The sequence below is a fragment of the Variovorax multivorans genome (assembly GCF_051216835.1).
Classification (GTDB): domain Bacteria; phylum Pseudomonadota; class Gammaproteobacteria; order Burkholderiales; family Burkholderiaceae_C; genus Variovorax.
The window spans coordinates 168907-220104 of sequence record NZ_JBPJZL010000011.1 but is presented as its reverse complement, the minus strand read 5'-3'; the positions used below and the strand labels follow the sequence as shown (position 1 = coordinate 220104).

The following is a 51198-nucleotide window of genomic DNA, read 5'->3' as shown; positions in this document are numbered from 1 at the left end:
ATGCTGGCTCAAGGCATCCACTGAGATCGCTGGGGCAGGAGAACCTTCCTGACACAGATCTTCATGACGTCCCGCATTACCTTGTTCATTTTGGCCAAATGGTGCTTGACTACATCTGATGCGCTTGTTGTTCGGAAACTCCAGCCCCGCGTTCTGGAGCGCCGAACGCACCCTTTCGCGCGCCTCCTTGACCTCGGTTTCCACCAGCCCGACCAGCGTGAAGCTGGGCAAACCGTTCGCCAGATGCACCTCGACAGTGACACTGGCCGCTTCCAGGCCCAGCAAGGCGCGGCTCTGCACCAAAGACAACCCCATTCTTCTCCCTCTCCCCAAGATGGTGCGCCTATCTTCGACATGTCCGCGGTGGTGCGGCGCACCGGATATCTGCAACCACTCGCAACAGACGTTGTAACGATTTGGCTCTCAACCAAGGCGGGGACGGGAGCGGTTATGACCGGTATTTGTGCAGTTTGGCACGCTCCCTGCTTTGAGCCTCACAGGTCCAACAACACACTTGCGAGGAGTTCCCTGATGACGCACCGTACCGCCGCCCAGGCGCTGATCGTTCTGGCCGCTGCATTGACCGCTTCGGGCGCAGCCTTGGCGCAGACAGCAACGACGGATGCCGCAGCAGCACCGGCAGCCGCTCCCGCCCCGAATCTCACGGGCAACGTGTCCCTCACCACGAACTACAAGTTCCGTGGCCAGGATCAGGACATGATCGGCAAGAACGACTACGCCAAGACCAAGGGCTTCAAGCCCGCCATCCAGGGCGGCCTGGACTACGCCTTCGGCGACAGCGGCTTCTACGTTGGTAACTGGAACTCCAGCGTCAACTGGCTCAAGGGCAACAGCATCGAGAGCGACATCTACGGCGGCTACAAGTTCAAGGCCGGCCCGCTGGACATGGACGTGGGCGCACTCAGCTACATCTACCCGGGCAACTCCGCGGGCAACACTACCGAGCTGTACGTTGCGGGCACCTACGCCAACGAAACCCTCGGCTCGTTCACCGCCAAGTATTCGCACACCGTGTCGAAGGACTACTTCGGCTACGCCGGCAACAAGGCCGGCTCGGGCCTGAAGGGCACCAATACCGGCTACCTGAACCTGTCGTACAGCAAGGAAATCGTGCCCAAGGTCACGCTGAAGGCAGCCGTGGGCTACACGAACATGTCCAGCGACATCCGCAGCCTGGGCTACAAGAGCTATGTCGACTACAACGTCGGCGCGAGCTACGACTTCGGCAACGGCCTGTCGCTGACCGGCTCGGTGCAGGGCGCCAACAAGAAGAGCTCGTACCTCGCGGTGGCCAACCCGGGCGTCGACCTCGGCTTCGGCACCTTCGGCCAGACGACCTACTCGCCGAACAAGGCGCGCTTCATCCTCACGCTGACGAAGACGCTGTAATCCATACAACAACGAGGTGCGGCCCAAGCTGCCGCACCATTCCATTTCCATCCGAAGGAGAAAACTCATGAAGCTGGTCACAGCCATCATCAAACCGTTCAAGCTCGATGAGGTGCGCGAAGCACTGTCGGCCATCGGCGTGCAGGGGATTACCGTCACTGAGGTCAAGGGCTTCGGTCGCCAGAAGGGCCACACCGAGCTCTACCGCGGCGCGGAGTACGTGGTCGACTTCCTGCCCAAGGTCAAGATCGAAGCGGCCGTCTCCGACGACCTGGTCGATCGCGTGATCGAGGCCGTCGAAGGCGCGGCACGCACCGGCAAGATCGGCGACGGCAAGATTTTTGTCTACAACCTCGAACAAGTCGTGCGCATCCGCACCGGCGAAACGGGCCGCGAAGCCCTCTGATCGAGTCCAGGCCCGAAAGAACAACGATTATGAAAAAACTGCTTGTCTCTCTTGCGCTCGGCTTGAGCGTGTTGGCTGCCGGTACTGCCGGCTTCGCGCAAACCCCCGCTGCGGCCACGGCCGAAGCACCGGCCGCGTCGGCATCGGCCCCCGCGGCCGCGCCTGCCGCTGCAGCAGCTCCGGCCGCTGCCGCCGACGCAGCTCCCGCGGCGCCCGCCGCCGCACCCGCTCCGAAGATCGATTCCGGCGACACCGCCTGGATGCTGACTTCGACGCTTCTCGTGATCCTGATGACCATTCCCGGCCTCGCGCTGTTCTACGGTGGCCTGGGCCGCTCGAAGAACATGCTGTCGGTGCTGATGCAGGTCTTCGTGATCTTCTCGCTGATCAGCATCCTGTGGGCCATCTACGGCTACAGCCTGGCCTTCTCCGGTGACGGCAACTTCTTCGGAGGATTCGACAAGATCTTCATGAAGGGCATCACGCAGGAAACCTTCGGCGCGCTGACCACCATTCCTGAATACGTGTTCGTCGCCTTCCAGGGCACCTTCGCGGCCATCACCGTGGCGCTGATCGTCGGTGCGTTCGCAGAGCGTGCCAAGTTCTCGGCCGTGCTGCTGTTCTCGGTGCTGTGGTTCACCTTCAGCTACGTGCCGATCGCCCACATCGTGTGGGGCGGCGGCCTGCTGGGCAAGGACGGCGCACTCGACTTCGCTGGCGGCACCGTGGTGCACATCAACGCCGGTGTGGCCGGCCTGGTTGGCGCCTACATGGTCGGCAAGCGCGTCGGCTACGGCAAGGAAGCGTTCACGCCTCACTCGCTCACGCTCACCATGGTCGGCGCTTCGCTGCTGTGGGTTGGCTGGTTCGGCTTCAACGCCGGCTCGGCTGGTGCTGCCAACGCCGTCGCCGGCCTGGCCTTCATCAACACGGTGCTTGCCACCGCTGCCGCGGCCCTGTCGTGGATCCTGGGTGAAAGCCTGCACAAGGGCAAGGCCTCGATGCTGGGCGCTGCGTCCGGTGCCGTTGCCGGCCTCGTGGCTGTCACGCCTGCCGCCGGTTTCATCGGCCCGATGGGTTCGATCGTTCTCGGCCTGCTGGCCGGCCTGATCTGCCTGTGGGGTGTGGGCGGCCTGAAGCGCATGCTCGGTGCCGACGACGCGTTCGACGTGTTCGGCGTGCACGGCGTGGGCGGTATCCTGGGTGCCATCCTGACCGGCGTGTTCGCGGCCAAGGGCCTCGGCGGCACCGGCGGCGCAACGCCCGACACCTTCGCGATGGGCGCACAGGTCTGGATCCAGATCAAGAGCGTGGCGCTCACCGTCGTGTGGTCCGGCGTGGTTGCCTTCATCTCCTACAAGATCGCCGACCTGACCCTCGGCCTGCGTGTGTCGGAAGAAGAAGAGCGCGAAGGCCTCGACATCTCGTCGCACGGCGAAACGGCTTACAACCGCTGATCTGCTCTGGCGGGGTTGCCTTCGGGCAACCCCGCCACTGAAACGACCACCACCACCTTTTACAAGAACAATTCTTCGTAACGAGTTTTTCAAGCGAGGTCTCCTTTGGATGTTCAGCCCGCAAGCGCTCCGGCGCCAGCGGGCTTTTTTTTGCCCTTGGCCGTGATGGCCGGGGGCACAATCGCGACACCATGTGGACCTCCCTCGAAGACAGCCTCTGTGAGCTCGGCGAGTCGCCGTTCTGGCACCCCCAGGAGCGCGCGCTCTACTGGCTCGACATTCCCGGCCGCGCCGTGCTGCGCACCCGCGGCGATATCGGCTCTCCGAACGCGAAGGTCGAGCGATGGCCGCTGTCCACCGAGCCCGGCTGCATGGCGCCCGCGCGCAGCGGCGGCCTCGTGATTGCGCTGCGCGACGGCATCTACCGCGCGCGCGAATGGGGCGGTGAACTGGTCGCGATGGCGCGCGTGGAGCACGACGTGCGCACCATGCGCTTCAACGACGGCAAGTGCGACGCGCTCGGCCGCTTCTGGGGCGGTTCGCTCAACGAAGCCAAGGACCGCGCCAACGCCGCGCTCTATTGCTTCGATGCACGCCCCGACACCGACATCTCGCCCACGCTGACGCAGATGGCCAACGAGTCCACCACCGCCAACGGCCTCGCCTTCTCGCCTGATGCCCGCACCCTCTACTGGGCCGACACCGCCGCGCACGTGGTGTGCGCGTGGGACTGGGACGCCGAGGCCAACTCGCTCTCGCACGCTCGCGTGTTCCACCAGTTCGACGCCAAGCCGGAAGGCTGGACGGCCGATGTGCCGCTGGGCTATCAAGGCCGCCCCGACGGCGCCACCATCGACGCGCAAGGCCACTACTGGGTAGCCATGTTCGAAGGCGCGCAGTTGCTGCGCTTTGCACCTTCGGGCGAAATCGTGGCCTCTGTTCCTGTGCCTGTTCAATGCCCGACCATGCCCTGCTTCGGCGGCGACGACCTGAAGACGCTGTTCGTCACCAGCGGTCGCAAGGGCCGGCCTGCCGCCGAGATCGAGCGACTCCCCGCCTCGGGCGCGGTGATCGCGATGCGGGTCGACACGCCGGGCCTGCCCGTGAGCTTCTTCGAAGACTGAAGGCCGAAGAGGGTTTCCAGGCGCGCATGGCCCTGCAGCACATTCCGCCGATCCAGTGCCTGCTGACCTTCGAGGCCGTGGCGCGGCTGCGCCACGCAGGCCGCGCAGCCGATGAGTTGTGCGTCACGCCCAGTGCGGTGAGCCACCGCATCCGGCAGCTCGAATCGCACATCGGCTTCAAGCTCTTCGGCCGCAGCGACTTCAGCCTCACGGCCGACGGTGCGGCCTACCTCGCGAACGTGCGCGCGGGGCTCGCTGCGCTGCAGGCCACGCCGCTCGGCGGCAACACAGCCCAACGCGCCACGCGCCTGCGCATCGCCGTCACGCCGACCTTCAGCCGCCAGTTCCTCATGCCGAGGCTGGAGCTGTTCCGCAACATCTATCCAGACATCGAACTGGTGCTGCAGGTGTCGATCCCGTTGCTCGACGTCACGGCCGAGCAGGCCGACCTCGAAGTGCGCTACGGCCCCGGCGGGTACGCCGACTGCGAGCACCGGCTCCTGCTCGAGGAGCAGGTCGTGCCCGCCTGCAGCCCGAGCTACCTCAACGAGTTCGGCCCCTTCACCGGTTTTCGCACTGCGGCGGAGATTGCCAGCGCACGGCTGATCCGCAGCCCGCTCGAACCCTGGGGCACCTGGTTCGCGAACTGCGGGCTCGACCAGCCCGAGCCGAACATCGGCTCGCAGTTCAACGACCTGGGGCTTGTGTACGACGCCGCGGCCAGCGGCTTCGGCGTGGCGCTGGTACGCCAGAAGATGGGCGCGGCATGGTTCGAATCGGGTCGGCTGGTGGCGCTGTCCGAGCAGGCCGTGCCGTCGCCGCACCGGCACTACATCTGCTGGCAGCCGGGCACGCTCGAGCGCTGGGAATGCGCGGCCTTTGCCGACTGGCTCGAACAGAGCCTGCGCTGAACCCGCGAAGTTCTTTCAAGCGCCCGGCAAAAATCCATCAACCCGGGCCTGCCGCAATGTCCGTAGAGTGCGGGTAGAACAGAGACATCCCGCGAGCAGAAGAAAAGAGGTCGCCGCATGAACGCGCCGCTCACCCCCACGCAAAACGATTCACTACAGAAAACAGAGCGCCAGTCCCAGGTAGTGCGAGCGCTGCAGGCTCATCTGCCAGCCCACGCCCTGATCTGGCACGCAGAAGACACCACCCCCTACGAGTGCGACGGCCTCACCGCCTACCGCGCCCGCCCGCTCGTGGTGGCCCTGCCCGAAACCGAGGCGCAGGTGGCCGCCGTGCTCAAGACCTGCCACCAGCTCGGCGTGCCCGTGGTGGCGCGTGGCGCGGGCACCGGGCTCTCGGGCGGCGCCATGCCGCACACCATGGGCGTGACGATGTCGCTCGCCAAGTTCAACCGCATCCTGAAGATCGATCCGGTCAGCCGCACGGCCGTCGTGCAGTGCGGCGTGCGCAACCTGGCCATCAGCGAGGCGGCCGCGCCCTTCAATCTCTACTACGCGCCCGATCCGTCGAGCCAGATCGCCTGCACCATCGGCGGCAACGTGGCAGAGAACTCCGGTGGCGTGCACTGCCTGAAGTACGGCCTGACCCTGCACAACGTGCTGCGCGTGCGCGGCTTCACCGCCGAGGGCGAGCCCATCGAGTTCGGCGGCGAGGCGCTCGACGCGCCGGGGCTCGACCTGCTCGCGCTCGTCATCGGCAGCGAAGGCATGCTCGCCGTGACCACTGAAGTCACCGTCAAGCTCGTGCCCAAGCCGCAGCTCGCGCGCTGCATCATGGCCAGCTTCGACGACGTGCGAAAGGCCGGCGACGCAGTGGCCGCGGTGATCGCCGCCGGCATCATCCCCGCGGGGCTGGAGATGATGGACAAGCCCATGACCGCCGCCGTCGAAGACTTCGTGCGTGCGGGCTACGACCTCGATGCCGCCGCCATCCTGCTGTGCGAGTCGGACGGCACGCCCGAAGAAGTGGAAGAAGAAATCGGCCGCATGACCGCCGTGCTGCGTGGCTGCGGCGCCACCGCCATCGCGGTGAGCAGCAGCGAGGAGGAGCGCATGAAGTTCTGGAGCGGGCGCAAGAACGCGTTCCCCGCCTCGGGCCGCATCAGCCCCGACTACATGTGCCTCGACTCGACCATTCCACGCAAGCGCCTGGCCGACATCCTTCTGGCCATCCAGGAGATGGAGAAAAAGTACAACCTGCGCTGCTGCAACGTGTTCCACGCGGGTGACGGCAACTTGCATCCGCTGGTGCTGTTCGACGCCAACGACCCCGACGAGCTGCACCGCTGCGAGCTGTTCGGCGCCGACATCCTGGAGACCAGCGTCGCGATGGGCGGCACCGTCTCGGGCGAGCATGGCGTGGGTGTGGAAAAACTCAACAGCATGTGCGTGCAGTTCACCGCCGCGGAGAACGAGCAGATGTTCGGCGTCAAGCGCGCCTTCGATCCCGAGGGCATGCTGAATCCCGGCAAGGTGATTCCCACGCTGCAGCGCTGCGCCGAATACGGCAAGCAGGTGGTGCGCGGGGGCAAGTTGCAGCACCCGGATCTGCCGAGGTTCTGATGGCGATGGATAACAACGCACTCCACCAGGTCGTCGAGCGCATCCGCGCCGCCACCGCTAACGCCACGCCGCTGTGCATTCGCGGCGGCGGCACCAAGGATTTCTACGGCGAGCCGCTGCAAGGCGAGCTGCTCGACACGCGATCGCTCGCCGGCATCACCAGCTACGAGCCGAGCGAGCTGGTCGTCACCGTGCGCGCCGGCACGCCGCTCGTCGAACTCGAAGCGGCACTGGCGGAGAAAGGCCAGTGCCTGCCGTTCGAGCCGCCGTGCTTCGGCAGCAACGGCACCGTCGGCGGCATGGTCGCCGCAGGCCTCAGCGGCCCGGCGCGTGCCAGCGTCGGCGCGGTGCGCGACTACGTGCTCGGTGCCACGATCATCAACGGCCGCGGCGAGGTACTGACCTTCGGCGGCCAGGTGATGAAGAACGTCGCGGGCTACGACGTCTCGCGCGTGCTGGCCGGCTCGCTCGGCACACTGGGCGTGATCGCCGAGGTCAGCCTCAAGGTGCTGCCCGTGGCGCCCGCCGAGGCCACGCTCGAATTCGCTTGCGGGCAGGCTGATGCGCTGCGGCTGCTCAATGAGTGGGGCGGCCGGCCGCTGCCGCTCAACGCGAGCTGCTGGTTCGAATACGCCGGTGCCGGCGCGCTCTACCTGCGTTTGCGCGGTGCGGTCGCCGCGGTGGAAGCGGCATGCACGCACCTCGGCGGCGAGCGAAAAGACAACGCGCGCGCCGCCGCAGACTGGCAATCGCTGCGCGACCAGCAGCTGCCGTGGTTCGCCACGAACGAAGGCACGGATGCGCTGTGGCGCCTGTCGGTGCCGCAGACCGCGCCCGTTCTCTCGCTCGATGGCGCCATGCCGCTGATCGAATGGCACGGAGGCCAGCGCTGGTACAAGGCGCTGCCCGAGCAGGCCGCGAGCATCCGCGAGATCGCACGCGCGGCGGGTGGCCATGCCACGCTGTTCCGTCTGCCCGGCTCAGGCACACAACAAGGCAGTGTTCCGCGCTTCGATTTACTGAGCTCTCCTGTCGAACGCATCCATCGCGCGCTGATGCGCGAGTTCGATCCTCACGGCATCTTCAACCGCGGCCGCCTGCTCGCGCCCACGTAAAACAACAAGAACCGACAGACATGCAAACCGAGCTCGCCCCCGAATTCCGCGGCACCGACGAAGGCCGAGAAGCCGAAGCCATCCTGCGCAAATGCGTGCACTGCGGCTTCTGCACCGCCACCTGCCCGACCTACCAGCTGCTCGGCGACGAGCTGGACAGTCCGCGCGGGCGCATCTACCTCATCAAGCAGGTGCTCGAGGGCAAGGAGCCCACGCGCAGCACGCAGCTGCACCTCGACCGCTGCCTGACCTGCCGCAACTGCGAAAGCACCTGCCCGAGCGGCGTGCAGTACGGCAACCTCGTCGACATCGGCCGCAAGATCGTCGACCAGAAGGTGCCACGCCCCGCGATGGAATCGGCGCAGCGCTGGCTGCTGAAGGAAGGCTTGCCGTCGCCGCTCTTCGGCCCCGCGATGAAGCTCGGCCAATCGGTGCGCGGCCTCCTGCCCGAGGCGCTGAAAGCCAAGGTGCCCGCGAAGCAGGAAGCCGGCGCATGGCCCACTGCCACGCATGCACGCAAGGTGCTGATGCTCGCGGGCTGCGTGCAGCCGTCGATGATGCCCAACATCAACAGCGCCACCGCACGCGTGCTCGACGCGGCCGGCATCCAGGCCGTGATTGCGCCAGCGGCCGGCTGCTGCGGCGCGGTGAAGTTCCACCTCAACGACCAGGACGGCGGCAAGGCGCAGATGCGCGCCAACATCGACGCGTGGTGGCCCTTGGTGGAGCGCCGTCCTGACGAAGGTGGAGTCGAGGCCATCGTCATGAACGCCTCGGGCTGCGGCGTCACCGTGCGCGAGTACGGCCACATCCTGCAGCGCGATGCGGCCTATGCGCTGAAGGCCGCGCGCATCAGCGAGCTCACGCGCGACCTGAGCGAGCTGCTGCCCGACCTCGTGCCCGTGCTCAAGGCCCGCGTGAAGGCGCCTGCGGGCGTGGTGGCCTACCACCCGCCGTGCACGCTGCAGCACGGCCAGAAGCTGCGCGGCGGCGTCGAGACGCATCTGCGCGCGCTCGGCTTCGATGTGCGCGTGGCAATGAACGAATCGCACCTGTGCTGCGGTTCGGCCGGCACCTACTCGGTGCTGCAGCCCGAGCTGGCCTATCCGCTGCGCGACCGCAAGCTGGGCCACCTGAAGCAGCTGCAGCCCACCACCATCGCGTCGGCCAACATCGGCTGCATCACGCACCTGCAAAGCGGCAGCGGCGACACGCCGGTGCGGCACTGGGTCGAGCTGCTGGACGCGGCGCTGTCTGACAAGGCCTGATCGCACAAGCAGGAGGGTGTTGGTCCGACTCGCGCGGAGCCGGTTCGCGGCGCATCATGGCTGCACCGAATCTGCAAGGAGCCAGTGCCATGTCCCATGTTGTCGCATCCCTTATTCCTTCCACGCTGCGGCGCGTGCTGCTGGCCTGCACCTGCGCGGCCGGCGCGATGGCCGCGCAGGCGCAAGGCGCCATGCCGCCCTGGCAGGGCGCGGGCCCGGCGCGCTATGTGTGCGGTGGTATCGGCTCCGACGAATCGACAGCCATGCGCGCCGCCATGAAGGACCATCCGCTGGCATTGCTGTTCGCGCGCGCCGATGGCGCCTATCTGGCGAATGTCGACGTGACGATCAAGGGCGGCGACGCCAACAACGCTGCCGCACTGGCATTCCGCGCCAGCGGCCCGGTCTGCCTGGTGGACCTGCCGAACGGGCGCTACGTGATCGATGCGGCCATGCCCGGTGGCGCAGCCAAGACCCAGACCGTGACGGTGGGCAGCGGCTCGAAGACGGCCGACTTCAGGTTCTGAGCGGCCTGAACGGGGGCAGGGGGCTTCAGCCCGCCGCCAGCGCGGCCTCGACGTCGCGTGTGAGCGAGGCCGGCGTGTCCAGCGGCGCATAGCGCTTGAGCACGGTGCCGTCGCGCCCGACCAGGAACTTGGTGAAGTTCCACTTGATGGCCGTGCTGCCCAGCAGGCCCGGCTTTTCCTTGGTGAGCCACTGATAGAGCGGCGCGGCGTTGCTGCCGTTCACGTCGATCTTTTCCATCATCGGAAAGCTCACGCCATAGTTCTTGGTGCAGAAGGCGCCGATTTCCTCGTTGCTGCCCGGGTCTTGCGCGCCGAACTGGTTCGACGGAAATCCCAGCACCGTGAGCCCCTGGTCGGCGTACTTCTCGTGCAGCGCCTCCAGCCCGGCGAACTGCGGCGTGAAGCCGCATTTGCTGGCGGTATTGACGATCAGCAGCACCTTGCCCTTGAAGGCGGAGAGCTTCACCGGCTTGCCGTCGATCTGGTTGGCCTCGAAGTCGTAGACGCTGGTCATGTTGTTGTTCCTCAGATGGGAGAAGAGGCGCGATCATCGCGCCGCGCGGGCGTTCGTGCAAACGCCGCCCAGACGGCACCCAGCACGATCAGCGCGCCGCCGGCGAGGATGCGCGGGCTCATTTCAGCCGCGCCCAGCGCCACCGACGACACGCTCGCGAACAGCACCTCCGACAGCATGATCACCGAGGTCGCGGCGGCCGCGAGCCGGGCTGCGCCGTACTGCAGGCACACATTGGCGAAGACGAAAGCTATGCCCAGCGGCACCGCCCAGCCAAGCCAGCCCGGCGAGGCGTGCAGCGGCGAATCGAATGCGCCGAGCGCGGTGCCACCCAGTGCCGTGACGCCGGCCACGAAGGCGCAGCCGCAGAACATTGCCAGCGCGCGCGACTCGCCCGGAGCCTGCCGCAGATGGCGCAGCGCGATGTTGGTAACGGCAAAGCCGAAGCCCGCCGCCACGCCCAGCCAGTCGGGCAGGCTCGACGGCACAGGCCAGTCGGCGCCCGGCGCCTTCAGCACCACCACCACGCCGGTCAGCGCCAGCGCCACGCGCGCGAGCGCACCGCCGGTCGGCCGCTCGCCCAGCAGCAGCCAGCCCAGCAGCACGCTCCACAGCGGCATCAGATAGAACAGCAGCACCACGCGCACCACGTCGCCCTGCGTCACGGCCCAGTTGAAACCCACGTTGGTGAAGCCGGCCGCGAAGCCCAGCACCGCCAGCATCGGAAAGGCCGCGAAGCCTTTCCACGCGTGCCGGCGCATGAGGCCCATCACGGTCGCGATGGCCAGGTAGATGAGGCAGGTGGCCCACAGCGGATGCATGCCATGGCCTGCGATCTGGCGGAAGGGGAACCATGAAACGCCCCAGACGAAGGCGTTGAAGATCAGGGCGAGCGCGGGCATGGTGGCGTTGGAAAAGGGGGAGCGCCGGGCGCGCCGGCCGTTTCACCAACGCGGGCGCGCGAGGTCAGTGATGCTTGTCGCTGCGGGCGATGGCCAAGAGGTGCTCGACCTCTTCGGGGTACTTCTTCAGGTTGTTCTCGTGCCAGCGCTTGATGAGCCACATGCAGCCCGCCACCACCAACCCGAACGCGCTGATCGCGCCGTAAGCCGAGAGGCCCAGCCCCGTGCACACGCTGTAGAAACCGCCCAGCAGAAGAATGCAGGCCTGCTCGTTGAAGTTCTGCACCGCGATGGAGCGGCCCGCGCCCATCAGGTTGTGGCCGCGGTGCTGCAGCAGCGCATTCATCGGCACCACCAGGAAGCCGCCCAGGCCGCCCAGCAAAATCAGGAACGGCACCGCCAGCCACACGTTGCTGATGAAGTTCATGCAGATGACCATCAGCCCCATCGCGATGCCCATGGGTATCACACGCGTGGCCATGTCCAGCCGCATGCGCATCGAGGCCACGATGGCGCCCACGGCCGTGCCGATGGTCACCACGCCCGTCAGCGCCGAGGCCTGCGTGGTGTTGTAGCCCAGCGCCAGCGAGGCCCAGGCCAGCACGATGTACTTGAGGTTGCCGCCCGCGCCCCAGAACAGCGTGGTGGTGGCCAGCGAGATCTGGCCGAGGCGGTCGCGCCACAGGCGGGCATTGCAATGCCAGAAGTCGGGCAGCAGCGCGGCGATGTTGCGCGCCATGCCGTGCTCGGGGTTGGAGCGCAGCGGGCGCATCTCGACGCCGGTGTGCGGAATGCGCGTGTTGAACCAGGCCGCCAGCACGTAGACGAAGATCAGCACCGCGATTGCGGCCTCGGCCGGCGTGTCGATGCCGGTGTCGATGAACGGGAGATCGAAGGCCAGCAGCTTGCTGGAGATGGAATGCCCCACCAGCGTGCCGCCCAGCACGATGCCCAGCAGGATCGACGCGATGGTCAGCCCCTCGATCCAGCCGTTGGCCTTGACCAACTGGGACGCCGGCAGCAGCTCGGTCAGGATGCCGTACTTGGCCGGCGAATACGCCGCGGCGCCCAGCCCCACGATCGAATAGGACAGCAGCGGGTGCGAGCCGAACAGCATCATCAGGCAGCCCACCACCTTGATGGCATTGCTGATGAACATCACCTTGCCCTTGGGCAGGGCGTCGGCAAAGGCGCCCACCAGCGGCGCCAGCACCACGTAGAAGACCGCGAAGATCGGCACCAGTGCCGCGCGCTGCCATTCAGGCGCGCCCGAACTTCGCATGAGATCGACGGCAACAACGAAAAGCGCTTGGTCGGCCAGCGACGAAAAGAACTGGGCCGACATGATCGTGTAGAAACCGCGCTTCATCGATGGGCTGGCTGGCCAGAGGGTCTGCTGGCGGTAGTGAAAAAGTGTCGCGTTGCGGGCGAATGGGCGGTTATAGCACGGGGGTGCGACGCGGAATCCGGCGTCCCCACGGTGTTCGACCTCATTCCCGAAGATGCTAAAACGTGGTCTGCATTGTCCCCGAGTCTCTCCCGGAACCACCCATGCCGCGTCCCATACTCGCCACTGTCCACACCGACGCCCTGCGTCACAACCTCGACCGGGCGCGCCGCTCGGCCCTCGAAGCCCGCGTCTGGGCCGTCGTCAAGGCAAATGCCTATGGCCATGGCATCGAGCGGGTCTATGAAGGATTGCGCGGCGCCGACGGCTTCGCGCTGCTCGATCTGGCCGAGGCCGAGCGCGTGCGCGCCCTCGGCTGGCGCGGCCCGGTGCTGCTGCTGGAAGGCGTTTTCGACGCCCGTGACCTGGAGCTGTGCTCGCGGCTGGACCTCTGGCACACCGTGCATTGCGACGAGCAGATCGACATGCTCGCCGCCCACAAGACCCTGAAGCCGCAGCGCGTGTTCCTGAAGATGAATTCGGGCATGAACCGCCTGGGCTTCACGCCCGAGCGCTTCGGCTCCGCCTGGACCCGTCTCAACGCGCTCACGCAGGTCGACGAGATTTCGCTCATGACCCACTTCAGCGACGCCGACGGCGCGCGCGGCATCGGCCACCAGTTCGAGACCTTCGAGCGCGTCACCCGCGACCTGCCGGGCGAACGCTCCATCGCCAACAGCGCCGCCACCCTGCGCCATGCCGACCAGACGCGCGGCGACTGGGTGCGCCCCGGCATCCTGCTGTACGGCAGCGCGCCCGATTTTCCCGAACACGATTCGGCGCACTGGCAGCTGCAGCCCACCATGACGCTGTCGACCCAGCTCATCTCGGTGCAGACGCTGAAGGCCGGCGACACCATCGGCTACGGCTCCAACTTCACGGCCGAGGGCCCGCTCACCATCGGTGTGGCGGCGGTTGGCTATGCCGACGGCTATCCGCGCCACTGCAACACCGGCACGCCGGTGCTGGTGAACGGCGTGCGCACCCGCATGGTCGGCCGCGTGAGCATGGACATGATCACCGTGGACCTCACGAACGTGCCCGACGCGAAGTTCGGCAGCGAGGTCACGCTGTGGGGCAAGTCGGCCAAGACGGGGGCCGTGCTCCCCATCGACGAAGTCGCGCGAGCCGCGGGCACCGTCGGCTATGAATTGATGTGCGCCGTGGCGCAGCGCGTGCCGTTCGCTCCCGTCGAAGGTCAATGAAGATCCTTTCCGACTGGCGCTCCGTGCGCCTGTGGGAAACGCAGGTCGAACGCGACCTGCATCGCGACTACAGCCTGCGCACGCACGGCATCCTGATCGGCACCTTCACGCTGCTGCTGATGTGGGGCGTGTCGGCGCTGCAGATGCACCTGCTGCATGTCGATTCGCTGGCGGTGCGCTACTTTCTCACGCTGGGCGTGGGGTACCTGGGCTATCTGCTGGTGCTGCGCTGGTGGGCCAGGCGGCTGGTCGAGGGCCGCAAGACGGACTTCGATGTCGATGCGCCCGACGTCGACTTCGGCAGCGGACGCGGCGGCGGCTCCCAGAGCCACGTGAGCGTCGGCGATGCCCATGGCGGTGGTGGTGACGGCAGTGCCCTGTCCGACGTGGCGAGCGGTGCGCTCGAAGTCGCCGGCTCCGCGGACGAAGGCGCGATCATCGTCGTGCCGGTGGTCGCGATCTTCCTGATTTGCGTGGCCATCTTGTTCGGCGCCGGCTCGCTCGTGCTGCTGTACTTCAGCTGGGACGCGCTGCTGGCCGTGGCCATCGAAGTCGCCTTCTCGTACGTGTCGGCCCGCGCCGCGGTGCGCGTGGCGCGCGAAGGCTGGCTCATGGCCGCCGTGCGGCTCACGTGGAAGCCGCTGCTGGGTGCGGTCGCGAGCGCGGTGATCCTCGGCGCGCTGCTCGATCACTTCATGCCGCAGGTCAACTCCTTGCCCGAGGCGGTGCGCGTTCTGCTGAAGACGCACTGAGCGCACCGAGCAGGTGCTCGATCAGCACCTTGCATTTGGGAGCGGCGAAGCGGTTGGGCGGGTACAGGATGTACGCGTGTCCGTGGTAGTTGCCCTGGAACTCCCAGTCCGCCAGCACGCGCACCACGCTACCCGCGTTCAGTGCATCGCATGCGATGAACGCCGGCACGCAGGCGATGCCCAGGTCCGCCAGCGCGCCTTCGAGCCGCACCTCGCTGTGGTTGGAGATGTAGCGGCCGCGCACGACGACTTCGGCGGCTTCTTCGCCCTTCTTCCTGAATCGCCAGTGGTTGTCCCGCTCGTGCTCGCCGAGCGACAGGCAGCTGTGCGCGAGCAGGTCGCCCGGATGCCCGATGGCCGCGTGCCGCGCCAGGTACGCCGGCGTTGCGCACAGGATGTGTTCCACCGTCATCAGCTGCCGCGCCACCAGCCCTTCGGGCGGCTCCGTCGTCAGCCGCACCACCAGATCGACGCCCTCGCGGATCGGATCGATGTCGCGGTCGGCCACGATGAGCTGCACGTCCACTTCCGGATAGCGCCGCAGGAAGTCGAGGATGTGCCGATGCAGCACGCGCCGCGCAAAGGCTTTCGGCGCACTGATGCGCACCAGCCCGCTCGGCCCGGCTGCGAACTGCTGCCCGATTTCCATCGTGCCCTGAGCCGCCAGCACCAGCTCGCGGCAGCGCGCGAAGGCCTCGGCACCGGGCTCGGTCAGCCGCAGCTGGCGCGTCGTGCGCTGCAGCAGCTGCACGCCGATCTCCTTTTCGAGTCGCTTCACCTGCCGGCTGGCGGCCGACGGCGTCATGCCCAGCAGATCGGCCGCTGCCGAGAAGCTGCCCAGCTCGGCAACCCGCAGGAAGGTCACCATCTCCGGCAGCACGTTGAGAAATGAATTCGTTCCCACGACGCAATAGTCCTGTTCCGGCCGATGGCTGTGCGGCCCGGGTGATGCCCAGAACAATTCCCTCTTTGGTTGTTCATGGACGGCGGGCCGACAGTATGGATTCAAAGAAGCGGGCAGGCATTAGGGCGGGCGTCGGCCTGGCCGAAATCATGCTGTTGCTGGTGGCCGCGGTGTGGGGCGGAAGCTATGCGGTGGCCAAGCAGGCGACGCAGCAGTTGCCCGTGCTGGAGTTCATCGCTCTGCGCTTCGGGCTGACCTTCGTCGTGCTGCTGCCCGCGCTGAGGCCGCTGTTCAACGCGCAGTGGCGGCAGGGCCTCATGGCAGGCGGCCTGCTCGGTGCGAACCTGCTGGCGATCTTCGTGTGCGAGACCTTCGGCGTGTCGCTGACCACGGCGAGCAATGCGGCGTTCCTCATCAGCCTGTGCGTCGCGCTCACGCCATTCGTCGAATGGTGGCTGCTGGGCCAGCGGCCGGCGCGGCGCATGTTCTGGGCGGCGGGCCTGTCGGCGCTGGGGGCCACGATGCTGTCGGCCACCTCGCCCGCGGATCTGTCGGTCGGCTGGGGCGACGGCTTGATGGTGATCGCCGCCTTCCTGCGCGCCGTGATGGTGTGCATGACGCGGCGGCTGGCCGGGCGGCACTCGATGCCGGCGCTGACGTTGACTGCCGTGCAGGCGGGCGTGATGGCTCTCGGCGCAGCGGCGATCTCGCTCGTCGCCTCGCCGGCCCATGGCGCATGGCACATGCCGCCGGCCGCGGCATCGTTCTGGTGGGGCATGGCGTACCTCGTGCTGCTGTGCACCGTCTTCGCATTCTTTGCGCAGAACCATGCTGCCTCGCGTTCGAGCCCGAGCCGGGTGTCGCTGCTGATGGGGAGCGAGCCGGTGTTCGGGGCGCTGATCGCGATGTACGGGTTCGGCGAGAGGATCGGCCCCTGGGGATGGGCGGGGGGCTTGCTGATTGTTGTCGCAGCCTGGTGGGTGACGTCGGATTGCCCTACACCGCGCGAAACACCTCCGGAAAATCGCCCGTCTTCTGCCCGTCGCGCCACGCAAGGCCCGCGGTGTCCAGCGGTCCGGGCATCGGCGACGGACGATGCTTCAGCGTGAGCTCGTCATCGGCATAGAGGATGGCAAAGGCCCTGCGCTTCTCGTTGAAGTTCAGGCCGGGGCCGGCATGGTGCAGCGCCCGGTAGTTGAAGACCACTACGTCGCCCGGGTCCACCTCGTAGCCCACGATGTCGAAGGCACTGCGATTGGCTTCGATGTCCGGCAGTTCGAACTCATCGTCCAGCACCTCGATCTTGCTGCCGCTCAGCCCATAGTGCGTTTTCCAGAGGTGCGAGCCGCGCACCACCTCGATGGCGGTTTCGCGCGGCATGTGGTCGACCGGCATCCACACGCGCACGATGCGGTGGCTGTCCGCCAGTCCATAGGACGTGTCCTGGTGCCAGGGTGTCTCGGCCGCCGGGCCGCGGCCCTTGTAGAACAGCTGGTCGTAAATCCAGCGCAGCCGTCTCGTCACGGTCAGCTGCTTGGCGATCTCGCCGGCGCCTGATTCGAACACCACGCGCTGGAGCATGCCGTTCTTCACCGAAGGCATCTGGTCGATCAGCAGATAGAGCGGGTCGGCATCCACCACGGTCGCGTAGGGCGAAGGAGCGCGGCGCTGCTGCTCGATGCCGTCCTGCGCCAGCTGGATCCATTCGGGCGAGATGATCTTGCGCAGGCACACCACGCCATCCCTCAGGAACCGAAGGCGCTCGTCGATGCTTACGCTGCGAAGCAAAGGGTTGCTCATAAAGATCTCCAAGGCCTGCTTGCCCGTTTTCAGGCACTCTCCCCTGTCGTTGTCGCTCGCATGAAATAGAACAGCCAGCCGATCATCAAAGCGGCCATGCAGGCGAAGCCCCATGTCATGGCGCGGATGGTCTGGATGTATGAGATGGGTGGCGTTGCCGCGAACATCAGAATGGCGAACACCACGGCGCCGACGATCGAGCACAGCAAGAGGGCACCTGGCCGTGCGGCCGCCCTGAAGCCCGTCCGCAGGCACATGGTCAGCCCGAAGATCGCGGGCGCGTAGAAGAAGGGGGAAAAGTCCATTCCCTTGTAGTTCGGGCCGAATGCCAGGACGACGAGGCGGGGCCCCAGCAGGCCCAGCAAGACGCCGACCCCTTCGGCAATCACGAACCCGAGCAGCACGAACTTGATGAAATCGCGGAAGGCCTTTTTTCGTCCTTCGGAATTCCAGTTCGCCGCCAGTTGCGGAAGCAGGTAGTAGCCAAGCGCCGACAGCACGTACTGCATCGGCAGCAGGAAGGTGATGTAGATCTTGAGCAAGCCACCCTGCTCGGAGTCTGCCGAAGAGCCGAGCAGCAGGATGGCCCCTCCCGTCATGATCCAGCTCATGAACTGGGAGAGGCTGGCCTTCCAGCCATAAGCCATCGATTCGCCGACCGTCAGCCCTTGCGCATTTTTCGCCGCCGGAAGCGGAAGAATCACGTTCCCCGCATTCCTGAGCACCAGAAAAAGAAACGGGACCTGGATGATGGAAATCAGCAGCAGGGCTTCCATCCACGTCGTGGGCTTTTCGGCCTTCAGGATGGCGACATACCCCACGCTGACCAGCACACCGGTGACGCAAAGAATCCCGTACCGCCGTCCCGTGAGCAGGAGGCTGCGCGAAATCCAGAAGATCTCGTAGCCGACGATCAAGGCCACGCCCACCCAGTGCAGCTGCCCGGGAAAAGCCGCCACTTGCCAGGCCGCGTACCCCAGAAGAGAAAAAAGAACCACCAGAGCCCATGAGAGCCATGCCGCGGATCGATGCGCGTAGTAGCGCTTGATCAGCAAGGGCTCATGCACCATGGCCATGTGCAGGATGTATTGAAAGCTGCTCACCGCCAGGAATGCGGAGGCAACGCCGAAATCCGAAGGCGAAAGCACGCGGGCCAGCGCAAAGCTCAGCAGCAGTTGGCTCGCGCTGTATATGCATTGGTCTGCAACGGCGTAGATCGGACCACCAAGGCGCTTTCTGAGTCCGGACAGATGCTTCATCCCGTTCAGTCCGATATGGACAGCAAAACGGGATTGGCAGTCGCCTTCACAGAAAAGCTCCCGCCCGACGGGCTTCCGCAACTGCCTTCACGCATCTGGGGGAAGAAGTCGACGCGCGTGCATTTCTTGCCGCTGCCCGCGGGGACCGACACGGTTTGTTCCGGGCCCTGCGTCCAGACCACATGCAGCAAGGACTCGCCGCGACGCAGCACGAGCTGACTCATGCCCTTGGCATCCTGGTACGACACCTTCTGGGAGTGCCTGGCGATCTTGAGAAATTCGGTCAGCGCGGAGTACGCCTCCTTTTTCTCTCCGGCTTTGGACTTGATTCCGAAGTTGTCTTCCTTCGAAAAGTAAGACTGGCCCCTGTCGCGCCACGAGTAGAGGTTCAGCAGCTTGATGCCCGCTGCGGCATTGATCAGGTACTCCCTGAAGATCAACGAAGCCTGTGCGTTGCGGTCGCGAACCGGCATGTACGAGGCGTAGCCCCATTCCGAAGCGACGATGCCGGTCTTCTTCAGTTGCCGCTGGTCCAGTTGCGCACGCAGCTTCTGGTAGTCGGCCAGCGCCGTTTCGGGAACCGAGCGGTATGGATGAATCGAGATGTCAGTCAGGCAGTCGGTCCTGGCGGCCGAGACAAAGGCATCTTCCAGCTCCGAAGGAACCTTGCCTCCGGCGAAGGGCAGCTTCGCGAAGCCGTATCCGATGACGATGTTCGGCTGGATCTTTTGCTGCACCAGCTTGTTGCACAGCTCCGACGAGGCGGTGCCGAAGTTCGAAAGAAGGTTGGGCTGCAGGAATGTCTTGTTGTCCGGCTCGTTCCATATCTCCCAGACGGCGACATCGGTGGTGTGCGCCTTCATGAAGTCGCTCGCAAAGTCCGCGAACATGGTTTCCCTGCTGCGGTTGCCACCACGCAGGTCCGAGGGCTCGTGCCCCCAGATTTCGCGGCCACCAAACAAGGTGACGATGGCTTCGAGCCTGGCCTTGCGCACGCGCTGGATCAGGCCCGGGTAGTCGATCAAATTGGGGTTGACGCTTTTCAGCGGTGGCCGCACGCCGAACCGCACGAACTCGAAACCGGCCGCACGTATTTCATGCAGGTCGTCGTCCGTGATGGTCGCGGGATCGATCTGCACGCTCAGCGCAACCGGGTACTCCGAGGTAAGGCCGTCGATGCCCCTGGCATTGGCTGTGCCGAGGGATGCGGCAGTGAACAGCAGGGCGCCCAGCAGCCCGACGAGGCTTCGGGCAAAGAATGCAGAAATCTTCATGGCAGAACCGACTCCTTGTACAGATCGACGATGGCGGCGTTCATTCGCTGCGAAGTGAACTTCTCTTCGAAGATCCTTCGCCCGGTCTGCCCCATCTGTCGCAAGGTTTCATTCGGGATGCCGTCGATTTCCCGCAGCATCTGGTCCATCTGCTCCAGGGAAAAGAGCCGGCCGCTCCTGTCGTCTTCAACGATGTCGACAAGACCGCCCACGGCGGACGCAAAAACCGCCTTGCTCCTCGCCATTGCTTCGACTGCAACGAGCCCGAAGCCTTCCCACCTCGACGGAACGATGATGGCGTCGCAGTCCTGGTAGACGGCGTCCAGCTCGTCTTTTTCCAGCCAGCCCTTGAACTCGACCCGATCGGCCTTGGCAAGAAAAAGATCATTCCGCACGGCCTCGCCGACGACGATCAGCTTGAAATTCGGCTTCACCCTGTTGTACGAGTCGAGCAGGACGTCGATTCCCTTTTGCCGGTCGAGCCGGCCGACGAACAGGACCTTTCGCGGGCTGTGTTCGGCTTCACCAGGCAGCAATTGACTCGGCAGCCTGGGACTGACGGAATCGATCCCGTTGGGAATGCATGTGCATCGCCTGATGCCGGATTTCGACGCGATCCTGACCTCATGGCGGCTGATGCAGATGATGGCGTCGCTGCGCGAGGAAAGCAGCCGCTCGATCCATCGGTAAGCCGACTTCTTGTAGCGGGACGCAGCCTGATCGAAGGCCCAGCCGTGGGAGCAATAGACGATCTTCACCTCGCTGGGTATCTGCCCGAGCATGGCCATGACCCGGACGATGCCTCCGGCAATCGAGCTGTGCAGGTGGAGCACGGAGGGGCGCTCCGATTCGATGATCTTCTTCACGCGCGCGGCGTAGCCCACCAGGGACAGGGGGCTGCGGGCGGTGGGCACCACGTGGGCGCTCTCGGGGGTCAGCCAATCGACCGTTCCGGGCAGTATGAATTTCACCTGGCTGATTTCCGGAGAGTTCTTCTGGAAATTCGAAACGATCCGAAGATAAGTTTCCAACCCGCCCTTGAGCGTTTCGGCAACGTGCAGTACTTTCATGGAGATTCGCTCCTCAGATCAATGCGTGGGTTCCGGCGATGACTTCGGTCTTCAATTCGTCCAGTCTTCTGCGGTCGGCATTTTTTTCGTTGAGCAGATTCAGTACGGAGGCCTTCAGCTCTTCCCGGCGGGGCGACAGGCCGAACAGATACTGGGTTCGGTCCGTCAGCTGGAAAAAGGACTCGACCTTCTTGTCCCAATTCATCCCGATGGAGGGAATGTTCAGGCTGTAGGCGACGATGTTTGCGTGCAGCCGGTGCGCCGCAATGCACGAGCAGGCGCTGATCAGCGCAACAAGATCGTCGGGGCGCTTGGGAACGACGAACGAGAAGCCCGGCGCGGCTGCCCGCGAAGAAGAAATCTCGGCAAGGATCTTGTTGTCCTCTGCCGCGCCGTTCGTGAAATACAGCACTCGCGCGCCTTCCGCCTGCAATGCTTCGGCCAGACCCGAGAAGAATTCTGCGGACCCGCTGGTGCGCGTGTCCCCGTATTCGGAATTCATCACCAGGGCATCGAGGCTGCTGACGCAGATTCCCACGTCCCATTTTTTGTCCGGAGAAAGCTCATCCGAAAAGGCGCTTGCGCAAACCAGCGCGGGGTCGGGGACGACCTTGATCTCGCTGCGCGGAATGTCGAAGAACGCGTGCAGGTTGTTCGCCGAGTCCACATCGCGCGTCGCGTAGAAAACGGGGGCGGCGTTCCTGAGGAATTTCTTGACCAGAAATTTCCCCCAGAACGACCATTTGGCCGTGACGCCAACCGAGACCACCGCGACCTTCTTGCCGCGAAGCAACCTGCTCAGCAGAAACAGCTTGGCGGGAAAGTTCAGCGCCACGTCGCAGAACAGCTGGCCGCCGCCGATGAGGACCAGATCCGCGTCATCTACTGCAGCTTTCCATTGCCTGCGCCAGCCCAGGAGGTAGTTCTTGAGGCAGTACGCAAAAACGATTGCCGATCGCAGCAGGGACGGCATCTTCTGGAAGATTTCGAATGCGCCGCCGCCGCGCAGATTCGATTCGTCGAACGCAACGCGGCCGGCGATGTCGAGGAACTCCACCTTCGCCTCCGGATATTTCATGCCGGCGATGTGAGCCAGCGACGCCGCGATGACCCCGTCACCCAGGTTGTCGCTGTACGGCACCGCACAAATCAGGATTTTTTTCATCTGGAGACTGCTTTGTTCTCGGAAACTTTGATGGCAATGATGTAGAGCATTACGGAAGTCAAATGCCTGGTGAAGCTGCCGAGATCTGGTTCAAATATCAATTGCACGAGAATGTGCGCTATGAAAAGGCTGCCGAAAAAACGTGGCTCGAACCGATCCGGATCGCGCTTTGACTTTCGCCGCGCCCTGTACAGAATGATCAGCATGGCTGCGATCATCAATTGCATGAACGCGTCGCTCGCAGTCTGAAAATAAAGAACCGGCGTGATCAGCACCGTTGCTGCATAGACGTAATTGACCAGAAACCCGGGGCCGGTAGCGGGAGACGCAATATTGGTAAAGGCCGTTCTGTTGTCGCTGCCGATCTGTTCCGCGTAGGCATTCGAGGTATCTCGCGGCGATTGAAGCGTCTGCAAAATACTGGAAGGCGCGGCCATGATCGCGCCGACGACCACAATGGCGGCCAGAATGTGATATTTAAGAGGGCGCCGCCACAGGTAATAGACCATGAAAAACACACCGACAATCAACAAATAATATTGCCGTACAAAGACCCCGTAGATCGCGTAAAGAAAAAGGAAGGCACCGACGGTAAGTACTTTCGACGTTCGAAAATAGATGGTCGAAACGGTAATGAACATGGTCATGATGAGCACGACCGTCTCCTTGGACGGCGCAAACATGTTCAGCATGATGCAAGGCGCAATCAGCAGCAGCCTGGCGAAAAAGTCGCCGGTCTTGCGAACGTCGTGAGTCGCGAAAAACAAAAATATGATGCTCACGCCGCAGGTGAAAACATCCAGGTTGTCGACCCCGATAACGGCGAACAGTGCTGCGGTGACTGCGAACGAGTTGTCCATGTCACCCGTGCCGCCGTAATTGAGGATCTCGATGATCTTTGCCGAGTCCACGCTCCATTTCTCGGGAAGCATTTCCCTGAAATACGCGTAGATGATCGTGTACACGAGCACGATCAGTATTCCGGCAATCGAGAATTGATTGAAGCGGCGCGTGCTTCTTCTTCTCACCGCCGGTCCCGGAATGGCGTGGCTCATCCGCATGTGGATTCCAATCCAATCATTTCGAAAGCGAAGGAAAATCTGTCCGGCCGGCCCGGCCGGAGCCGATCATCCGGGACCGATGAAATTCATCGGGACCCGTGACCGGCAGCAACCACCAAGATGGTTCTGAAGAAGATGTCCACGTCCTTCCCGACGGAAAGGGTCTCGACATACCTCACGTCCAACGCAACGCGTGCGTTGTAGGTCAGCTGATTGCGACCGCTGACCTGCCACAGGCCCGTGATTCCGGGGCGGACAGCGCAGTAGTGCGACCAGTTCTGGCCGTAGAGCTCCTTCTGCTCGAGCATGCAGGGGCGGGGGCCGATGAGGCTCATGTCGCCCGTCAGCACGTTCCAGAATTGCGGCAGTTCGTCCAGGCTGGTCTTGCGGATGAATTTGCCGAAACGCGTGATCCGTGGATCGTCGTCCAGCTTTTGGTATTCATCCCATTGGCGGCGTGCCTCTGGATTGCTTTTCAGATGTTCCTCGAGCACCTGGGCCGAATTGGCGATCATCGAGCGGAATTTGTAGAACCTGAATATTCGTCCGTCTTTTCCGTAGCGCGACTGGTAATACAAAACCGGAGATCCGGAGCTGATCAGCACGAAGAGGCCGATCAGCACGAAGAGCCAGCCGAATGCGGCAAAAAAGAACAGCGCGGCGGCAATGTCTACCGATCTTTTCCCTAGCCGCAGTACGGCCGGATGATGAATTCCGGTTTGCGAGCCGCCTCGGGACATTTCACCGCTTGCGTCCGAAATATTCCAGCCTTGCGGTACCAGCGATTCTTCAGGGTGGAGATTTCCCATGGGATTTCTCCGCCCGGATTTGAAGCGCGACAAGATTTCTCGTCGAAATGATTTCATTTTTGACGCACCTTTCCTCACGCAGGCAAATGCCTGCATGTCCTCTGTTATGGCCTTGGTTTTTTGGCCGAGACGACCCGCACAAATGCCTCGTAGGATCTGCAATGCAGAAACTATTGCGCGGCCAAATGACTCGATGAAGGCAATACAAATGGACTAATCGCCATTTGTAGTGCCTTATTACTCCGAATACTAATTGAGTATTTAATCGATGAGTTGGAACAAAATTCCATGCTCATGATTTTGAATTTAACTCCAAATTTCGCGGTCTAGGTGGAATCCCTGTTGGTATTGTATGTATATTGTAAATGCTTGTAAGCACCATATTTGTAACTCCCGCTTCCAGCGTGGCGGCGGGTTAGATCAATAGCATTCAGAATTACGCCATTTACTGTGCGACCTGCATGCGCAAGTCTTCTGACGCTCTCATTCAATTCGCCGAGATGGGTTTTTTCGGCGCGTGCAACGAGTAGCAAAGTGCTCGCAAGCGGGGCAACCGATGCGGTATCCGCGGCAACGAGAACCGGGGCCGTGTCGATGATGACGAGGTCGTATAGCGGAGATAACTTTTCCAGTACCTGGACAAAGGAATCGCTCGTCAGCAGCTCGGCCGGATTGGGTGGAAGCACACCCGTAGTAATGACGTCCAGATTCGGCAGGGCCGACGGGCGAATCGCTTTCTCGAAGTCGAGCGTTCCGGCGATCAATTCGGACAGGCCGGAAGACCGCGGGATCGAGAGGAATTGATTCACGCGGCCCTTTCGCAGGTCCGCGTCGATCAGCAGAACCCGCTTTCCGGTTGCCGCGGTGATTGCCGCGAAGTTGATCGAGATGAAGGTCTTGCCCACGCCAGGCGTCGCGCCGGAGATGAGCAGGCGGTTGTTGGTCGCTTCCAGCATGGCGAACTGCAGCGCGGTGCGAAGGCTGCGCAGGCTTTCCACCGCGGGGTCTTCGGGGAACAGGTGCGCCAGAACATGCTTGCCGACGACCTTGTTCTCGATGTTCCTCTCGATCGTGCGCTGGGCGGCGCTCAGCGGAATGCTGCTGTAGACGTTGAGCCCGGTGTGGCTTTCGATTTCTCCCGGATTGCGGATGCCGCCGAAGAACGAGCTCCTTGCAACCGCGGCGCCGATGCCGGCAGCCAGCCCCAGGATCACGGCCAGCGCGATGACCAGGGGCCGCTTGGGCCAGACCGGCTCTTCCGGAACGATGGCGTCGTCCAGCAGGCGCACATTGCCCACCTTGCCTTCCTTGGCCAGCCGCATCTGCAGCGAGCTGTTGAGAAGCGACACGTACAGGTCGGTATTCACCTTGATGTCGCGCTGCATGCGAACGGTGTTCTGCTGCAGCTCCGGCATCTTGCGGATGCGCGCATCGACGGACGCGAGCGCGCTCTTCCATGCTGCGACCTGGGAGTCCAGCGTCTGGACGGCGGGATGCTCGCCCGTGAAGCGCGCGGTGAGTTCGCGCCGCTTCTGTTCCGCCTCGAGCAGCTTGGACTGCAGGTCGACGGTCTGGGTCAGCGCGTTCTTCGCCTCGTCGTCGAGACTGACCGTGCCGTTCTGGTTTCTGTAGCGGTTGTAGATGTCTTCGGATTGCTCCAGCTGCTTCTTGAACTGGGGCAGCGCACCGTCCAGGAAGCCCAGTGTCTTCTCGGCCTCGGCGGCCTTGCGCTCCATGTTCTGGCGAACGTAGAGGCGGCCGATTTCGTTGAGCAGCTGCGTCAGCTTTTCTGCGTCGCCGCTTCTCCAGCTGACATCGAGCACGCCCGACTGCTTGCCCTTTTCCACGACCTTCAGGTTGTCCTGCAGCGCCAGCAGCGTCAGCTGCGTCGAAGACCGCACGAGCTGGAACTGCGCGCCCGGCTTCGCGTTGATGTTGCTGACCAGCAGGCTCACGCTGCCGTTCGGAACGCCGGGAACGCTCGCCACCAGCAAGGTGCCGATGGCGCCCTTCATCGGCGTGTCGATGTCGGGGTTGCTCAGCTCGTACTGCCCGTCGGCCCCGAGGGTCAGCGTGAACGGCTTTTCCTCGAAATCAGCGGGAACGTCGAACCTTGGAACGAGGATGCTCTCGGTGCCCGTCACGTAGCCCGAAAGCCCCATGAAGCCGGGGTCCGACAGCTCGGTGGCGCGGCGGGCGAGCCAGCTGCCCACGATGGGGGCATACCGCGGCCGCGCGCTGATGTAGAGCTTGGTGTTCTCCACGGCCTTGCCGAGGATGGCGCGCGAGCGAAGGATTTCGATCTCGCCCGCGGCCGGCGTCTTCACGCTCAGCAGCGAGGAGGCGGCATCGCCCAGGAAGCTGCCTGCGGAGTTGCCGGAATCTTCCACCTGCACTGCGACGTTCGCTTCGTAGACGGGCTTGCCGAGGAAGGCGTAGGCAGTGCCCAGGAGCACTGTCACGGCAACGATGGCCGCGACGAGCCAGCGGTGGTCGATCAGGATGTCCAGGTACTCGGCCAGGTTGATGCCGTCGCCATCCTCTTCCAGCGCTTGCATCGGCATCGGCGCGGCTTGCGGGGGTGCGTTCATGTCGGTTGCTGCTCGGGTTTTGTGATTTTCAGAATGCGTTCGATCCATGTCCGGACGCCGGCATCGATCAGGGCCAGGGCGTGCTCGAACGCCGCCTCGTCTTTTCCATACGGGTCGGGCACGTCCTGCGCGACCGAGAACTCGGCAATGCGGAAGACCTTGCCGCGCACGAAGGGGTAGGTCGCTTCGAGATGGCGGCGCTGCTCCCGGTCCATCACCAGGATCAGGTCGGCCTGCCGGCACAGCATCTGGCTCACCTGCTGCGCGATGTGGTCCGAGATGTCGATGCCGCGCCTTCGCATGAGCGCCTGCGACATCGGGTCGGCCGGCTTGCCGACGAGCGCGCCTGTGCCCGCGGAGAACACGCGCAGATGCGGCAATCCCGCGGCAAGAAGGCCTTCCGCCATCGGGCTTCGGCAGATGTTGCCGATGCAGACTGTCAGTACGGATCTCATCGGTGGTTCATGTAGACCTGGTCGCTGTAGTAGAGCGCCTGGGTCGCCGGCAGGATCAGGCTGGCCACCCGGCTCCAGGTGGCCAGCGGCACCGAGTCGATGTAGACCACGTCGCGCGGTTGCAGCGGAAAGCGCTCGGCCAGCGCCAGCGCGGCGGGGTTCTTCGCATTCAGGTGGAAGACCGACGGCGAGCCCTTCGTGTTGTTGGCGTTGTTGCGCACGACATAGATCTGCCCCGTGTTCGCCGTGCCCAGGCTTGCGCTGCCGGCCTCGCCCAGCGCCTCGTTGAGGGTGAGCCTGCCGTTGTGCATGGTCAGCGCCGAGGGCTTGGCGACTTCGCCCATCACGAACACCTTGCTCTCGTCGCGGTTGCGCACCTGCACCACGTCGCCGTTCTGCAGCGGGATCTTGCTGGCGTTGCTGCCCAGGTCCTGCAGCTTGGGCAGGTCGATGAGCGTGGTCTTGTCGCCGCGTGTCAGCGTGATGAACGAACGGTCGCCGCTGGACGTGATGCCGCCGGCCCGGTTGAGCGCTTCGGACAGCGTCATCGGAACGTCGGTGAAGAGCTGCAGCCCCGGCGTGCGCACTTCGCCTTCCACGAATGCACGGCGGCTTCTGAAGGACTGGATGCGCACCGTCACCTGCGGGTCCTTGATGTAGCGCGCGATGCGCTTGGCGATCACGTCGGACGCCTCGATCTCGGTCAGGCCCTGCATCTGGACCCGGCCGATGTACGGAAAACTGATCTGCCCGTTGGCGCCGACGATGAAGCCCGGCGCCACGCTGATGCCCGTGGGGTCCGTCTGCTGGGAAATCACGGCGCCGGCGTTGGGCAGCAGCTCGGGGTGGTCGTAGACGATGACGCCCACGACGTCGCCCGGGCCGATCGTGTAGACCGGGGCTTCGCCGAACAGGGCCTTCACGTCGGGCGGAATCGCCGCCGGCTGCGCCTCGGCCATCGCGCGGATGAGGTTCGGCGAGATGGGGACGAGCGCCTCCTGCGGCGTGCCGTCGGCAGCAAGGGATGGCGCCGGACTCTGATCGGGCTCGTAAGCCACCACGGAGCCAAAGCCCGGTGCGCAGCCCTGAAGCATCAACGCACCGGCCAAGGCGGCACTCCACCCCATCAGGTACAGGTAGCGTGTCAAATGGAACTCCATTGCGAACTTGGTTTTTTCAACAACTGCGATTCATATGCAAAGCCCGAGCCCGATTTGCGCCGGTAATTCTTTTTATTACCAAGACGCTTTTTCCGGCTTGACCGGAGATTTATCGGGAGAGCAATGAAAAGGAAATTGTCGCTGCCTTCGCAGCACCGCTATTTCGTGGAGTAGACGCAAAAGGCGTGTCCATTCGTGGTGCGACCACGCCGGGGGCAGGGTTATCCCTAGCTTCCCCTTTCAGAGACCCTTTTTCATTGGGAATCGAGTGGGCAAACGGCTGGTCAGGATGTCGTCAGCCGAAATGGAAAATGCAACTTATTAATTACCTCATTGATACGGGAAATCGTGGCTCTCGAACCACAGAGGCCACCCGCATAGGGTTTTTGACATTGCGTTCTACTTTGTAAGCAATTGTCAACTAAGTAGGACACAGCCGACAAATCGTGGGCTATGAGCTTCAGTTTGCCCGGTTTGAGCATCGAGCAATGGTGCGGGAGGGTACCCAGTCGGCCGCTGTCCGAGGTGAAGCGGCGATAGGCTTTTCGAATTACTCCCGGAATTCCTCGCCCTCCGCCGGGGCCAGGAGCACCAAGACCGTGCGAAATCTGCCCAGGAAATCGATGAATGATTTCAGGCTAATTGCCGATTCAATTCAGAAGGAATGCGATTTACGGCGGCCTGATTGACACTTTTGTAGTGTTTTCTTATTTGCGTCATTCGGCAGCCGAAGGACGTTTCGGATTTCAATCAATGAAGCCGCGCCTGGCCCATGGTGGGGGCGGGCAAATCAGAAAAAAGAATTCAGATGCGGCCGTGCCAACGCCGTGGCAGGTGAGATCGAAAAAACAAATTGCACCAATTTCCTGCCAAATTGAATGCGAATGTGTCAGGCGAAAAGGCTCAAAGCCTATTGCTCACGGTCGTCGCCGGGGTGACCGAGCTGGTTCTTGGCCGAGCGCACGCCCCGCAAGACAAGGTACAGAGCGCCGCCGCCAACCAGCAGAAAGCCGGCCACAGCCAAGCCGCCCATGCCGAAGGCCCACCACCAGAACAGGCCGCTGATGGGCAGCAGTACCAAGGCCACCAGAAGTTCGATGAAGATCAAGCGCATCTATCTGTCTCCCCCTTCGCTCAAGCACGCATATAGCCTTGTTGATGTGTAAGAAATCGCTACGTGCATTCGAATGGCGAGAGGATAGCCCAAGAAGAAAAAAGGGTGTACAGGGTTCTGCAGACGCTGCATTTGCAGTCTGCGGACCGAACCTGTGCACCGCCTGACCTTGGGTCCTGGTGCGCTGCGCGGGCCTGCGCAGGCGCTCAGTACAGCCCGAGCTGCCGCGTTCGCAGGCGCGCCAGCCCCAGCAGCGCATCGGTGAAGGGCGTTGCCACCGCCGTCAGCTCGCCCAGTTCGCGCACCACCGTTACAAGCGCATCGAGCTCCACCGAGCGCCCGGCTTCCACGTCCTGCAGCATCGAGGTCTTGAACGCCCCGAGCTTCATGGTGATGGCGTGCCGGTCTTCCGGGCTCTGCGTGATCTCGATGCCGATGCGCCGCCCGATCTCCTTGGCCTCCAGCATCACCGCCGAGATGAAGCCGCGCACGTAGTCGTCGCCCATGATCAGGTCGGTGGTGCAGCCGGTGAGCGCGCTGATCGGGTTCACCGTCATGTTGCCCCACAGCTTGAACCAAACGTCCTTCTGGATCTGCGGCGACAGCGTGGTGTCGATGCCCGTGCTTTTCAGCAGCTCAACCAGCTTCTGCACGCGCGGCGTGGCCTCGCCCGAAGGCTCGCCCACGATCAGCCCGTTGCCGAAGTGATGCCGCACCACGCCCGGCCCGTCGAGCGAGCAGCTTGCGTGCACCACGCAGCCGATCACGTTGCGCGACGGAATGGCCTTGGCAATCGCCCCGTCGGGGTCCACCGCCGCGAGCCGGTGGCCCGTGATCTCGCCGCCGAAGCCGCCTTCGAGGAACCACCACGGCACGCCGTTCATCGCGACCAGCACGATGGTGTCGGCGCCGATCAGCGGCCCGATGCGTTCGGCCACGCCGGCCAGGGCCGGCGCCTTCACGGCGATGACCACCAGGTCTTGCACGCCGAGCGCCTCGGGGTCGGCCACGGCGTTGACGGGTACGCGCGTGCACACGTCACCACGCATGAGCGAGAGGCCGTCGCGCTGCAATGCCTCGAGCGTGGCACCGCGTGCCACCACGTTCAGCCGTTGGCCCGCTTGCGCGAGGCCGACGCCGATCCATCCGCCGATCGCGCCGGCGCCGTAAATGCAAATCTTCATGGGGTCCGTCGCTTCAGTTCAGTTGCGGTACGAGGGGTCGATGCGGTCCACCTGGCGGACGAGCGCATTGAACACATCCTGCCCGGCGCCGTGCTCGGGGCTGAACTGCAGCGCGTCGCGCGTGCAGCGCTGCGCGATCTCTTCGCTCACCGGAATGGCTGCGCCCATCGAGAAGGTCGCCATCTGGATCTCGCAGGCTCGCTGCAGCGTCCACAAAATCGCGAAAGTCTGCGGCAGCGTCTGCCCCCAGGCCAGCAGGCCGTGGTTGCGCAGGATCACCGCGTTGCGGTCGCCGATGCTCTTGAGCAGGCGCGGGCCTTCGTCCGCATGGATCGTGATGCCCTCGAAGTCGTGGTACGCCACGATGCCGTGCAGCTGCGCGGTATAGAAATTGGTCTGCTGCAGGCCGCCTTGCAGGCAGGCCACGGCCACGCCGGCGGTGGTGTGCGTGTGCATCACGCAGTGCGCGCCGGGCAGGCCGTCGTGAATGGCCGCGTGCACTGTGAAGCCGGCCGGGTTCACCGGGTAGGTCGAGCCGTCGAGCACCTTGCCATGCAGGTCGATCTTCACCAGGTTGCTGGCGGTGACCTCGCTGTAGTGCAGGCCGAAGGGGTTGATGAGGAACTGCTTCTCGCCACCGGTCACGCTGTCGGGCAGCCGCACCGTGATGTGGTTGTAGATCATCTCGACCCAGCCGAGCATCGCGAACACGCGATAGCAGGCCGCAAGCTCTTCGCGCGCGGCGCGCTCGTCGGGGTGGATCGAGGGATGGACCAGCGCCGAGGGTGCTGGAGTGGCGAGTGTGTTCATGGCAGTTCCTTCATGTGTATCAACCCTCCGCGGTGAAGCCGACCTCTTTCACGATCGGCGCCCACTTGGCGGTGTCTTTCTTGAGCAGTTCGGTCAGCTCGGCCGGCGTGGAAGACATCGCTTCCAGTCCGAAGGTGCCGAGGCCGTCGATCACGTCCTTCTGCGCCAGCGCGTTCTTCATGGCCGTGTTCAGCTTCGCCACCAGTTCGGGCGAGGCCTTGGCCGGCAGGAAGAAGGCGAACCATTCGCTGTGGGCCATGTCCTTGATGCCCTGCTCGCCGAAGGTCGGCACGTCGGGCGCGAAGCGGCTGCGCTTGGAGCCCGACACGCCCAGGATGCGCACCTTGCCCGACTGCAGATGCTGCGTGATGTCGCCGATGGGCCCCGACACGGCCGAGATGTTGCTGCCCAGCAGGTCGAGCATGGCCGGCTGCGTGCCGCGATACGCCGCGTGCTTCAGTTCGACGCCGCCCTTCTGGCCCAGCAGCGCACCGATGAAGTGCGGAGTGGAGCCGGCAGCCGGCGAGCCGAAGTTGGCACCGGCCGGATTGGCCTTGGCCCAGGCCAGGAACTCGGGCACGCTCTTCACGCTGGCCGGCACGGCCGGACCCACGGCAAAGCCGAAGTCGAAGATGCAGGCCAGGCTCACCGGCGTGATGTCGACCATCGGGTCGTACGGCAGCTTCTTGTAGATGTGCGGGTAGATCGTGAGGATCGAGGTCGGCGTCTGCAGGATGGTGCTGCCGTCGGCCGGGCGGCTCTTCACGTAGCTCACGGCAATCTGGCCGCCCGCGCCGGTGCGGTTCTCGACCACCACGGTCTTCGCGTATTCGGGGCTGAGCCTGGTCGCCAGGCGCCGGCAGGTCGTGTCCGACGTGCCACCGGCCGCGAAGCCGGTGACGATGGTGGCGGTCTCGATGTTCATCGCTTGCGCGAAAACGTTCTGGCCAAGGCTGGCCATCAAGGCCGAGGCGCTGGTGGTCTGCAGGATCTGGCGGCGCGTGAAGCTCATGGTGTCTCTCTCCGGACGTTGGTTATGGAGGATCAAGACTCGTCGCGCAGCCAGGTGACCGCGCCCGAGTGGGTCACGGCGCCCTGGTGGGCAGGGCGCACGGTGAGCGCGTATTTTTCCAGCAAGCCACCGCGGGCGACCCCCACGTTTACCTCACGTCCGGCGAGCCGCGCGGCGATTTCCTCGGCCGAAAGCTCGACCGTGATCGAGCGCGCCTCGGCCCGCGCGTCGATGGCGATCACGTCGCCGTCGCGCAGCGCCGCAATCGGGCCGCCATCCGCTGCTTCAGGCCCGGCGTAGCCGATGCACAGGCCGCGCGTCGCGCCCGAGAAGCGCCCGTCGGTCAGCAGCGCCACCTTGTCGCCCATGCCCTGGCCGTAGAGCAGGGCGGTGATGCCCAGCATCTCGCGCATGCCGGGGCTGCCCCTGGGGCCTTCGTTGCGGATCACGATCACGTCGCCGGCCTCGTACAGGCGGTTCTGCACGGCGGTCTGCGCTTCTTCCTCGGAATTGAAGACGCGCGCCGGGCCGCGAAACACCAGGCCCTTGAGCCCCGCCGTCTTGAGCAGCGCGCCGTCGGGGCAGAGGTTGCCCTTGAGCACCGCCAGCCCGCCGTCGCGCGTGATCGGGTTGCCGGCCTCGCGCACCACGCGGCCGTCGGGCGCCAGCGCACCAGCCAGCTCCTCGGCCATCGTGCGGCCGGTGAAGGTGAGCGCGTCGCCATGCAGGAAGCCCTGCTCCAACAGCGTGCGCAGGATGACGCCCGCGCCGCCGATGTAGAACACGTCGCGCGCCAGGTACTGGCCGCCCGGACGCAGGTCGGCGATGAGCGGCGTGCGAGCGAAAACCTCGGCCACGTCGTCGAGGTGGAACTTGATGCCCGCCTCGTGCGCAATCGCCGGCAGGTGAAGCGCCGCGTTGGTCGAGCCGCCAGTGGCCGACACCACGGCGCAGGCGTTTTCCAGTGCCTTGCGCGTGACGATGTCGCGCGGCAGCGGGCTGTCGCCCATCACCGCCTTCATCAGCGTCTTGGCGGCGCGGCGCATCAGCGGTGCGCGTTCGCTGAACACAGCCGGCACCATGCTGGAGCCGATGGGCGCCAGGCCCAGCGCCTCCGACACCATGCCCATCGTGTTGGCCGTGAATTGCCCCGCGCAGGCGCCGGCCGTGGGCAGGCAGGCGCGGCTCATCGCGTCGAGCTCGTCGTGCGTGGCGGTGCCGGCCAGCACCTTGCCGATGGTCTCGTAGGTGTCGACCACGTTCAGGTCGCGGCCATCCGGCCCCGGCATCTGGCCCGGCAGCGCGGAGCCGCCGTGCACGAACACGCTCGGCACGTTGCAGCGGACCATGCCCATCATCAGCCCCGGCAGGTTCTTGTCGCACGCGCCGATGGCGAAGATGCCGTCCCACTGGTGGCCGCGCGTGGAGGCTTCCACGCTGTCGGCAATGAGCTCGCGCGAGATCAGCGAGAAGCGCATGCCCGAATGCGCCATCGTCAGCCCATCGCTGATCGACACCACGGGGCACTCGTGCGGCGTGCCGCCGCCCGCGTAGATGCCGGTCTTGGCGTGCTGCGCCTGGTCGCGCAGGTTGAGGTTGCACGGGCTCATCTCGCCGCCCGTGTGGAACACGCCGATGTGCGGGCGCGCGATGTCCTCGTCGTCCTGGCCCAGCGCATGGAGAAAGCTGCGCGTGGTCGCGCGGATCGTGCCTTCGCGGATGGTGGCGGAGCGCAGGCGCTTGCTGTTCGGGTCGGTGGGCGTGGTCATCGGGCTGGCGTTGGTTGCTGGCTGGATTGCGGACAGGTCAGAACATGCCGTTCTTGTTCGCGGCGGTCTCGGGCACGGGCTGCACCACGTCCCAGTGCTCGACGATCTTTCCGTTCTCCAGCTTGAAGATGTCGACGATGGCGCTGCCGCGCGTGCCCGGCTCGCGCACCGAGTTGACGTGCAGGATCACGTAGTCGCCGTCGACAAAGCTGCGCTTGATGTCGTTGTGCGACTTCGGAAACTTCTCGCGCAGGAACCCGATGAACTTGCGAAAGCCCTCGGGGCCGTCGGCCGCCGTGGGGTTGTGCTGCACGTAGCGGTTGCCCACGTACTGAAGGGCCGCGTCGGCGTCCTTCTGGTTCAGGCCCTTTTCGTAGAAGGCGAGCACGGTCTGGCGGTTGGCTTCCTGCTGGGCGGTGGGGCCTTGCTTGCCGGCACCCATGGGGGCACAGGCGACGAGGAACAGGGTAGCTGCTGCGGCCAGGGCCGCCAAAGTCATGCGTTGCATCAAGGGTGCTCCGGTGTGAAGGAAATCAGTAGCCGTTGGGCGAAGCCACGCCCGATGCGGCCTTGTACTTTGTGAGCAGCTGCTTTGCCGCCGCCACCAGCACGATGGTGTCCACGCCCACCGCCACGAACAGCGCGCCGGCCGCGAGCCATTTGCGCGCCTGCTCCTCGGTGGTCGACAGGATGCCCGGCGCCTTGCCGGCCTTGCGGATGCGCGCGATGGCGTCGGCGATCACGGCCTGCACCTCGGGGTGGTTGGGTTGGCCCACGAAGCCCATCGAGGCCGACAGGTCGGCCGGCCCGATGAACACGCCGTCCACGCCTGGCGTGGCTGCGATGGCGTCGAGGTTTTTCATCGCTTCCACCGTCTCGGCCTGCACCAGCAGGCAGGTCTGCGCATTGGCTTCGTGCAGGTAGTTGGGGTAGGCCTGCCAGCGCGAGGCACGCGCCAATGCGCTGCCCATGCCGCGGATACCCTCGGGCGGATAGCGCATGCCCTGCACCATCCGCGCGGCCTGCTCGGCTGTGTCGACCATCGGCACCAGCAGCGTCTGCGCGCCGATGTCGAGGTACTGCTTGATCAGCGTGGTGTCGCCGACCGGAACGCGCACGATGGGGTGCGAGCGCTCCGCCTCGGCCTGCGCCGACCATGCGCTGGAGATGCCCTGCAGCTGGGCGAGCACCGAGCGCACGTCGTTGGGCGCGTGTTCGCCGTCGACCAGCAGCCAGTCGTAGCCGGTGCCGGCCAGGATCTCGGCCACGTAGCCGTCGGCCAGGCCGACCCACAGGCCGATCTGGGGCTTGCCGGCCGCGAGGGCCTGCTTGAAGGTGTTGATGGGGGTGTGCATGGTCTTCAGGCGAATCGGAAGGAAATGGAACCGAGCGGGCCGTAGTCGGCATGGAAGGTGTCGCCCGGTACGGCAGTGGTGGGGCGCGTGAACGAGCCGGCCAGCACCACTTCGCCGGCCTCCAGGCATTCTTCCCACGGCGCCAGCTTGTTCGCGAGCCACGCCACGCCGGTGGCCGGATGGTTGAGCACGGCCGCGGCCACGCCCGATTCCTCGATCACGCCGTTCTTGTAGAGCAGCGCGCTCACCCAGCGCAGGTCCACCGCATCGGGCTTCACCGGCCGCCCGCCCATCACGATGCCGGCGTTGGCCGCGTTGTCGGAGATGGTGTCGAACACCTTGCGCGGCGCCTTGGTGTGGCGGTCGAACTGCTCGATGCGCGCGTCGATGATCTCGATGGCTGGCACCACGTAGTCGGTGGCGGCCAGCACATCGAAAATGGTCACGTTCGGCCCCTGCAGCTTCTTGCCGAGGATGAAGGCCAGCTCCACCTCGATGCGCGGCGCGATGAAGCGCTTGAACGGAATGTCGCCGCCCTGCTCGAAGAACATGTCGTCGAGCAGTGTGCCGTAGTCGGGCTCGTCGATCTGGCTGGACTGCTGCATGGCGCGCGAGGTCAGGCCGATCTTGTGGCCGCGCACGACGCGCCCTTCGGCGATCTTGTTCTTCACCCATTCGCGCGAGATGGCATAGCCGTCCTCGATGGTCATCTCTGGAAAGCGCTTGGAGAAGTGCTCGACCTGCACGCGCGACTTTTCGCTTTCGTGCAGCTCGGCGGCCAGTTGGGCGATGGTGGCTTTGGACAGCATGTCGGCTCGCTTCTTATGACTTGTTGAACAGTGGATGCAGGTTGCTGTGCTTGCCGTCGTACACCTGCCCCGGGCTTTCGTCGATCTGCAGCGTGATGCCGATGTGGCGTTGCTCGAAGATCGGCGCGAAATGCGCGCGCACGTCGGCCAGCAGCTCGTCGCCGGCTTTCTTCTTCACCGCCTCGGAGCGCCCCGCGGCCATGCGGATGTTGAGATAGACGAAGGCGTAGTCGGCCTTGCCGTCGGCCACCGCGTAATGCGCGGCAGGGTAGGCCAGCACGCGCGTGCCGCCGATGGGGAACACCGGCTTGTCGGCCTCGTCGCGCTGCTTCAGCATGGTGTCGGCCAGCGTGCGACACAGCGCCGACATGTCGGTCTCGGCTTCGATGTTCGGCGTGTAGAGGATCACGAGATGGGGCATGGGTGCTCTCCGTTCATTCGACCGACATCGTCGCGGCGGTGCACGTCACCGCGAAGATGGGGATGGCCTTCATGTGAAGGATCTCGCCCTTGCCGCGCGCGGCTGCAGCCACGCTGATGAAGGTGCGGATCTCGAAGCCGCCCTGGCCCGCTTCGCGATACGTGGCTTCGTCGCCATAGTCGTCCAGCGAGAGCAGGCCCTCGCGGTCGTTGGCGCACCAGCGCTTCATGAACTCGGCGTCCCATTCGGCATTCACCTTGCCCGAATCGGGCGTGGCGGGCCAGTGCGAGATGCCGCCCGTGCCGACCAGCGCGATGCGCTCGGGCGCTTTGTCGCAGGCGCGGCGCAGCGCCTCACCGAAGGCCCATGTGCGATGAAGCGGCGTGAGCGGCGGGCCCTGGCAATTGATGTTGACGGGGATGATCTTGGTGTCGAACTCCGGCGTGAGGAAGTTCAGCGGCACCATGATGCCGTGGTCGAACTTCCACTCTTCCGCGTAGGCCACGTCGACCGTCTGCATCACCTCGCGGATGAGGCGCTGCGACAGCGCGGCATCGCCGGGGATCTTGTGCTTCTCGATGCCCAGCCACTTCGGGTCTTCGATCGGGCCCTCGTAGCTGTCGGCCATGCCGATCGCATAGGCCGGCATGTTGTTCATGAAGAAGTTCGCGAAGTGCTCGGCGGCGATCACGATCACCGCGTCGGGCTTCGTCGCGCGCATCGCCTCGCCGAAGCGGTGGAACTGCGCGTGGAACTCGTCCTTCACCGCCGGATCGGCAAGGTGAGCGCGGCCGGTGATGCCGGGGGCGTGGCTGCACACGCCTGCGAATACGAGACTCATACGCCTGCCACCTTTTCGTCTGTGCCGGTTGTCATCGCATAGATGCCCGCGCGCACGGGGCCGTATTTGCGTACGCCTTCGCGCATGGCTTCGAGGTAGTCGGCCCATGGAATACCGAGCAAAGGCGCGAAGTGCATCAGCAGTTGGCCATTACAGCCGAGCACGTAGAGCTTGCCGATGTCGCCGGTGTCGATGGCCTCGCGCTCCTCCTGAGTGAAGTCATAGGCGCCCAGCAACGTTGCGCGCGTCTCGCCACCTTCGGCATAGCGCCGCTGCACTTCCTGCTCGCGATTCAGCGCGAACAGGAATTTCTGCATCGCATAGAGGCTCATCGTTCAGCCCTCCACCTGGATGTTGGCCTTGCGGATCACATCGCCGTACTTCGCAATCTCGCTCTGTATGAAGGCCGCAAAGCGCTCCGGCGTGCCCGACAGCGACGCGATGCCTCCCTTGTGGAAGGCCTCCGTCACCACCGGCCCCGCCAGCGCGCGGTTCACTTCGGCGTTCATGCGCTGCACCACGGCGTCGGGCGTGCCGGCGGGCGCCAGCAAGCCGTTCCACGAATTGGACTCGATGGGCACACCCTGTTCCGCCAGTGTGGGTATGGCCGGTGCGTATTGCGAGCGCTGCGCGGTCGCCATGCCCAGCGCGACGAGCTTGCCGTTCTGCACGTGGCTGCGGAACTCGGGCCAGTTGCCGAACATCATCGTCACCTGTCCGCCGAGCAGGTCGGTCAGCGCCGGGCCCTGGCCCTTGTAGGGCACGTGCACGATGTCCAGGCCCATCTGCAGCTTGAGCATCTCGCCCGAGAGGTGGGCCGAGGTGCCATTGCCGAAGGAGGCGAAGCTCAGCGTGCCGGGTGTCGCCTTGGCCTGGTTGCGCAGGTCGGCGAGCGTCTTCAGGCCGCTGTTGGGGTGCGTGGCGAGCACATGCTCCGACATGCCCATGAGCGCGACGGGGCGCAGGTCTTTCTGCGTGTCGTAGGGCAGCTTGCGGATCAGCGTCTGGTTGGCCGTGAAGCTGTTGGCCACGCAGACGAAGGTGTAGCCGTCGGGCGCGGCCCTGGCTGCTGCATCAACGCCGATCACCGTGCCTGCGCCGGGCTTGTTGTCGACGATGACGGGCTGGCCCAGTGCCTTCGACAACTCGACGCCGACGAGGCGAGCCACGAAGTCGGTGGTGCCGCCGGGCGTGAAGGGCACGATCACGCGGATCGGCTTGCTGGGCCAGGTGCCCTGTGCACGCGCCAGCGAGGGCAGCGCCGCCAACGCGGCCACGCCCTGCAGCAACGTGCGGCGTTGATTGTTCACGCCACGCCCCAGTGCGGAATGTGGTGCGAGCCCAGTGACACCGCCACGTTCTTCGGCTCGCAGAACACTTCGTAGCTCCAGGTGCCGCCTTCGCGGCCCGTGCCCGAGGCCTTGGTGCCGCCAAAGGGCTGGCGCAGGTCTCGCACGTTCTGGCTGTTGACGAAGCACATGCCGGCTTCCACGGCGGCGGCCACGCGGTGTGCCTTGCCGATGTTCTCGGTCCACACGTAGCTGCTCAGCCCGTACTGGATGTCGTTGGCGAGGCGGATCGCATCGGCCTCGTCCTTGAACGGAATCAGGCAGGCGACCGGGCCGAAGATTTCGTCCTGCGCGATCTTCATGCGGTTGTCGACATCGGCGAACACGGTAGGCACAACGTAGTTGCCCTTCTTCACGCGGTCGGGCAGGTTCGACGGCGCTTCGAGGCCGCCGCACAGCAGCGTCGCGCCTTCCTTCGGGCCCAGCTCGATGTAGCTGCGCACCTTGGCCAGGTGGGCCTGCGAGATCATCGGGCCGACGATGGTCTTCTCGTCGAGCGGGTCGCCCACGGTGATGCGCTTGGCGCGCTCGGCGAATTTCGCCGCGAAGTCGGCGTATATCGACTGTTGCACCAGGATGCGCGAGCCGGCGGTGCAGCGCTCGCCGTTGTTGCTGAAGATCATGAACACGGCTGCGTCGAGCGCGCGGTCGAGGTCGGCGTCGTCGAAGATCACGAAGGGGCTCTTGCCGCCCAGCTCCATGCTGAACTTCTTCAGGCCCGCGCTCTTCACGATGCGGTTGCCCGTGGCGGTAGAGCCGGTGAACGAAATGGCGCGCACGTCGGGGTGCGCCACCAGCGGTTCGCCGGCCTCCTTGCCATAGCCATGCACCAGGTTCAGCACGCCGGGCGGAATGCCGGCTTCGAGCGCCAGCTCGCCCAGGCGCGCGGCCGTCAGCGGCGAGAGCTCGCTCATCTTCAACACGGCCGTGTTGCCGAAGGCCAGACAGGGCGCGACCTTCCAGGTGGCCGTCATGAAGGGCACGTTCCATGGGCTGATGAGCGCGCACACGCCCACCGGATGGAACAGCGTGTAGTTCAGGTGCGTGGGCGTGGGGTAGGTGTGGCCGTCCACGCGCGTGCACATCTCGGCGAAGTAATAGAAGTTGTCGGCCGCGCGTGGAATGAGCTGCTTGCCGGTCTGCGCGATCACCTGGCCGCAGTCGTTGGTTTCGGTCTGCGCGATCTCGGGCACGTGCTTGGCGATCAGGTCGCCGAGCTTGCGGATCAGCTTCGCGCGCTCGGGCGCGGGCATGCCGGCCCACTTGGGAAAGGCTTCCTTGGCGGCGGCCACGGCCGCGTTCACTTCGGCTTCGCCGCCCGAGGCGACCTCGGCCAGCACTTCCTGCGTGGCGGGGTTGACGGTTTCGAAGTAGTCAGTGCCGCCGACACTCTTGCCGTTGATCAGGTGATCGACTCTCATGCTTTTCCTTGAATGGTGTTCTGAAGCGCGCCGATGCGCTCGATCTCGGTGACGACGACGTCGCCCGGCTGGCAATCGACCGCGCCGTCGGGCGTGCCGGTGAGGATCAGGTCGCCCGGCGACAGCGTCATGAAGCGGCTGAAGTACTCGATGAGGAAGGGCGCATCGAAGATCATGTCGCGCGTGTTGCCTTGCTGCGTGACGGTGCCGTTGACGGTGGTGCGCAGCGCGAGCGCCATGGGGTCGGGCACGTCAGCCGCGTCGACGAACCACGGGCCCAGCGGCGTGCAGGTGTCGCGGTTCTTCACGCGCAGGTTGGGGCGGTACCAGTTCTCGAGGTAGTCGCGGATGGCGTAGTCGTTGGCCACCGTGTAGCCGCCGATGAAGTCGTAGGCATCGTCGCGCCTGACGTTCTTCGCGGTCCTGCCGACGACGATAGCGAGCTCGCATTCGTAGTGCATGAACTTCACGTCGGCCGGGCGGTGCGTGTGCTGGCGGTGGCCGATGAGTGTGCTCTGGCCCTTGACGAACACCAGTGGTTCTTCGGGCGCCTTGAATTCGAGCTCCTTCGCATGGTCGGCGTAGTTGAGGCCGAGCGCGAGGATGGTGCGGGGGCGTGCAGTCGGCGCGAGCGGAGGTAGCCAGATGAGTTGCTCCTGCGGCACGACGCGGCCGTCGTCCAGGCGCACGGCTGCATCTTGCTGGCCGTTGAACTCGTGGCTCGTGCCGGTGTGCTCGCGGCCTTCGAAGATGACGCGTGCGTGCTTCATGCGGCTTCCTTCACCAGCGTGTTGCTCAATGTCTCGAACCCCGGAGCGGAGATGTCGATGCGGTCGCCGGCGCGGGCCAGCGGGCGGCCGAGGTCGCAGCCGAGCATCAGCACATCGCCGTGCGCGAGCGTCATGAAGTCGCCGACGTCGGCGAGCAACTGCTGCGCCGGCCGCACTAGCTGCGAGAAGTCGATGGACTGCTTCAGATCGCCGTTGATGCGCACCTCGATGCGGAAGCTCGCGGGGTCGGCAACCTCTTGCGCGTCGCGCAGCACGGGGCCGATGCCCAGGAAGCCGTCGACGCACTTGAACTTCACCGGCGGGCGGAAGAAGCTCGCATGCGGAATCGACAGGTCGTTCATCAGCACGAAGCCTTCGACGTCGCCCTCGGCGCCGATCACCATGCCGATGCTTGCGCCGATCTCCACCTCAGGCACAGCTACCGGTACGGCGATGTCGCTGCCATGCGGGCTCCAGGTGTTGGCCGTCTTCACATAGAGCACGGGCGCTTTCGGCGGCGCCTTGTAGGGCGGCTGCGTCATCTGCGGCGTGAGCGCATCCGCTTCGGCGCGGAAGTTCAGCAAGGTGCCGTACACCGTGCCTGTGGGCAGGAAATGGCTCATGGCGAGGGTTGCTCCAGTGCGATCAGTTCGTCGAGCAGCCCGTAGAGCTGCGTGAGCTTGGCCTTGCCGAGCGACTTCTCCATCCACTCGTAGTGCGACTCGATGCTGGTTGACAGCCGCTTCACGAGCTTCATGCCGTGCGGCGTGGCCTCGACCACGGTGCGGCGCTGGTCGGCCGGGTCGCGGGCGCGGGTGATGAGGTTGTCGCGCTCCATGCGCGCGAGCACACCGGTGAGGCTGGGGCCGAGGATGAAGGCCTCGCGCGCGACCCGGCCGGTGTCGACCGCGCCGTGTTCGCCCAGCACGCGCAGCACGCGCCATTGCTGGTCGGACAGCGCGTGCTCGCGCAGGCTGGGCCGGGTGTGGGCCATCACGGCTTCGCGGGCCTGCAGCAGCAGGCGCGGCAAATTGCGGTGCGTGAATGTCGTGCTCAAGGCTCGTCTTTCTCGAAATTACTTAACATGTTAAATGATTGGCCGATTCTTTCCAAGGCACCGCGTATCAGGGTTTGTGCGGACACCTAAACTCGCCGCATGGCCAAGGACAAAACACTTTTCGTCTGCAGCGAATGCGGCGGCACCAGCCCCAAGTGGCTCGGCAAATGCCCGAGCTGCGGCGCCTGGAACACACTCATCGAGCAGGTCGCGGGCGCGGGCAACGGCCCGGCCAACAACCGCTTCGGCACGCAGTTCGCGTCGCTCGCGGGGGCGTCGGAGCTCGCGACCCTTTCCGAAATCGAGGCGACCGACATCGCGCGCACCCCCACCGGAATCGACGAGCTCGACCGCGTGCTGGGCGGCGGCATCGTCTCGGGCGGCGTCACGCTGATCGGCGGTGACCCGGGCATCGGCAAGTCGACGCTGCTGCTGCAGGCAGTCGATGCGTTGCAGCGTGCAGGGCAGAACGCGCTCTACGTGACGGGCGAGGAAAGCGGCGCGCAGGTGGCGCTGCGCTCCAGGCGGCTCGGCCTCGATCACTCGCAGGTGCAGGTGCTGGCCGAGATCCAGCTCGAGAAAATCATCGCCACGCTTGACGCCACGCGCCCCGCCATCGCGGTGATCGATTCGATACAGACGGTTTATTCAGACCAGCTCACCTCGGCCCCGGGCTCGGTGGCGCAGGTGCGCGAATGCGCGGCGCACCTCACGCGCTTTGCCAAGACCAGCGGCACGGCCGTGGTGCTGGTGGGGCACGTGACGAAAGAGGGCGCGCTCGCCGGCCCGCGCGTGCTCGAACACATGGTCGACACGGTGCTGTACTTCGAGGGCGACACGCATTCGAGCTTTCGCCTCGTGCGCGCCATCAAGAACCGCTTCGGCGCGGTCAACGAAATCGGCGTGTTCGCCATGACCGAGCGCGGCCTGAAGGGCGTGACCAATCCGAGCGCGATCTTCCTGAGCCAGCACCCCGAGCCGGTGCCCGGCAGCGTAGTGCTGGTCACGCTCGAAGGCACGCGGCCGATGTTGGTGGAAATCCAGGCGCTGGTCGACAACGGCGGCCCCAGCCCGCGCCGCCTGTCGGTGGGCCTGGACCGCGACCGTCTCGCCATGCTGCTGGCCGTGCTGCACCGCCATGCGGGCGTGGCCTGCATGGACCAGGACGTGTTCGTCAACGCGGTGGGCGGCGTGCGCATCAGCGAGCCTGCGGCCGACCTGGCCGTGATGCTGGCCATTACGTCGAGCCTGCGCGGCAAGCCGCTGCCCAAGGGCTTCATCGCGTTCGGCGAAGTGGGGCTGGCCGGCGAAGTGCGACCGGCGCCGCGCGGGCAGGAGCGTTTGCGCGAAGCGGCCAAGCTGGGTTTCAGCGTGGCCGTGGTGCCCAAGGCGAATGCGCCGCGCAAGGGCACGAAAGAGATCGAAGGTTTGACGATCCACCCCGTCGAACGCATCGAAGAGGCGATGGACGTGGTCCGCCGCCTCGATTGATCACCGGAAAAAAATGCCCGGCGCGCCTGTGACGCGCCGGGCTACCCTCCCTATCCCCCGATGTGTTTCGTGAACGCCGGTCCGCTGCTGGGTACGCATTGGCCGCTGCCCAACGTGGCCGGGTTCATCGTGTACTGGCACTCCGGGTCGCCGCTGCGGCTGCCGGTGGCGTTCGCCGCCACGCCGGTGCCTTGCGAGCCTGCGACCCGGGTTGCCTCTCCCTGAAACTGTTCGCGGCCGTCCATGCTGCTGATCGCCGTGCCGACGAGGGTGAGACGAACGAAGGTGACGGAACGCGGGATGGTCATACGCTTTTCGGTGGCCCGGGCTTGCTGTGCCCGTGAAGCGAAATGTGCCGCGTGGCGCTCGCGTGCCATGCGCTTTTCGGGGTGAGTACCGTCCAGCGCGCCCAGGGGTAGTCAGGGCCGCTACTTCGGCGCCTGCCCCGGGGCGGCGACAATGCGCGCCATGGATTTCAAGAAACTTCTGGTGCCCGTGGGCGCCATCCTTCTCCTGGGGCTGGCCTGGCGCAGCGGCGGTTGGGGCGGTGTTGCCCTGGCTGGCGGCGCGATCGTGATGTTCTTGCTGCTGCACTTCAACCGCGCGATGCAGGTGCTCAAGCGCGCGGCCGAACGGCCGGTGGGCTATGTGGCCAGCGCCGTGATGCTCAACGCCAAGCTCAAGCCGGGCGTGACGCTGATGCACGTGATCGCGATGACGCGCGCCCTCGGCGAGCTGCGCTCGCCCAAGGACGAGCAGCCCGAGCACTACCGCTGGACCGACGGCGGCGGCTCGTACGTCGACACCGTGTTCAACGGCGGCAAGCTGCAGAGCTGGACGATGACGCGGCCCGAAACGGCGCCCGAAGACGACAACAGCACGCAGACCCCCGCGGCCTGATCAGCCCGCGCCCGCCTTGCGGCGCGGCTGTCGCCACGGCGGATTCGCCTTCGCATGGTGGCGCGCTTCCTTCACGAACTCGGTGCACACGTGCGTCATGAGGTCGGCCGAGCGGTAGACCAGGAACACGTCGAAGTCCGGCAGCGCATCGGTGATCGGCAGCTTCTCCAGCAGGCCGGGCTGCAGCCGCAGCGGCCCCGCGCCGTGGAAGACGAAATCCGACCACATGCTGATCAGGTCGGTCTGCGTGGCCAGCTGCAGGCCCAGCAGGTTCGAGGCGCTGTGCACCATGCGCCGGGGCATCTCGAGCCCGTGCATGCGCATCGTGCTCACCAGCGGGCTGCCGGCGTCGTCGACGGGGTCGAGCACCAGCCAGTCGGCGTCGAGCAGCGGCTGCAGCTTGCGCACGCGCCGCAGCGGGTGGCCGGCACGCACGCTCAGGTGCATCGCCACTGAAAAAAGCGGCTCCCACTGGAGGGCGCTGGTGCCCGGCCCGTTGCAGGTGGAGACCAGTCCCAGGTCGAGCCGGCCCTCGCGCAGGCCTTCGAAGATCTGCTGCGGCCGCAGCTCGAAGCCGCGCATCGCCACGTTGGGAAAGCGCTGGCGAAACGAAGCCATCGCATCGGGCAGCGGCCCGCTCGACGCCACCGCGGTGAAGCCGATGTTGAGCTGCGCCTCGTCGTGACCGCGGATCGCCTCGATGTCTTCGAGCGCATGCCGCAGTTCCTGCTCGACCAGGCTCGCGCGCTTGACCAGCGCCACGCCGTAGGCCGTGAGGCTCACGCCGCGCGTGGAACGCGACATCAGCGTCACGCCGAGTTCGCGCTCCAGTTCCGAAATGGTCTTCGACAGCGCGGGCTGCGTGGTGTGCAGGCTGCGCGACGCCTCATGGATGCTGCCGTGCTGTGCCACCGCCAGCAGAACGCGCAACTGTTGCAGCTTCATCGTGGTGCCGATCTCCCGAAAAAAGGTGTCCCGAGGGTTGTCCCGATGGCTTCCGGTGCCTGTTTATGACGGGGATGCCGTTTGGTTATCAGCATGAAAATATGTGATTCTTTGCCACGGCGCTTTGCCTGAATACTCCGCCGCCAGAGGCCGATCCGGCCACCCGCAACCTGTTCGTGGAGTGACATTAGATGAGCGAAGCCGCATTGCCCGCAAGCCCGATCCGGGGCCCTTCACCAGCCGTCGCTACTGCCGTGCAAGGCAAGGGAAGGCAGAGCCAGTTCCGTTTGATCGCCGCCTGCTCGCTGGGCAATGCGCTGGAGATGTACGACTTCACCGTCTACAGCTTCTTCGCGCTGCTGATCGGCAAGCTGTTCTTTCCCTCCGACAGCCCGTATGGCTCGCTGCTGCTGGCAGTGGCCACCTTCGGCATCGGCTTCGTGATGCGGCCGCTGGGCGGCGTGATCATCGGCAACTACGCCGACCGCAAGGGCCGCAAGGCCGCGATGACGCTGACCATCGGCCTCATGGTGCTCGGCACGCTGTGCATCGCCTTCGCGCCGAGCTATGCGTCGGCCGGCGTGTTCGGCTCGCTGATGATCGTGGCGGGCCGGCTGCTGCAGGGCTTTTCGCTGGGCGGCGAGGTGGGCGCGGCCACGTCGATGCTGATGGAGGCCGGCGGCATCAAGGGCCGGGGCTTCCGCGTGAGCTGGCAGCTGGCGAGCCAGGGCGTGTCGGCGCTGCTGGGCGCGCTCACGGGTGCCGCGCTGTATGCGGCGCTGCCGCAGGCGTCGCTCGAAAGCTGGGGCTGGCGCCTGCCGTTCCTGCTCGGCCTGCTGATCGCGCCGGTGGGGCTCTACATTCGCGCGCACCTCGAGGAAACGCACACCGCCGAGAGCCATGAATCCAGCCCCGTCGGCCGGCTGCTGCGCAACCACGGCGGCACGGTGCTCAAGGGCATCCTCGCCACAACGGCGGGCACGGCGACGATGTACCTCGTGGTGTTCTTCATGCCCACCTACATGATCCGCGTGCTGCACATGCCGCCGTCGCTGTCGCTGCTGTCGGGCTGCGTCACGGGCATCACGCTGTTCGTGGTGTCGCTGGTGGCGGGGCGGCTGGCCGACAGGCTGCCGAACCGCAAGCCGCTGGTGATCGGCTCGCTGCTGTTCAGCGTTGTCGCCGTCTACCCGGTGTTCTGGATCATCAGCCACTACCCGAGCGTGCCGCTGGTGCTGGCGCTGTCGGCGCTGCTGACCGCGAGCGTGAACATCGGCACCACGCCCATGTTCCTGATGCTGCTCGAAATGCTGCCGGCCGGCGTGCGCGCCAGCGGCATCTCGGTGATCTACAGCGTGGGCGTGACGGTGTTCGGCGGCTCCTCGCAGTTCATCGTCACCTGGCTGCTCGCGAAGACGGACAACCCCATGTCGCCGGCCTTCTACATGATGGTTTGCGGGGTGCTGAGCCTGTGCGCGCTACTGAGCCTGCGCGAACGCAAGGCCGATTGATCGAAGAACTTCACCGAGAGCGAACCTTTTCACATGACCCGCGAACTCAGCCCCCAGACCACGAAGCTGCTGTCGCGCCTGCTGCCGCAGGCCGACGTCGACACCCAGGCCTTCGTCGACATCCGCCGCCAGATCCACGCCAACCCGGAGCTCGGCTTCGAGGTGAGCGCCACCAGCGAACTCGTTGCCAACCTGCTGCGCAGCTGGGGCTACGAGGTGCACGCCGGCATCGGCAAGACCGGCATCGTGGCGCAACTCAAGGTCGGCAGCGGCACGCGCCGCCTCGGCATCCGTGCCGACATGGACGCGCTGCCCATCGCCGAGGCCACCGGCCTGCCGTATGCGAGCCGCAACCCCGGCCGCATGCATGCCTGCGGGCACGACGGCCACACGGCGATCCTGCTGGCCGCGGCCAAGGCGCTGGCGACGGCGCGCAACTTCGACGGCACGCTGAACCTGATCTTCCAGCCCGACGAAGAAAACCTCTGCGGCGCGCGCGCGATGATCGCGGACGGCCTGTTCGAGCGCTTCCCCTGCGATGCGGTGTACGCGCTGCACAACGCGCCGGGCGTGCCGGTGGGCACCGTGCTGGCGGTCGAAGGTCCGGTCACGCTGTCGTCCGACGTGGCCGACGTCACGATCAAGGGCGTGGGTGGACACGGTGCCATGCCACATCGCGCGCGCGATCCCGTCGCGGCAGCTGCGGCGGTGGTGACGGCGCTGCAGACCGTGGTGGCGCGCAACGTGGCGCCTGACGACACGGCGGTGGTGTCGGTCGGCTTCATCCGCGGCGGCGCCACGCACAACGTGATCCCGCAGTCGGTGTCGCTTGGCTTGAACGTGCGCGCGGCGCTGCCTGAGACGCGCGCGCTGGTCGAGCAGCGCATCCGCGAGATCGTGAGCCTCACCGCGCAGGCGCACGGAGTGGAGGCCGAAATCGACTACCGCCAGTTGGTGCCACCGGTGGTCAATACAGCGGCCGAGACGCAGTTGATGGCGCAGGTCTGCGCCGAGCTGGTGGGCGAGGCGAACGTCATCACGAAGGTGCCCCGGGGCTTCGCGGGCAGCGAGGACTTCGCGTGGATGCTCGACGCGCTGCCGGGCTGCTATCTGCTGCTCGGCAACGGGGAGGGCGAGTTCGGGGGCTGCATGGTGCACAACCCCGGGTATGACTTCAACGACCAGGTGCTGCCGCTCGGAGCCGCATGCTGGGTGCGACTGGCGCAGACCTACCTGGTCGCCTGAGTTGCCGAAGGCGCGTCAGAACGGCGCGTCTTCTTCCTCGGGCGCATCGGCAGGCACGGTCGTCGTGGGAGCGGCTGCCACAGCAGGCTTCGGCGCTTCGTCGGGCAATGCCGCCGAGAACGCCGCCTCGCCACCCAGCGCGTCCAGCAGCGCCGGCACCAGCTGACCCAGTTCGCCCGTGGCAATCGCCACGTCGGCGTCGAAGTTGTCTTCCTTCTTGCCGCCCGCGGCGCCGTCGCCCGTGCCTTCGAGGAAGGTGATTTTGCGGATCAGCATGCCGTGCGTCAGCTCGAAGGACACGCGGTCGTCCCACGTCAGCGCGAGCCGCGTCGGGCGCTTGCCGTCGGTGATGTGCTGCTTCACCTCGTCGATGTCCAGTGGGTGCTTGGCATAGCGCACCACGGCCTTGGAGTCGTCGGAGGCCTTGAGCTCGCACTCGCGGTCGATGGTGAAGCCGGCCGGCGGCTCCTGCGTCAGCAGCCAGTTGGCCATGGCGGCGGCGGGCTCGATCTGCGTGTTGATGAGGGCCACGGCAAAGCCGTCGAGCGACTTCACGAGGCTGGTGACCACTTCGTCGGCGCGCGCGGCGTTGCCGCTGTTGATCACGAGGCGGTTCTCGGCCTTGTCGATCCACACCGCCACGCGGGCGCTGCGCGTGAAGGCCATGGGCAGCAGCTCCAGGGTGATGTCTTCCTTGAGCTCCTTCTTTTCCTTCTTGCCGGGCTTGCGGCCGGTGGTGGCCTCGATTTGCGCGCAGCGCTCGTCGAGCTTGCGGCGTACCACGGAGCCGGGCACGGTCTTGCTCTCGATCATGTATTCGACAAGCCACTGGCCGTCGATGGATTCGACCAACGGGCCGTTGGCTTCGCCGCGGGGCTCGACCCAGCCGGCGGACTTTTCCTGCGAGGGGCCGCAAGGCTCGAAGCGCTGCTTGCCGAGCCCTTCTTCAGCCTCGGCCAGTGTTTGGGACCAGGCAGGTTCGATGCGATAGACGATGACGTTCTTGAATACGGACACGGAAACCCTTTTTCCACTGGTTTGCACAACCGGCCATTGTCGGGCACCCCGTTCCGGGCTCGGCCGTAAAATCGAAAGCTTTTGCGACTTCCCCCATCGCTTCCAAAGGAATCAGGAAATGAGCTCGATCCCCCCCTCGCTGGACGACCGTGACGGCAAGATCTGGATGGACGGCGAACTCGTGGACTGGCGCGACGCCAAGATCCACGTGCTGAGCCACACGCTGCACTACGGTTGCGGCGCCTTCGAGGGCGTGCGCGCCTACAAGACGGCGGACGGCGGCACGTCGATCTTCCGCCTGGCCGAGCACACCGAGCGCCTGTTCAACAGCGCCAAGATCCTGCGCATGAAGATCCCGTTCACGCCCGAGCAGCTCAACGAGGCCCAGAAACAGGTGGTGCGCGAGAACAAGCTCGAAAGTTGCTACCTGCGCCCGCTGATCTGGATCGGCTCCGAAAAGCTCGGCGTGAGCCCCAAGGGCAACAAGATCCACGCCATGGTCGCGGCCTGGTCCTGGGGCGCCTACCTGGGCGAAGAGGGCATGAAGCGCGGCATTCGCGTGAAAACCTCGAGCTACACCCGCCACCACGTCAACATCACGATGACGCAGGCCAAGACGGTGAGCAACTACACCAACTCGATCCTGGCCAACATGGAAGCGCTGGACGACGGCTACGACGAGGCGCTGCTGCTCGACGCGAGCGGCTTCGTGTCGGAAGGCGCGGGCGAGAACATCTTCGTGGTCAAGGGCGGCGTGGTCTACACGCCTGACCTGTCGGCCGGCGCGCTCAACGGCATCACGCGCAACACCATCCTGCACGTGTGCAAGGACCTGGGCCTGGAGCTGGTGCAAAAGCGCATCACGCGCGACGAGGTCTACATCGCCGACGAGGCCTTCTTCACCGGCACCGCCGCTGAAGTCACGCCCATCCGTGAACTCGACCGCGTCGAGATCGGCAACCGCGGCGACGGCGGCGCCCGTGGCCCGATCACCGAGAAAATCCAGTCTGCCTTCTTCGACATCGTGAACGGCAAGAACCCCAAGTACGCCCACTGGCTCACGAAAGTCTGAGAAAACCCATGTCCACCAATGCAGTCGTCGAACTCCTGGCCAAGGAGCTCAACCATCAGGGCGGCGTGTTCTGCCCCAGCCCCAAGGCCGACATGAAGCTCTGGAACAACCACCCGAAGGTGTACCTCGACGTGGCGCGCACCGGCGAGGCCAAGTGCCCGTATTGCGGCACGGTGTACCGGCTGAAGGCCGGCGAGACGGTGTCGGCGCGGCACTGAGCCGGGCTGACGCAACCGTCCCTTTACTGCAGTTCAGGCAGCAGCCTGGGGGGCGGTTTCTTTCTTGCGCCACCGCGACGGCAGCAGGTCGCGCCACGGATCCGGGTCTTGCTTCTCCTGCGCCAGCCGCAGGTAGATCATCGCGATGAACAGCAGCGCCAGGCCGATCTGCGCGTCGCGCATGGCCGAGTTCACGCTCGATGCAATCAGCGCGATCAGCGTGGCTGCCAGCGCATAACGGCCCGCCATGTCGGGCCGTTTCCACGCCTGCCAGACGGCGGCGACCATGATGACCAGCAGGCTCAGCAAGGCCGGCAGCCCGCCCTGCGCGCCGACCCATAGAAAGTCGTTGTGCGGCATATTCGAGTCGGCGAACAGCGCCGGGCCGCGCTTGTGCCACTGCTCGGTCCAGCCGCCGATGCCCCAGCCGGTGAGTGGGCGGTCGGCAATCATGAGGCCCGTGTCCTTGTACATGTAGTAGCGGATGACCCAGCTGCCCTTGAAGATGGCGCCGGCCTGCGCCTCTTCGATTTCCTGCACGCCGGTCTCGACCTTGTGCTGGAGCTGCGGCAACTGATACAGCCCGGCCCCCAGCACCACGGCCCCCAGCACCAGCGCGCTCACCAGCATCTTCAGGTGGTTGCGCCACTGGTGAATGCACACCACCGGAATCACCAGCAT

Annotated in this window: 53 protein-coding genes (1 of these 53 only partly in view); 18 read left to right on the top strand and 35 right to left on the bottom strand. The window is 65.2% G+C overall.

What is annotated here, in order from left to right; translation table 11 throughout:
- A partial coding sequence (locus ACSFCA_RS26920; protein WP_435461524.1) for a magnesium chelatase domain-containing protein occupies positions 1–315 on the bottom strand: 315 nt, incomplete at its 3' end.
- A gap of 216 nt (positions 316–531) precedes the next feature.
- Between ACSFCA_RS26920 and ACSFCA_RS26915 the strand changes: the two genes are divergently transcribed.
- From ACSFCA_RS26915 to ACSFCA_RS26875, 9 genes are all read left to right on the top strand, one after another.
- Positions 532–1410 carry a TorF family putative porin gene (locus tag ACSFCA_RS26915; protein WP_435461525.1) on the top strand — a complete coding sequence of 293 codons (879 nt, stop codon included), beginning with the start codon at positions 532–534 and terminating at the stop codon, positions 1408–1410.
- A gap of 67 nt (positions 1411–1477) precedes the next feature.
- A complete protein-coding gene (glnK, locus tag ACSFCA_RS26910; protein ID WP_007833403.1) occupies positions 1478–1816 on the top strand; it encodes a P-II family nitrogen regulator in 339 nt (112 codons plus the stop codon).
- A 29-nt stretch (positions 1817–1845) separates the two neighbouring features.
- Positions 1846–3273, top strand: coding sequence for an ammonium transporter (locus ACSFCA_RS26905; RefSeq protein WP_093175630.1), 1428 nt, complete (start codon positions 1846–1848; stop codon positions 3271–3273).
- Positions 3274–3464: 191 nt separating this feature from the next.
- Positions 3465–4397 (top strand): SMP-30/gluconolactonase/LRE family protein, encoded by a 933-nt coding sequence (locus ACSFCA_RS26900; RefSeq protein WP_435461526.1) that lies wholly within the window; start codon positions 3465–3467, stop codon positions 4395–4397.
- A 26-nt stretch (positions 4398–4423) separates the two neighbouring features.
- Positions 4424–5308 (top strand): LysR substrate-binding domain-containing protein, encoded by an 885-nt coding sequence (locus ACSFCA_RS26895; protein ID WP_435461527.1) that lies wholly within the window; start codon positions 4424–4426, stop codon positions 5306–5308.
- Between the two features lie 117 nt (positions 5309–5425).
- Entirely contained in the window at positions 5426–6928 is a 1503-nt protein-coding gene (locus ACSFCA_RS26890) for an FAD-linked oxidase C-terminal domain-containing protein (protein WP_435461528.1), read from the top strand.
- A 5-nt stretch (positions 6929–6933) separates the two neighbouring features.
- On the top strand, positions 6934–8043 hold the full coding sequence (gene glcE / locus ACSFCA_RS26885; protein WP_435461529.1) for a glycolate oxidase subunit GlcE: 1110 nt from the start codon (positions 6934–6936) through the stop codon (positions 8041–8043).
- Positions 8044–8063: 20 nt separating this feature from the next.
- On the top strand, positions 8064–9311 hold the full coding sequence (gene glcF, locus ACSFCA_RS26880) for a glycolate oxidase subunit GlcF (RefSeq protein WP_435461530.1): 1248 nt from the start codon (positions 8064–8066) through the stop codon (positions 9309–9311).
- 89 nt (positions 9312–9400) lie between these two features.
- The gene (locus ACSFCA_RS26875) at positions 9401–9838 is read left to right on the top strand and encodes a carboxypeptidase regulatory-like domain-containing protein (RefSeq protein WP_435461531.1); all 438 of its coding nucleotides are present in this window, start codon (positions 9401–9403) and stop codon (positions 9836–9838) included.
- A 25-nt stretch (positions 9839–9863) separates the two neighbouring features.
- Here ACSFCA_RS26875 and ACSFCA_RS26870 read toward each other — a convergent pair whose 3' ends face one another.
- From ACSFCA_RS26870 to lplT, 3 genes are all read right to left on the bottom strand, one after another.
- On the bottom strand, positions 9864–10352 hold the full coding sequence (locus ACSFCA_RS26870) for a glutathione peroxidase (protein ID WP_435461532.1): 489 nt from the start codon (positions 10350–10352) through the stop codon (positions 9864–9866).
- Between the two features lie 11 nt (positions 10353–10363).
- On the bottom strand, positions 10364–11254 hold the full coding sequence (locus tag ACSFCA_RS26865) for a DMT family transporter (RefSeq protein WP_435461533.1): 891 nt from the start codon (positions 11252–11254) through the stop codon (positions 10364–10366).
- A gap of 64 nt (positions 11255–11318) precedes the next feature.
- A complete protein-coding gene (gene lplT, locus ACSFCA_RS26860; protein ID WP_093175613.1) occupies positions 11319–12623 on the bottom strand; it encodes a lysophospholipid transporter LplT in 1305 nt (434 codons plus the stop codon).
- 182 nt (positions 12624–12805) lie between these two features.
- On the opposite strand from lplT, the gene alr reads away from it, so the two are divergent.
- On the top strand, positions 12806–13906 hold the full coding sequence (gene alr, locus ACSFCA_RS26855) for an alanine racemase (protein ID WP_093076686.1): 1101 nt from the start codon (positions 12806–12808) through the stop codon (positions 13904–13906).
- Positions 13903–14658 carry a hypothetical protein gene (locus ACSFCA_RS26850; RefSeq protein WP_435461534.1) on the top strand — a complete coding sequence of 252 codons (756 nt, stop codon included), beginning with the start codon at positions 13903–13905 and terminating at the stop codon, positions 14656–14658. Before alr ends, ACSFCA_RS26850 begins: the two co-directional genes overlap by 4 nt.
- Here ACSFCA_RS26850 and ACSFCA_RS26845 read toward each other — a convergent pair.
- Positions 14612–15562 carry a LysR family transcriptional regulator gene (locus ACSFCA_RS26845; RefSeq protein WP_435461535.1) on the bottom strand — a complete coding sequence of 317 codons (951 nt, stop codon included), beginning with the start codon at positions 15560–15562 and terminating at the stop codon, positions 14612–14614. The genes ACSFCA_RS26850 and ACSFCA_RS26845 overlap by 47 nt on opposite strands.
- A gap of 95 nt (positions 15563–15657) precedes the next feature.
- On the opposite strand from ACSFCA_RS26845, the gene ACSFCA_RS26840 reads away from it, so the two are divergent.
- Positions 15658–16671, top strand: coding sequence for a DMT family transporter (locus ACSFCA_RS26840; protein ID WP_435461536.1), 1014 nt, complete (start codon positions 15658–15660; stop codon positions 16669–16671).
- Here ACSFCA_RS26840 and ACSFCA_RS26835 read toward each other — a convergent pair.
- The 26 genes from ACSFCA_RS26835 to hpaR form a co-directional block, all read right to left on the bottom strand.
- Positions 16559–17362: a phytanoyl-CoA dioxygenase family protein gene (locus ACSFCA_RS26835; protein WP_435461537.1), complete on the bottom strand. Its 804-nt coding sequence runs from the start codon at positions 17360–17362 to the stop codon at positions 16559–16561. The two genes, ACSFCA_RS26840 and ACSFCA_RS26835, sit on opposite strands and share 113 nt — an antisense overlap.
- Positions 17363–17391: 29 nt before the next feature.
- A complete protein-coding gene (locus ACSFCA_RS26830; RefSeq protein WP_435461538.1) occupies positions 17392–18702 on the bottom strand; it encodes a lipopolysaccharide biosynthesis protein in 1311 nt (436 codons plus the stop codon).
- A complete protein-coding gene (locus ACSFCA_RS26825; RefSeq protein ID WP_435461539.1) occupies positions 18627–19895 on the bottom strand; it encodes a hypothetical protein in 1269 nt (422 codons plus the stop codon). The genes ACSFCA_RS26830 and ACSFCA_RS26825 overlap by 76 nt, the downstream gene beginning before the upstream one ends.
- Positions 19892–20965: a glycosyltransferase gene (locus ACSFCA_RS26820; protein WP_435461540.1), complete on the bottom strand. Its 1074-nt coding sequence runs from the start codon at positions 20963–20965 to the stop codon at positions 19892–19894. Before ACSFCA_RS26820 ends, ACSFCA_RS26825 begins: the two co-directional genes overlap by 4 nt.
- Before the next feature lie 13 nt (positions 20966–20978).
- Positions 20979–22130 (bottom strand): polysaccharide pyruvyl transferase family protein, encoded by a 1152-nt coding sequence (locus ACSFCA_RS26815; protein WP_435461541.1) that lies wholly within the window; start codon positions 22128–22130, stop codon positions 20979–20981.
- Positions 22127–23185: a hypothetical protein gene (locus ACSFCA_RS26810; RefSeq protein WP_258351816.1), complete on the bottom strand. Its 1059-nt coding sequence runs from the start codon at positions 23183–23185 to the stop codon at positions 22127–22129. The genes ACSFCA_RS26815 and ACSFCA_RS26810 overlap by 4 nt, the downstream gene beginning before the upstream one ends.
- 92 nt (positions 23186–23277) lie before the next feature.
- On the bottom strand, positions 23278–24000 hold the full coding sequence (locus ACSFCA_RS26805; RefSeq protein WP_435461542.1) for a sugar transferase: 723 nt from the start codon (positions 23998–24000) through the stop codon (positions 23278–23280).
- A gap of 326 nt (positions 24001–24326) precedes the next feature.
- Positions 24327–26591 (bottom strand): polysaccharide biosynthesis tyrosine autokinase, encoded by a 2265-nt coding sequence (locus ACSFCA_RS26800; RefSeq protein ID WP_435461543.1) that lies wholly within the window; start codon positions 26589–26591, stop codon positions 24327–24329.
- Positions 26588–27046, bottom strand: a complete 459-nt coding sequence (locus ACSFCA_RS26795) for a low molecular weight protein-tyrosine-phosphatase (RefSeq protein ID WP_258351812.1) — start codon at positions 27044–27046, stop codon at positions 26588–26590. Before ACSFCA_RS26795 ends, ACSFCA_RS26800 begins: the two co-directional genes overlap by 4 nt.
- On the bottom strand, positions 27043–28206 hold the full coding sequence (locus tag ACSFCA_RS26790) for a polysaccharide biosynthesis/export family protein (protein WP_258351811.1): 1164 nt from the start codon (positions 28204–28206) through the stop codon (positions 27043–27045). The genes ACSFCA_RS26795 and ACSFCA_RS26790 overlap by 4 nt, the downstream gene beginning before the upstream one ends.
- 910 nt (positions 28207–29116) lie before the next feature.
- On the bottom strand, positions 29117–29320 hold the full coding sequence (locus ACSFCA_RS26785; RefSeq protein ID WP_176928761.1) for a hypothetical protein: 204 nt from the start codon (positions 29318–29320) through the stop codon (positions 29117–29119).
- Positions 29321–29526: 206 nt separating this feature from the next.
- Positions 29527–30504: a 2-dehydropantoate 2-reductase gene (locus tag ACSFCA_RS26780; RefSeq protein ID WP_435461544.1), complete on the bottom strand. Its 978-nt coding sequence runs from the start codon at positions 30502–30504 to the stop codon at positions 29527–29529.
- An 18-nt stretch (positions 30505–30522) separates the two neighbouring features.
- Positions 30523–31314: a class II aldolase/adducin family protein gene (locus ACSFCA_RS26775; RefSeq protein WP_435461545.1), complete on the bottom strand. Its 792-nt coding sequence runs from the start codon at positions 31312–31314 to the stop codon at positions 30523–30525.
- Between the two features lie 19 nt (positions 31315–31333).
- A complete protein-coding gene (locus ACSFCA_RS26770; RefSeq protein ID WP_435461546.1) occupies positions 31334–32326 on the bottom strand; it encodes a Bug family tripartite tricarboxylate transporter substrate binding protein in 993 nt (330 codons plus the stop codon).
- A gap of 32 nt (positions 32327–32358) precedes the next feature.
- Positions 32359–34095 (bottom strand): dihydroxy-acid dehydratase, encoded by a 1737-nt coding sequence (gene ilvD / locus ACSFCA_RS26765; RefSeq protein WP_435461547.1) that lies wholly within the window; start codon positions 34093–34095, stop codon positions 32359–32361.
- 37 nt (positions 34096–34132) lie between these two features.
- Positions 34133–34603, bottom strand: a complete 471-nt coding sequence (locus ACSFCA_RS26760) for a nuclear transport factor 2 family protein (RefSeq protein WP_435461548.1) — start codon at positions 34601–34603, stop codon at positions 34133–34135.
- 25 nt (positions 34604–34628) lie between these two features.
- Entirely contained in the window at positions 34629–35450 is an 822-nt protein-coding gene (gene hpaI, locus ACSFCA_RS26755) for a 4-hydroxy-2-oxoheptanedioate aldolase (protein ID WP_435461549.1), read from the bottom strand.
- A gap of 5 nt (positions 35451–35455) precedes the next feature.
- Positions 35456–36259, bottom strand: a complete 804-nt coding sequence (gene hpaH / locus ACSFCA_RS26750) for a 2-oxo-hept-4-ene-1,7-dioate hydratase (RefSeq protein ID WP_435461550.1) — start codon at positions 36257–36259, stop codon at positions 35456–35458.
- A 13-nt stretch (positions 36260–36272) separates the two neighbouring features.
- Positions 36273–36680: a 5-carboxymethyl-2-hydroxymuconate Delta-isomerase gene (locus ACSFCA_RS26745; RefSeq protein ID WP_435461551.1), complete on the bottom strand. Its 408-nt coding sequence runs from the start codon at positions 36678–36680 to the stop codon at positions 36273–36275.
- A 13-nt stretch (positions 36681–36693) separates the two neighbouring features.
- The gene (locus ACSFCA_RS26740) at positions 36694–37521 is read right to left on the bottom strand and encodes a DODA-type extradiol aromatic ring-opening family dioxygenase (protein WP_435461552.1); all 828 of its coding nucleotides are present in this window, start codon (positions 37519–37521) and stop codon (positions 36694–36696) included.
- Positions 37518–37853 carry an aromatic ring-opening dioxygenase subunit LigA gene (locus ACSFCA_RS26735; protein ID WP_435461553.1) on the bottom strand — a complete coding sequence of 112 codons (336 nt, stop codon included), beginning with the start codon at positions 37851–37853 and terminating at the stop codon, positions 37518–37520. Before ACSFCA_RS26735 ends, ACSFCA_RS26740 begins: the two co-directional genes overlap by 4 nt.
- A 3-nt stretch (positions 37854–37856) precedes the next feature.
- The gene (locus ACSFCA_RS26730) at positions 37857–38831 is read right to left on the bottom strand and encodes a tripartite tricarboxylate transporter substrate binding protein (RefSeq protein ID WP_435461554.1); all 975 of its coding nucleotides are present in this window, start codon (positions 38829–38831) and stop codon (positions 37857–37859) included.
- Positions 38828–40291, bottom strand: coding sequence for a 5-carboxymethyl-2-hydroxymuconate semialdehyde dehydrogenase (hpaE, locus tag ACSFCA_RS26725; protein ID WP_435461555.1), 1464 nt, complete (start codon positions 40289–40291; stop codon positions 38828–38830). The genes ACSFCA_RS26730 and hpaE overlap by 4 nt, the downstream gene beginning before the upstream one ends.
- Positions 40288–41061, bottom strand: a complete 774-nt coding sequence (locus ACSFCA_RS26720; RefSeq protein WP_435461556.1) for a fumarylacetoacetate hydrolase family protein — start codon at positions 41059–41061, stop codon at positions 40288–40290. Before ACSFCA_RS26720 ends, hpaE begins: the two co-directional genes overlap by 4 nt.
- Complete coding sequence (locus ACSFCA_RS26715) at positions 41058–41684, bottom strand: fumarylacetoacetate hydrolase family protein (protein ID WP_435461557.1); 627 nt, start codon at positions 41682–41684, stop codon at positions 41058–41060. Before ACSFCA_RS26715 ends, ACSFCA_RS26720 begins: the two co-directional genes overlap by 4 nt.
- On the bottom strand, positions 41681–42118 hold the full coding sequence (gene hpaR / locus ACSFCA_RS26710; RefSeq protein ID WP_093053341.1) for a homoprotocatechuate degradation operon regulator HpaR: 438 nt from the start codon (positions 42116–42118) through the stop codon (positions 41681–41683). Before hpaR ends, ACSFCA_RS26715 begins: the two co-directional genes overlap by 4 nt.
- 99 nt (positions 42119–42217) lie before the next feature.
- On the opposite strand from hpaR, the gene radA reads away from it, so the two are divergent.
- A complete protein-coding gene (gene radA / locus ACSFCA_RS26705; RefSeq protein ID WP_435461558.1) occupies positions 42218–43609 on the top strand; it encodes a DNA repair protein RadA in 1392 nt (463 codons plus the stop codon).
- A gap of 50 nt (positions 43610–43659) precedes the next feature.
- On the opposite strand, the gene ACSFCA_RS26700 is transcribed toward radA, so the two are convergent.
- Positions 43660–43986 carry a hypothetical protein gene (locus ACSFCA_RS26700; RefSeq protein ID WP_435477457.1) on the bottom strand — a complete coding sequence of 109 codons (327 nt, stop codon included), beginning with the start codon at positions 43984–43986 and terminating at the stop codon, positions 43660–43662.
- An 82-nt stretch (positions 43987–44068) separates the two neighbouring features.
- Here ACSFCA_RS26700 and ACSFCA_RS26695 point away from each other — a divergent pair, with 82 nt between their 5' ends.
- Positions 44069–44509: a glycerate kinase gene (locus ACSFCA_RS26695; protein ID WP_435461559.1), complete on the top strand. Its 441-nt coding sequence runs from the start codon at positions 44069–44071 to the stop codon at positions 44507–44509.
- Here the strand turns inward: ACSFCA_RS26695 and ACSFCA_RS26690 are convergent, their stop codons facing one another.
- On the bottom strand, positions 44510–45454 hold the full coding sequence (locus ACSFCA_RS26690) for a LysR family transcriptional regulator (RefSeq protein WP_258351793.1): 945 nt from the start codon (positions 45452–45454) through the stop codon (positions 44510–44512).
- 191 nt (positions 45455–45645) lie between these two features.
- On the opposite strand from ACSFCA_RS26690, the gene ACSFCA_RS26685 reads away from it, so the two are divergent.
- Both ACSFCA_RS26685 and ACSFCA_RS26680 read left to right on the top strand, forming a co-directional pair.
- Positions 45646–46965 carry an MFS transporter gene (locus tag ACSFCA_RS26685; RefSeq protein ID WP_435461560.1) on the top strand — a complete coding sequence of 440 codons (1320 nt, stop codon included), beginning with the start codon at positions 45646–45648 and terminating at the stop codon, positions 46963–46965.
- Positions 46966–46998: 33 nt separating this feature from the next.
- Positions 46999–48210: a M20 aminoacylase family protein gene (locus ACSFCA_RS26680; RefSeq protein ID WP_435461561.1), complete on the top strand. Its 1212-nt coding sequence runs from the start codon at positions 46999–47001 to the stop codon at positions 48208–48210.
- A 15-nt stretch (positions 48211–48225) separates the two neighbouring features.
- On the opposite strand, the gene ACSFCA_RS26675 is transcribed toward ACSFCA_RS26680, so the two are convergent.
- Entirely contained in the window at positions 48226–49227 is a 1002-nt protein-coding gene (locus ACSFCA_RS26675) for a recombination-associated protein RdgC (RefSeq protein WP_258351790.1), read from the bottom strand.
- A 118-nt stretch (positions 49228–49345) separates the two neighbouring features.
- Between ACSFCA_RS26675 and ACSFCA_RS26670 the strand changes: the two genes are divergently transcribed.
- Both ACSFCA_RS26670 and ACSFCA_RS26665 read left to right on the top strand, forming a co-directional pair.
- The gene (locus ACSFCA_RS26670; protein WP_093053364.1) at positions 49346–50299 is read left to right on the top strand and encodes a branched-chain amino acid transaminase; all 954 of its coding nucleotides are present in this window, start codon (positions 49346–49348) and stop codon (positions 50297–50299) included.
- Positions 50300–50307: 8 nt separating this feature from the next.
- The gene (locus ACSFCA_RS26665) at positions 50308–50517 is read left to right on the top strand and encodes a zinc-finger domain-containing protein (RefSeq protein ID WP_130426560.1); all 210 of its coding nucleotides are present in this window, start codon (positions 50308–50310) and stop codon (positions 50515–50517) included.
- A gap of 33 nt (positions 50518–50550) precedes the next feature.
- On the opposite strand, the gene ACSFCA_RS26660 is transcribed toward ACSFCA_RS26665, so the two are convergent.
- On the bottom strand, positions 50551–51198 hold the 3' portion of the coding sequence (locus ACSFCA_RS26660; RefSeq protein ID WP_435461562.1) for an O-antigen ligase family protein. The gene runs 609 nt beyond the window's last position; 648 of the gene's 1257 nt are visible here — the last part of the coding sequence; its start codon lies beyond the right edge, outside the window; it ends in the stop codon at positions 50551–50553.

What these genes read in the sequence shown, in the direction of transcription:
- ACSFCA_RS26850 (WP_435461534.1), top strand. Translation starts at nt 13,903, where the DNA reads ATGAAGATCCTTTCCGACTGGCGCTCCGTGCGCCTGTGGGAAACGCAG.
- alr (WP_093076686.1), top strand. Translation starts at nt 12,806, where the DNA reads ATGCCGCGTCCCATACTCGCCACTGTCCACACCGACGCCCTGCGTCAC.
- ilvD (WP_435461547.1), bottom strand. Translation starts at nt 34,095, where the DNA reads ATGACCACGCCCACCGACCCGAACAGCAAGCGCCTGCGCTCCGCCACC.
- ACSFCA_RS26690 (WP_258351793.1), bottom strand. Translation starts at nt 45,454, where the DNA reads ATGAAGCTGCAACAGTTGCGCGTTCTGCTGGCGGTGGCACAGCACGGC.
- ACSFCA_RS26800 (WP_435461543.1), bottom strand. Translation starts at nt 26,591, where the DNA reads ATGAACGCACCCCCGCAAGCCGCGCCGATGCCGATGCAAGCGCTGGAA.
- lplT (WP_093175613.1), bottom strand. Translation starts at nt 12,623, where the DNA reads ATGAAGCGCGGTTTCTACACGATCATGTCGGCCCAGTTCTTTTCGTCG.
- ACSFCA_RS26815 (WP_435461541.1), bottom strand. Translation starts at nt 22,130, where the DNA reads ATGAAAAAAATCCTGATTTGTGCGGTGCCGTACAGCGACAACCTGGGT.
- ACSFCA_RS26760 (WP_435461548.1), bottom strand. Translation starts at nt 34,603, where the DNA reads ATGCAACGCATGACTTTGGCGGCCCTGGCCGCAGCAGCTACCCTGTTC.
- ACSFCA_RS26905 (WP_093175630.1), top strand. Translation starts at nt 1,846, where the DNA reads ATGAAAAAACTGCTTGTCTCTCTTGCGCTCGGCTTGAGCGTGTTGGCT.
- ACSFCA_RS26805 (WP_435461542.1), bottom strand. Translation starts at nt 24,000, where the DNA reads ATGGGAAATCTCCACCCTGAAGAATCGCTGGTACCGCAAGGCTGGAAT.
- ACSFCA_RS26810 (WP_258351816.1), bottom strand. Translation starts at nt 23,185, where the DNA reads ATGAGCCACGCCATTCCGGGACCGGCGGTGAGAAGAAGAAGCACGCGC.
- ACSFCA_RS26825 (WP_435461539.1), bottom strand. Translation starts at nt 19,895, where the DNA reads ATGAAGATTTCTGCATTCTTTGCCCGAAGCCTCGTCGGGCTGCTGGGC.
- ACSFCA_RS26870 (WP_435461532.1), bottom strand. Translation starts at nt 10,352, where the DNA reads ATGACCAGCGTCTACGACTTCGAGGCCAACCAGATCGACGGCAAGCCG.
- ACSFCA_RS26890 (WP_435461528.1), top strand. Translation starts at nt 5,426, where the DNA reads ATGAACGCGCCGCTCACCCCCACGCAAAACGATTCACTACAGAAAACA.
- ACSFCA_RS26745 (WP_435461551.1), bottom strand. Translation starts at nt 36,680, where the DNA reads ATGCCCCATCTCGTGATCCTCTACACGCCGAACATCGAAGCCGAGACC.
- glcE (WP_435461529.1), top strand. Translation starts at nt 6,934, where the DNA reads ATGGATAACAACGCACTCCACCAGGTCGTCGAGCGCATCCGCGCCGCC.
- ACSFCA_RS26770 (WP_435461546.1), bottom strand. Translation starts at nt 32,326, where the DNA reads ATGAGCTTCACGCGCCGCCAGATCCTGCAGACCACCAGCGCCTCGGCC.
- ACSFCA_RS26665 (WP_130426560.1), top strand. Translation starts at nt 50,308, where the DNA reads ATGTCCACCAATGCAGTCGTCGAACTCCTGGCCAAGGAGCTCAACCAT.
- ACSFCA_RS26680 (WP_435461561.1), top strand. Translation starts at nt 46,999, where the DNA reads ATGACCCGCGAACTCAGCCCCCAGACCACGAAGCTGCTGTCGCGCCTG.
- ACSFCA_RS26700 (WP_435477457.1), bottom strand. Translation starts at nt 43,986, where the DNA reads ATGGCACGCGAGCGCCACGCGGCACATTTCGCTTCACGGGCACAGCAA.
- ACSFCA_RS26865 (WP_435461533.1), bottom strand. Translation starts at nt 11,254, where the DNA reads ATGCCCGCGCTCGCCCTGATCTTCAACGCCTTCGTCTGGGGCGTTTCA.
- ACSFCA_RS26875 (WP_435461531.1), top strand. Translation starts at nt 9,401, where the DNA reads ATGTCCCATGTTGTCGCATCCCTTATTCCTTCCACGCTGCGGCGCGTG.
- ACSFCA_RS26695 (WP_435461559.1), top strand. Translation starts at nt 44,069, where the DNA reads ATGCGCGCCATGGATTTCAAGAAACTTCTGGTGCCCGTGGGCGCCATC.
- ACSFCA_RS26915 (WP_435461525.1), top strand. Translation starts at nt 532, where the DNA reads ATGACGCACCGTACCGCCGCCCAGGCGCTGATCGTTCTGGCCGCTGCA.
- radA (WP_435461558.1), top strand. Translation starts at nt 42,218, where the DNA reads ATGGCCAAGGACAAAACACTTTTCGTCTGCAGCGAATGCGGCGGCACC.
- ACSFCA_RS26740 (WP_435461552.1), bottom strand. Translation starts at nt 37,521, where the DNA reads ATGAGTCTCGTATTCGCAGGCGTGTGCAGCCACGCCCCCGGCATCACC.
- ACSFCA_RS26780 (WP_435461544.1), bottom strand. Translation starts at nt 30,504, where the DNA reads ATGAAGATTTGCATTTACGGCGCCGGCGCGATCGGCGGATGGATCGGC.
- ACSFCA_RS26685 (WP_435461560.1), top strand. Translation starts at nt 45,646, where the DNA reads ATGAGCGAAGCCGCATTGCCCGCAAGCCCGATCCGGGGCCCTTCACCA.
- ACSFCA_RS26835 (WP_435461537.1), bottom strand. Translation starts at nt 17,362, where the DNA reads ATGAGCAACCCTTTGCTTCGCAGCGTAAGCATCGACGAGCGCCTTCGG.
- ACSFCA_RS26820 (WP_435461540.1), bottom strand. Translation starts at nt 20,965, where the DNA reads ATGAAAGTACTGCACGTTGCCGAAACGCTCAAGGGCGGGTTGGAAACT.
- glnK (WP_007833403.1), top strand. Translation starts at nt 1,478, where the DNA reads ATGAAGCTGGTCACAGCCATCATCAAACCGTTCAAGCTCGATGAGGTG.
- ACSFCA_RS26900 (WP_435461526.1), top strand. Translation starts at nt 3,465, where the DNA reads ATGTGGACCTCCCTCGAAGACAGCCTCTGTGAGCTCGGCGAGTCGCCG.
- hpaH (WP_435461550.1), bottom strand. Translation starts at nt 36,259, where the DNA reads ATGCTGTCCAAAGCCACCATCGCCCAACTGGCCGCCGAGCTGCACGAA.
- hpaI (WP_435461549.1), bottom strand. Translation starts at nt 35,450, where the DNA reads ATGCACACCCCCATCAACACCTTCAAGCAGGCCCTCGCGGCCGGCAAG.
- ACSFCA_RS26720 (WP_435461556.1), bottom strand. Translation starts at nt 41,061, where the DNA reads ATGAAGCACGCACGCGTCATCTTCGAAGGCCGCGAGCACACCGGCACG.
- ACSFCA_RS26785 (WP_176928761.1), bottom strand. Translation starts at nt 29,320, where the DNA reads ATGCGCTTGATCTTCATCGAACTTCTGGTGGCCTTGGTACTGCTGCCC.
- glcF (WP_435461530.1), top strand. Translation starts at nt 8,064, where the DNA reads ATGCAAACCGAGCTCGCCCCCGAATTCCGCGGCACCGACGAAGGCCGA.
- ACSFCA_RS26840 (WP_435461536.1), top strand. Translation starts at nt 15,658, where the DNA reads ATGGATTCAAAGAAGCGGGCAGGCATTAGGGCGGGCGTCGGCCTGGCC.
- ACSFCA_RS26895 (WP_435461527.1), top strand. Translation starts at nt 4,424, where the DNA reads ATGGCCCTGCAGCACATTCCGCCGATCCAGTGCCTGCTGACCTTCGAG.
- hpaE (WP_435461555.1), bottom strand. Translation starts at nt 40,291, where the DNA reads ATGAGAGTCGATCACCTGATCAACGGCAAGAGTGTCGGCGGCACTGAC.
- ACSFCA_RS26715 (WP_435461557.1), bottom strand. Translation starts at nt 41,684, where the DNA reads ATGAGCCATTTCCTGCCCACAGGCACGGTGTACGGCACCTTGCTGAAC.
- ACSFCA_RS26735 (WP_435461553.1), bottom strand. Translation starts at nt 37,853, where the DNA reads ATGAGCCTCTATGCGATGCAGAAATTCCTGTTCGCGCTGAATCGCGAG.
- ACSFCA_RS26795 (WP_258351812.1), bottom strand. Translation starts at nt 27,046, where the DNA reads ATGAGATCCGTACTGACAGTCTGCATCGGCAACATCTGCCGAAGCCCG.
- ACSFCA_RS26670 (WP_093053364.1), top strand. Translation starts at nt 49,346, where the DNA reads ATGAGCTCGATCCCCCCCTCGCTGGACGACCGTGACGGCAAGATCTGG.
- ACSFCA_RS26790 (WP_258351811.1), bottom strand. Translation starts at nt 28,206, where the DNA reads ATGGAGTTCCATTTGACACGCTACCTGTACCTGATGGGGTGGAGTGCC.
- ACSFCA_RS26775 (WP_435461545.1), bottom strand. Translation starts at nt 31,314, where the DNA reads ATGAACACACTCGCCACTCCAGCACCCTCGGCGCTGGTCCATCCCTCG.